This is a genomic window from Paraburkholderia sp. GAS334, assembly GCF_050436625.1.
In the GTDB taxonomy this organism is placed as follows: Bacteria; Pseudomonadota; Gammaproteobacteria; order Burkholderiales; family Burkholderiaceae; genus Paraburkholderia.
On record NZ_JBNDMO010000037.1, the window covers coordinates 1 to 43,418 of the forward strand.

Annotated in this window: 49 protein-coding genes, 4 tRNA genes and 1 pseudogene; 52 read left to right on the forward strand and 2 right to left on the reverse strand. The window is 59.4% G+C overall.

Features of this window, described 5'->3' with window-relative positions; all coding sequences use genetic code 11:
• Nucleotides 1-186: 186 nt before the first annotated feature.
• From P3T21_RS33835 to dsbD, 49 genes are all read left to right on the forward strand, one after another.
• Nucleotides 187-272, forward strand: a tRNA-Tyr gene (locus P3T21_RS33835).
• 38 nt (nt 273-310) lie between these two features.
• A tRNA-Gly gene (locus P3T21_RS33840) sits at nt 311-384 on the forward strand.
• A gap of 12 nt (nt 385-396) precedes the next feature.
• Nucleotides 397-471, forward strand: a tRNA-Thr gene (locus P3T21_RS33845).
• 63 nt (nt 472-534) lie between these two features.
• The gene (gene tuf, locus P3T21_RS33850) at nt 535-1,725 is read left to right on the forward strand and encodes an elongation factor Tu (protein ID WP_063497539.1); all 1,191 of its coding nucleotides are present in this window, start codon (nt 535-537) and stop codon (nt 1,723-1,725) included.
• A gap of 65 nt (nt 1,726-1,790) precedes the next feature.
• Nucleotides 1,791-1,866 (forward strand) — tRNA-Trp (locus tag P3T21_RS33855).
• A gap of 36 nt (nt 1,867-1,902) precedes the next feature.
• Nucleotides 1,903-2,283, forward strand: a complete 381-nt coding sequence (gene secE, locus P3T21_RS33860; protein ID WP_429260281.1) for a preprotein translocase subunit SecE — start codon at nt 1,903-1,905, stop codon at nt 2,281-2,283.
• Nucleotide 2,284: 1 nt separating this feature from the next.
• The gene (gene nusG / locus P3T21_RS33865) at nt 2,285-2,842 is read left to right on the forward strand and encodes a transcription termination/antitermination protein NusG (RefSeq protein WP_027797944.1); all 558 of its coding nucleotides are present in this window, start codon (nt 2,285-2,287) and stop codon (nt 2,840-2,842) included.
• 152 nt (nt 2,843-2,994) lie between these two features.
• Complete coding sequence (gene rplK, locus P3T21_RS33870; RefSeq protein WP_025496715.1) at nt 2,995-3,426, forward strand: 50S ribosomal protein L11; 432 nt, start codon at nt 2,995-2,997, stop codon at nt 3,424-3,426.
• Nucleotides 3,427-4,125, forward strand: coding sequence for a 50S ribosomal protein L1 (gene rplA / locus P3T21_RS33875; protein ID WP_429260282.1), 699 nt, complete (start codon nt 3,427-3,429; stop codon nt 4,123-4,125).
• A 303-nt stretch (nt 4,126-4,428) separates the two neighbouring features.
• Nucleotides 4,429-4,926: a 50S ribosomal protein L10 gene (gene rplJ, locus P3T21_RS33880; RefSeq protein WP_429260283.1), complete on the forward strand. Its 498-nt coding sequence runs from the start codon at nt 4,429-4,431 to the stop codon at nt 4,924-4,926.
• A 63-nt stretch (nt 4,927-4,989) separates the two neighbouring features.
• Nucleotides 4,990-5,367: a 50S ribosomal protein L7/L12 gene (gene rplL, locus P3T21_RS33885; RefSeq protein ID WP_429260284.1), complete on the forward strand. Its 378-nt coding sequence runs from the start codon at nt 4,990-4,992 to the stop codon at nt 5,365-5,367.
• Between the two features lie 372 nt (nt 5,368-5,739).
• Entirely contained in the window at nt 5,740-9,846 is a 4,107-nt protein-coding gene (gene rpoB / locus P3T21_RS33890) for a DNA-directed RNA polymerase subunit beta (RefSeq protein WP_429260285.1), read from the forward strand.
• A 21-nt stretch (nt 9,847-9,867) separates the two neighbouring features.
• A complete protein-coding gene (gene rpoC / locus P3T21_RS33895; RefSeq protein ID WP_429260286.1) occupies nt 9,868-14,106 on the forward strand; it encodes a DNA-directed RNA polymerase subunit beta' in 4,239 nt (1,412 codons plus the stop codon).
• 226 nt (nt 14,107-14,332) lie between these two features.
• Nucleotides 14,333-16,180 carry a DNA helicase RecQ gene (recQ, locus tag P3T21_RS33900; RefSeq protein ID WP_429260287.1) on the forward strand — a complete coding sequence of 616 codons (1,848 nt, stop codon included), beginning with the start codon at nt 14,333-14,335 and terminating at the stop codon, nt 16,178-16,180.
• Between the two features lie 208 nt (nt 16,181-16,388).
• Entirely contained in the window at nt 16,389-16,769 is a 381-nt protein-coding gene (gene rpsL / locus P3T21_RS33905) for a 30S ribosomal protein S12 (protein WP_035935550.1), read from the forward strand.
• Nucleotides 16,770-16,949: 180 nt separating this feature from the next.
• Entirely contained in the window at nt 16,950-17,420 is a 471-nt protein-coding gene (gene rpsG / locus P3T21_RS33910; RefSeq protein ID WP_006053291.1) for a 30S ribosomal protein S7, read from the forward strand.
• Between the two features lie 133 nt (nt 17,421-17,553).
• The gene (fusA, locus tag P3T21_RS33915) at nt 17,554-19,656 is read left to right on the forward strand and encodes an elongation factor G (RefSeq protein WP_429260288.1); all 2,103 of its coding nucleotides are present in this window, start codon (nt 17,554-17,556) and stop codon (nt 19,654-19,656) included.
• A gap of 47 nt (nt 19,657-19,703) precedes the next feature.
• On the forward strand, nt 19,704-20,894 hold the full coding sequence (gene tuf / locus P3T21_RS33920) for an elongation factor Tu (protein ID WP_063497539.1): 1,191 nt from the start codon (nt 19,704-19,706) through the stop codon (nt 20,892-20,894).
• Between the two features lie 129 nt (nt 20,895-21,023).
• Nucleotides 21,024-21,335: a 30S ribosomal protein S10 gene (rpsJ, locus tag P3T21_RS33925; protein ID WP_006998489.1), complete on the forward strand. Its 312-nt coding sequence runs from the start codon at nt 21,024-21,026 to the stop codon at nt 21,333-21,335.
• Nucleotides 21,336-21,523: 188 nt separating this feature from the next.
• Complete coding sequence (gene rplC / locus P3T21_RS33930; protein ID WP_090537437.1) at nt 21,524-22,183, forward strand: 50S ribosomal protein L3; 660 nt, start codon at nt 21,524-21,526, stop codon at nt 22,181-22,183.
• Nucleotides 22,183-22,803 (forward strand): 50S ribosomal protein L4, encoded by a 621-nt coding sequence (rplD, locus tag P3T21_RS33935; protein WP_090537177.1) that lies wholly within the window; start codon nt 22,183-22,185, stop codon nt 22,801-22,803. The genes rplC and rplD overlap by 1 nt, the downstream gene beginning before the upstream one ends.
• Nucleotides 22,800-23,114, forward strand: coding sequence for a 50S ribosomal protein L23 (gene rplW, locus P3T21_RS33940; RefSeq protein WP_090537179.1), 315 nt, complete (start codon nt 22,800-22,802; stop codon nt 23,112-23,114). Before rplD ends, rplW begins: the two co-directional genes overlap by 4 nt.
• A 2-nt stretch (nt 23,115-23,116) precedes the next feature.
• Nucleotides 23,117-23,944, forward strand: a complete 828-nt coding sequence (gene rplB / locus P3T21_RS33945) for a 50S ribosomal protein L2 (RefSeq protein WP_429260289.1) — start codon at nt 23,117-23,119, stop codon at nt 23,942-23,944.
• A gap of 10 nt (nt 23,945-23,954) precedes the next feature.
• Nucleotides 23,955-24,230, forward strand: a complete 276-nt coding sequence (rpsS, locus tag P3T21_RS33950) for a 30S ribosomal protein S19 (RefSeq protein WP_054036552.1) — start codon at nt 23,955-23,957, stop codon at nt 24,228-24,230.
• Nucleotides 24,231-24,242: 12 nt separating this feature from the next.
• Nucleotides 24,243-24,572, forward strand: coding sequence for a 50S ribosomal protein L22 (gene rplV / locus P3T21_RS33955; RefSeq protein WP_011490054.1), 330 nt, complete (start codon nt 24,243-24,245; stop codon nt 24,570-24,572).
• An 11-nt stretch (nt 24,573-24,583) separates the two neighbouring features.
• Nucleotides 24,584-25,390 (forward strand): 30S ribosomal protein S3, encoded by an 807-nt coding sequence (gene rpsC, locus P3T21_RS33960; RefSeq protein WP_228882661.1) that lies wholly within the window; start codon nt 24,584-24,586, stop codon nt 25,388-25,390.
• A gap of 2 nt (nt 25,391-25,392) precedes the next feature.
• Nucleotides 25,393-25,809: a 50S ribosomal protein L16 gene (rplP, locus tag P3T21_RS33965; RefSeq protein WP_090537188.1), complete on the forward strand. Its 417-nt coding sequence runs from the start codon at nt 25,393-25,395 to the stop codon at nt 25,807-25,809.
• A 10-nt stretch (nt 25,810-25,819) separates the two neighbouring features.
• Complete coding sequence (gene rpmC / locus P3T21_RS33970; protein WP_007180130.1) at nt 25,820-26,014, forward strand: 50S ribosomal protein L29; 195 nt, start codon at nt 25,820-25,822, stop codon at nt 26,012-26,014.
• A complete protein-coding gene (gene rpsQ / locus P3T21_RS33975; protein WP_228882652.1) occupies nt 26,011-26,283 on the forward strand; it encodes a 30S ribosomal protein S17 in 273 nt (90 codons plus the stop codon). Before rpmC ends, rpsQ begins: the two co-directional genes overlap by 4 nt.
• Nucleotides 26,284-26,572: 289 nt before the next feature.
• Nucleotides 26,573-26,941 carry a 50S ribosomal protein L14 gene (gene rplN, locus P3T21_RS33980; RefSeq protein WP_006052212.1) on the forward strand — a complete coding sequence of 123 codons (369 nt, stop codon included), beginning with the start codon at nt 26,573-26,575 and terminating at the stop codon, nt 26,939-26,941.
• A 9-nt stretch (nt 26,942-26,950) separates the two neighbouring features.
• Nucleotides 26,951-27,259, forward strand: a complete 309-nt coding sequence (gene rplX, locus P3T21_RS33985) for a 50S ribosomal protein L24 (RefSeq protein ID WP_228882649.1) — start codon at nt 26,951-26,953, stop codon at nt 27,257-27,259.
• Nucleotides 27,260-27,275: 16 nt separating this feature from the next.
• Nucleotides 27,276-27,815 (forward strand): 50S ribosomal protein L5, encoded by a 540-nt coding sequence (gene rplE / locus P3T21_RS33990; RefSeq protein ID WP_090537192.1) that lies wholly within the window; start codon nt 27,276-27,278, stop codon nt 27,813-27,815.
• 7 nt (nt 27,816-27,822) lie between these two features.
• Nucleotides 27,823-28,128 carry a 30S ribosomal protein S14 gene (rpsN, locus tag P3T21_RS33995; RefSeq protein WP_133661207.1) on the forward strand — a complete coding sequence of 102 codons (306 nt, stop codon included), beginning with the start codon at nt 27,823-27,825 and terminating at the stop codon, nt 28,126-28,128.
• A gap of 14 nt (nt 28,129-28,142) precedes the next feature.
• Nucleotides 28,143-28,538, forward strand: coding sequence for a 30S ribosomal protein S8 (gene rpsH / locus P3T21_RS34000; protein WP_090537196.1), 396 nt, complete (start codon nt 28,143-28,145; stop codon nt 28,536-28,538).
• A 19-nt stretch (nt 28,539-28,557) separates the two neighbouring features.
• Nucleotides 28,558-29,088, forward strand: coding sequence for a 50S ribosomal protein L6 (gene rplF, locus P3T21_RS34005; RefSeq protein ID WP_090695789.1), 531 nt, complete (start codon nt 28,558-28,560; stop codon nt 29,086-29,088).
• Nucleotides 29,089-29,100: 12 nt separating this feature from the next.
• Nucleotides 29,101-29,466, forward strand: a complete 366-nt coding sequence (gene rplR, locus P3T21_RS34010) for a 50S ribosomal protein L18 (protein WP_006052218.1) — start codon at nt 29,101-29,103, stop codon at nt 29,464-29,466.
• 14 nt (nt 29,467-29,480) lie between these two features.
• Nucleotides 29,481-29,999 carry a 30S ribosomal protein S5 gene (gene rpsE / locus P3T21_RS34015; protein WP_007180127.1) on the forward strand — a complete coding sequence of 173 codons (519 nt, stop codon included), beginning with the start codon at nt 29,481-29,483 and terminating at the stop codon, nt 29,997-29,999.
• 14 nt (nt 30,000-30,013) lie between these two features.
• Nucleotides 30,014-30,196 carry a 50S ribosomal protein L30 gene (gene rpmD / locus P3T21_RS34020; protein ID WP_010106952.1) on the forward strand — a complete coding sequence of 61 codons (183 nt, stop codon included), beginning with the start codon at nt 30,014-30,016 and terminating at the stop codon, nt 30,194-30,196.
• Nucleotides 30,197-30,225: 29 nt separating this feature from the next.
• Nucleotides 30,226-30,660, forward strand: coding sequence for a 50S ribosomal protein L15 (gene rplO / locus P3T21_RS34025; protein ID WP_429260290.1), 435 nt, complete (start codon nt 30,226-30,228; stop codon nt 30,658-30,660).
• Nucleotides 30,661-30,706: 46 nt separating this feature from the next.
• Complete coding sequence (gene secY, locus P3T21_RS34030; protein WP_429260291.1) at nt 30,707-32,053, forward strand: preprotein translocase subunit SecY; 1,347 nt, start codon at nt 30,707-30,709, stop codon at nt 32,051-32,053.
• Between the two features lie 8 nt (nt 32,054-32,061).
• Nucleotides 32,062-32,280: a translation initiation factor IF-1 gene (gene infA / locus P3T21_RS34035; RefSeq protein WP_004521905.1), complete on the forward strand. Its 219-nt coding sequence runs from the start codon at nt 32,062-32,064 to the stop codon at nt 32,278-32,280.
• Between the two features lie 20 nt (nt 32,281-32,300).
• The gene (gene rpmJ / locus P3T21_RS34040; RefSeq protein ID WP_004199844.1) at nt 32,301-32,417 is read left to right on the forward strand and encodes a 50S ribosomal protein L36; all 117 of its coding nucleotides are present in this window, start codon (nt 32,301-32,303) and stop codon (nt 32,415-32,417) included.
• Nucleotides 32,418-32,458: 41 nt separating this feature from the next.
• Nucleotides 32,459-32,824 carry a 30S ribosomal protein S13 gene (gene rpsM / locus P3T21_RS34045; protein WP_006052223.1) on the forward strand — a complete coding sequence of 122 codons (366 nt, stop codon included), beginning with the start codon at nt 32,459-32,461 and terminating at the stop codon, nt 32,822-32,824.
• Between the two features lie 28 nt (nt 32,825-32,852).
• Nucleotides 32,853-33,257, forward strand: a complete 405-nt coding sequence (gene rpsK, locus P3T21_RS34050; RefSeq protein ID WP_006052224.1) for a 30S ribosomal protein S11 — start codon at nt 32,853-32,855, stop codon at nt 33,255-33,257.
• Nucleotides 33,258-33,401: 144 nt separating this feature from the next.
• Nucleotides 33,402-34,025, forward strand: a complete 624-nt coding sequence (rpsD, locus tag P3T21_RS34055; protein WP_429260292.1) for a 30S ribosomal protein S4 — start codon at nt 33,402-33,404, stop codon at nt 34,023-34,025.
• Nucleotides 34,026-34,149: 124 nt separating this feature from the next.
• Complete coding sequence (locus P3T21_RS34060) at nt 34,150-35,127, forward strand: DNA-directed RNA polymerase subunit alpha (protein ID WP_429260293.1); 978 nt, start codon at nt 34,150-34,152, stop codon at nt 35,125-35,127.
• 164 nt (nt 35,128-35,291) lie between these two features.
• Nucleotides 35,292-35,687, forward strand: coding sequence for a 50S ribosomal protein L17 (rplQ, locus tag P3T21_RS34065; RefSeq protein WP_090537209.1), 396 nt, complete (start codon nt 35,292-35,294; stop codon nt 35,685-35,687).
• A 164-nt stretch (nt 35,688-35,851) separates the two neighbouring features.
• Nucleotides 35,852-36,163 (forward strand): divalent-cation tolerance protein CutA, encoded by a 312-nt coding sequence (gene cutA / locus P3T21_RS34070; RefSeq protein ID WP_429260294.1) that lies wholly within the window; start codon nt 35,852-35,854, stop codon nt 36,161-36,163.
• Nucleotides 36,156-38,027 (forward strand): protein-disulfide reductase DsbD, encoded by a 1,872-nt coding sequence (gene dsbD / locus P3T21_RS34075; protein WP_429260295.1) that lies wholly within the window; start codon nt 36,156-36,158, stop codon nt 38,025-38,027. Before cutA ends, dsbD begins: the two co-directional genes overlap by 8 nt.
• A 91-nt stretch (nt 38,028-38,118) precedes the next feature.
• Here the strand turns inward: dsbD and hemB are convergent, their stop codons facing one another.
• Nucleotides 38,119-39,117 carry a porphobilinogen synthase gene (hemB, locus tag P3T21_RS34080; protein WP_429260296.1) on the reverse strand — a complete coding sequence of 333 codons (999 nt, stop codon included), beginning with the start codon at nt 39,115-39,117 and terminating at the stop codon, nt 38,119-38,121.
• A 232-nt stretch (nt 39,118-39,349) separates the two neighbouring features.
• Nucleotides 39,350-40,003: a ribosome biogenesis GTP-binding protein YihA/YsxC gene (yihA, locus tag P3T21_RS34085; protein ID WP_429260297.1), complete on the reverse strand. Its 654-nt coding sequence runs from the start codon at nt 40,001-40,003 to the stop codon at nt 39,350-39,352.
• A 241-nt stretch (nt 40,004-40,244) separates the two neighbouring features.
• On the opposite strand from yihA, the gene P3T21_RS34090 reads away from it, so the two are divergent.
• From P3T21_RS34090 to P3T21_RS34100, 3 genes and pseudogenes are all read left to right on the forward strand, one after another.
• On the forward strand, nt 40,245-40,898 hold the full coding sequence (locus tag P3T21_RS34090) for a c-type cytochrome (protein WP_429260298.1): 654 nt from the start codon (nt 40,245-40,247) through the stop codon (nt 40,896-40,898).
• Nucleotides 40,899-41,015: 117 nt separating this feature from the next.
• A complete protein-coding gene (locus P3T21_RS34095; RefSeq protein ID WP_429260299.1) occupies nt 41,016-43,226 on the forward strand; it encodes a cytochrome c biogenesis protein ResB in 2,211 nt (736 codons plus the stop codon).
• Nucleotides 43,227-43,230: 4 nt separating this feature from the next.
• Nucleotides 43,231-43,418, forward strand: a pseudogene (locus tag P3T21_RS34100) (c-type cytochrome biogenesis protein CcsB); the annotation flags it as partial.

The following is a 43,418-nucleotide window of genomic DNA, read 5'->3' on the forward strand; positions in this document are numbered from 1 at the left end:
AGTGCGGATTGCCCGTGTGAAAGTAGGTAATCGTCAGGCTCCCCAGCAGCAACAGAAACCCCACCCCACAAAGGTGGGGTTTCTGCGTTTACCGCAATCACTTATAAGTGAGAGCTAGTGGGTTTGGAACAGTCAAGCGGAGCTTGACATTGAGATGTTGTTCCCCCATAATCATCAGTTCTCTGCGGAGGGGTGCCCGAGTGGCTAAAGGGGGCAGACTGTAAATCTGTTGGCTTACGCCTACGTTGGTTCGAATCCAACCTCCTCCACCAGAATGCAAGTTGAAGCAGTAGGGAATCGATGGGCCCGTGCGGGTGTAGCTCAATGGTAGAGCAGAAGCCTTCCAAGCTTACGACGAGGGTTCGATTCCCTTCACCCGCTCCAGCACGAAGTAGCGCCCATGTGGCTCAGTGGTAGAGCACTCCCTTGGTAAGGGAGAGGTCGGCAGTTCGATCCTGCCCATGGGCACCAGCAGTAACCAGTGATTGTTTGCGCGCGGCGCAACGTACGGAAAAATCCTCTTAGGAGTCGAAAATGGCCAAAGGCAAGTTTGAGCGGACCAAGCCGCACGTGAACGTCGGCACGATCGGTCACGTTGACCACGGCAAGACCACGCTGACGGCAGCGATCACGACGGTGCTGACCAAGAAGTTTGGCGGCGAAGCAAAGGCGTATGACCAGATCGACGCGGCGCCGGAAGAAAAGGCACGTGGTATCACGATCAACACGGCGCACGTGGAATACGAAACGGCGAACCGCCACTACGCTCACGTCGACTGCCCGGGCCACGCTGACTATGTGAAGAACATGATCACGGGTGCAGCGCAGATGGACGGTGCGATCCTGGTGTGCTCGGCAGCCGACGGCCCGATGCCGCAAACGCGTGAGCACATCCTGCTGGCGCGCCAGGTCGGTGTGCCGTACATCATCGTGTTCCTGAACAAGTGCGACATGGTGGACGACGCCGAGCTGCTCGAGCTGGTGGAAATGGAAGTGCGCGAGCTTCTGTCGAAGTACGACTTCCCGGGCGACGACACGCCGATCATCAAGGGTTCGGCCAAGCTGGCGCTGGAAGGCGACACGGGCGAGCTCGGTGAAGTGGCGATCATGAACCTGGCCGACGCGCTGGATACGTACATCCCGACGCCGGAGCGTGCGGTGGATGGCGCGTTCCTGATGCCGGTGGAAGACGTGTTCTCGATCTCGGGTCGTGGCACGGTGGTGACGGGTCGCGTTGAGCGCGGCGTGGTCAAGGTCGGTGAGGAAATCGAAATTGTCGGTATCAAGCCGACGGTGAAGACGACCTGCACGGGCGTGGAAATGTTCCGCAAGCTGCTTGACCAGGGTCAGGCGGGCGACAACGTCGGTATCCTGCTGCGCGGCACGAAGCGTGAAGACGTGGAGCGTGGCCAGGTGCTGGCCAAGCCGGGTTCGATCAACCCGCACACGCACTTCACGGCTGAAGTGTACGTGCTGAGCAAGGACGAAGGCGGTCGCCATACGCCGTTCTTCAACAACTATCGCCCGCAGTTCTACTTCCGTACGACGGACGTGACGGGTTCGATCGAGTTGCCGAAGGACAAGGAAATGGTGATGCCGGGCGACAACGTGTCGATCACGGTGAAGCTGATCAACCCGATCGCGATGGAAGAAGGTCTGCGCTTCGCCATCCGTGAAGGTGGTCGTACCGTCGGCGCCGGTGTCGTTGCCAAGATCCTCGAGTAAGCCAGCTAGTTCTCGTTGATCTGTTGCTTTCGGGGTTGGCGATGCCGTCAACCCCAAAATGGTTTAGGGGTATAGCTCAACTGGCAGAGCGTCGGTCTCCAAAACCGAAGGTTGGGGGTTCGATTCCCTCTGCCCCTGCCAAATTCTCGCGCGATGTGTGGCGCACATTAAGGTGTTATGGCGAATCCTTCCGTCGAAACTGTAAATACTTCTGGCGACAGGCTGATGTTGGTCGCCGGCGTATTGCTGGTCTTGGCCGGGTTCGTGGGGTTCTTCTGGCTAAGTGGCCAGGAATGGTACATCCGCGGAGCGGCCTTGGCTGTTGGCGCTATCGCAGGTGTCGCAGTCGGTCTTGTCTCTGCCCCCGGTAAGGGTTTCATCGCCTTCGCCAAGGACTCGTACAAGGAAGTCCGCAAGGTCGTCTGGCCGACTCGTAAAGAGGCGACGCAAACGACGCTGGTGGTTTTCGGTTTTGTGCTCGTCATGGCGCTGTTTCTCTGGATGAGTGATAAATCCATTGAATGGGCGATTTTCTCGGTGATTCTGGGTTGGAAATGATATGAGCGATACGCCGGCATCCCCGAGTGGTAAACGTTGGTACGTCGTGCACGCCTACTCCGGAATGGAAAAGAGCGTGCAACGTGCGCTTCAGGAGCGCATCGATCGTGCTGGCATGCAGGACAAATTCGGTCAGATCCTGGTCCCGACCGAAGAAGTTGTTGAAGTTAAGGGCGGCCACAAGTCTGTGACCGAGCGTCGTTTCTTTCCGGGCTACGTGCTCGTCGAGATGGAAATGACCGATGAAACGTGGCATCTGGTGAAAAATACCGCGAAGGTGACCGGTTTCGTGGGTGGCGCACGTAACCGTCCGAGCCCGATTTCCCCGCGGGAAGTCGAGAAAATCATGTCGCAGATGCAGGAGGGTGTGGAGAAGCCGCGCCCGAAGACCCTGTTTGAAGTCGGCGAGATGGTTCGTGTAAAGGATGGCCCGTTCACAGATTTCAACGGCAGCGTCGAAGAAGTGAATTACGAAAAGTCGCGCGTCCGTGTTTCCGTCACGATCTTCGGGCGGGCAACGCCGGTTGAGCTTGAGTTCGGTCAAGTCGAAAAGCTGTAATCCAGATTCCGCGGACCGAGCCATTTGGCGCGGTCCGTATTTCGCGCTTACGGTCCGCGTAATGGCCGTTGAGGAGCGCAAGTAACCTGATTTTCGGCGAAAGCGCGCTACTACTCACATGAACGCTCACGCGTTCCAACGAGGTTTTCAAAATGGCAAAGAAAATCATCGGCTTTATCAAGCTGCAGATTCCTGCAGGTAAAGCCAACCCGTCGCCGCCGGTCGGTCCGGCACTGGGTCAGCGTGGTCTGAACATTATGGAGTTCTGCAAGGCGTTTAACGCGCAGACTCAAGCAATGGAACCGGGTCTGCCGATTCCGGTCGTGATTACTGCGTTCGCGGACAAGAGCTTCACGTTCGTCCTGAAGACGCCGCCGGCTACGGTTCTGATCAAGAAGGCAGCGAAGATCGACAAGGGTTCGGCCAAGCCGCACACCGACAAGGTCGGCAAGATCACGCGTGCTCAAGCTGAAGACATCGCCAAGACCAAGATGCCGGATCTTACGGCAGCTGATCTTGACGCAGCGGTCCGCACGATCGCTGGTAGCGCCCGCTCGATGGGCATCACCGTGGAGGGCGTGTAAATGGCCAAGCTTTCGAAGCGTCTGCAAGCATTTGCAGCCAAGGTTGATCGTCAGAAGCTGTACGCAATCGACGAAGCCCTGTCGCTCGTTAAGGAATGCGCAAGCGCCAAGTTCGATGAGTCGATCGACGTCGCTGTGCAACTCGGTATCGATGCGAAGAAGTCGGACCAGGTCGTTCGCGGCTCGGTGGTTCTGCCGGCAGGCACCGGTAAGTCGGTTCGCGTCGCTGTATTCGCGCAGGGCGAAAAGGCTGAGCAAGCTCGTGCGGCCGGCGCAGAAATCGTTGGTATGGAAGACCTGGCTGAGCAGGTCAAGGCCGGTAACCTGAACTTCGACATCGTGATCGCTTCGCCGGACACGATGCGCGTTGTCGGTACGCTCGGTCAGATCCTCGGCCCGCGTGGCCTCATGCCGAACCCGAAGGTCGGCACGGTGACGCCGGACGTGGCAACCGCCGTGAAGAACGCGAAGGCTGGTCAAGTCCAGTTCCGCGTCGACAAGGCCGGTATCATCCACGCGACGATCGGCCGTGCTTCGTTCGAGCCGACGGCTCTGCGCAGCAACCTGAACGCGCTTGTCGAGGCACTGCAAAAGGCCAAGCCGGCCACGAGCAAGGGCGTTTACCTGCGTAAGGTCGCGCTGTCGAGCACGATGGGCGTGGGTGTCCGCGTCGATCAGGCATCGCTCGCAGCGCAGTAAAGAATTCTTCCGCTGCGGCGCAAGCTGCAGCGGTTTTATGGGCTTTGGGCGGTCGTGAGATGGCAGTGCGCATCGAACGGCCGGTTATCAAAGACCGTTGGCGGGATCGCAGCAGGCAGGCGTTCCCTTAATGTAAAGCCAACGCAGATGGCGAACCCGAAATAGTTTTGTAGTGGTGACGCCGGTTGTCGTCCGCTGTGGTGCGGACACCCAACTGGCTGAAATACTCCTGACACGTCGGACGCCGTTGTTGAACGCGGTACACAAGGCAACCGCCACGTGTATCGAATCTGGAGGCTAACCGTGCCACTCAACAAAGAAAGTAAGCAGGCCGTCGTCGCTGAGGTTTCCGCGCAAGTCGCGAAAGCCCAGACCGTCGTTCTGGCTGAGTATCGTGGGATTGCGGTTGGCGATCTGACCAAGCTGCGCGCGAAAGCGCGCGAGCAACAGGTGTACCTGCGCGTGTTGAAAAACACGCTGGCGCGTCGCGCTGTCGAAGGTACCCCGTTCGCTCCGCTGGCAGAGCAGATGACTGGCCCGCTGATCTACGGCATCTCGGAAGATGCGATTGCTGCTGCGAAGGTCGTCAATGACTTCGCGAAGAGCAATGACAAGTTGATCATCAAGGCTGGTTCTTTTGACGGCAACGTAATGGACAAGGCTGGCGTGCAAGCGCTCGCCAACATCCCGAGCCGCGAAGAACTGCTCTCCAAGCTGCTGTACGTTATGCAAGCACCTGTTTCTGGCTTCGCGCGCGCTCTGGCCGCGCTGGCAGAAAAGAAACAAGGCGAAGCGGCTTAACGCATTTCAGTTGGGCGTAACTGATCGCTGGCTGTATCCGAATTCAATTTAGGAGTATTTCAAATGGCAATCGCAAAAGATGACATCCTCGAAGCCGTAAGCTCGATGTCGGTTCTGGAACTGAACGAACTGGTCAAGGCGTTCGAAGAAAAGTTTGGCGTGTCGGCAGCTGCTGTTGCAGTGGCAGGCCCGGCAGGCGGCGGCGCTGGCGCTGCTGCAGCTGAAGAGCAAACCGAATTCACGGTCAACCTGACGGAAGTCGGCGCGAACAAGGTTTCGGTCATTAAGGCTGTTCGCGAACTGACGGGTCTCGGCCTGAAGGAAGCGAAGGACCTGGTCGACGGTGCACCGAAGCCTGTGAAGGAAGCGGTACCGAAGGCTGCAGCTGAAGAAGCCAAGAAGAAGCTGGAAGAAGCCGGCGCGAAGGCTGAAATCAAGTAAGTTTCAGCGCGCTGTGCGAAGGCTGGCGGTTTTCCACCGCCGGCCTTTTTGTGCTTTGTGGGGACAAAGTTTGAGCCGGAGGTTTCCGGTAAGAACGCGGCCCCAGAAGCCAAAGAAAATCGCCTTTCGGTAACGTTGACCGGCGTTTTTCTTTGTCTTCTGAAGCGACTGCAGAAGGCAAGTTTGGTCGGGTAGCGGGCAACACAGGCATCCGCTGCCGTCAGCCAGCGGTTGGTAGCGGCCAACCACCAAGCTTTCAGGCTCGTTCAAGCCATCATCGGACGGCCATCGGGTCTCAGTCGGTGAACACTCGGGTTGTCTCATCAAGGTATCCTGCCTCGACAACAATGCCCGCCGTGATTCGGAGATCGTATGCAATATTCCTTCACCGAGAAGAAGCGTATTCGCAAGAGTTTTGCGAAGCGCCCCATCGTTCACCAGGTTCCTTTCCTGCTGGCTACCCAGCTTGAATCATTCAGCACGTTTCTGCAAGCTGACACGTCGTCGACGCAACGCAAACCGGAAGGTCTGCAAGCTGCGTTCACGTCGGTTTTCCCCATTGTTTCCCATAACGGTTTCGCTCGTCTGGAGTTCGTCAGCTACATGCTGTCGCCGCCGGCATTCAACATCAAGGAATGTCAGCAGCGCGGTTTGACGTACTGCTCGGCCCTGCGCGCGAAAGTGCGTCTGGTGCTGCTCGACAAGGAGTCGCCGAGCAAGCCGGTCGTCAAGGAAGTGAAGGAACAGGAAGTGTACATGGGCGAAATTCCGCTCATGACGCCGACGGGTTCGTTCGTCATCAACGGCACGGAGCGCGTGATCGTTTCGCAGCTGCACCGTTCGCCGGGCGTGTTCTTCGAACACGACAAGGGCAAGACGCATAGCTCGGGCAAGCTGCTGTTCTCGGCACGTATCATTCCTTACCGTGGCTCGTGGCTCGATTTCGAGTTCGACCCGAAGGACGTGCTGTACTTCCGCGTCGACCGTCGCCGCAAGATGCCAGTCACGATCCTGCTGAAGGCCATCGGCCTGACGCCGGAACAGATCCTCGCGAACTTCTTCGTGTTCGACAATTTCACGCTGATGCCGGAAGGCGCGCAGATGGAATTCGTGCCGGAGCGTCTGCGCGGTGAAGTCGCACGCTTCGACATTTCGGATCGTGACGGCAACGTGATTGTCCAGAAGGACAAGCGGATTAACGCCAAGCACATTCGCGACCTCGAAAACGCGAAGACGAAGTTCATTTCGGTTCCCGAAGACTATCTGCTCGGCCGCACGCTGGCGAAAAATGTTGTCGATGGCGAAACCGGTGAAGTTATCGCTAACGCGAACGACGAAATCACCGAAACCGTGCTCGAAAAGCTGCGCGAATCGAAGGTGAAGGACATCCAGACGCTCTACACGAACGATCTGGATCAAGGTCCGTACATTTCGTCGACGCTGCGCATCGACGAAACAGCCGACCGCATGGCCGCACGCATCGCGATCTACCGCATGATGCGCCCGGGCGAACCGCCGACCGAAGAAGCGGTCGAGGCACTGTTCAACCGTCTGTTCTATAGCGAAGACGCGTACGACCTGTCGAAGGTCGGCCGTATGAAGTTCAATCGCCGCGTGGGGCGCGATGAAATCATCGGACCGATGACGCTGCAGGACGACGACATCCTCGCGACGATCAAGATTCTCGTCGAGCTGCGTAACGGCAAGGGCGAAGTCGACGACATCGACCACTTGGGTAACCGTCGCGTGCGTTGCGTCGGCGAACTGGCGGAGAACCAGTTCCGCGCCGGTCTCGTGCGTGTCGAACGTGCTGTGAAGGAACGCCTCGGCCAGGCCGAAAGCGAAAACCTGATGCCGCACGACCTGATCAACTCGAAGCCGATTTCGTCGGCGATTCGCGAGTTCTTCGGTTCGTCGCAGCTGTCGCAGTTCATGGACCAGACCAACCCGCTGTCGGAAATCACCCACAAGCGCCGTGTTTCGGCTCTTGGCCCGGGCGGTCTGACGCGTGAGCGCGCTGGCTTTGAAGTCCGCGACGTGCACCCGACCCACTATGGTCGCGTGTGCCCGATCGAAACGCCGGAAGGTCCGAACATCGGCCTGATCAACTCGCTCGCACTGTACGCGCACCTGAACGAATACGGCTTCCTCGAAACGCCGTATCGCAAGGTCGTGGACAGCAAGGTGACGGATCAGATCGACTATCTGTCGGCGATCGAAGAAGGTCGTTACGTGATCGCTCAGGCGAACGCGGCTGTGGCTGAAGACGGCACGCTGACCGACGAACTGGTTTCGTCGCGTGAAGCCGGCGAAACACTGATGGTCACGCCGGACCGCATCCAGTACATGGACGTGGCGCCGTCGCAGATCGTCTCGGTGGCCGCATCGCTGATTCCGTTCCTCGAGCACGATGACGCGAACCGCGCATTGATGGGTTCGAACATGCAACGTCAGGCTGTGCCGTGTCTGCGTCCTGAAAAGGCCGTGGTCGGTACGGGTATCGAACGCACGGTGGCAGTCGACTCGGGTACGACGGTTCAGGCATTCCGCGGTGGCGTGGTGGACTACGTCGACGCAGGCCGTATGGTGATCCGCGTGAACGACGATGAAGCCGTTGCTGGCGACGTCGGCGTGGACATCTACAACCTGATCAAGTACACGCGTTCGAACCAGAACACGAACATCAACCAGCGCCCGATCGTGAAGGTCGGCGATATCGTGTCGCGTGGTGACGTGCTGGCTGACGGCGCATCGACCGACCTCGGCGAACTGGCGCTTGGCCAGAACATGCTGGTCGCGTTCATGCCGTGGAACGGCTACAACTTCGAAGACTCGATTTTGATCTCGGAGAAAGTCGTTGCGGACGATCGCTACACGTCGATCCACATCGAAGAACTGAACGTCGTTGCTCGCGATACGAAGCTCGGACCGGAAGAAATCACGCGCGACATCTCGAACCTGGCCGAAGTGCAACTCGGCCGTCTCGATGAGTCGGGCATCGTGTACATCGGCGCGGAAGTCGAAGCCGGCGACGTGCTGGTCGGCAAGGTCACGCCGAAGGGCGAAACCCAGCTGACGCCGGAAGAAAAGCTGCTGCGCGCGATCTTCGGTGAAAAGGCTTCGGACGTGAAGGACACGTCGCTGCGCGTGCCGTCGGGCATGAGCGGCACGGTGATCGACGTTCAAGTGTTCACGCGTGAAGGCATCCAGCGCGACAAGCGTGCGCAACAGATCATCGACGATGAACTGAAGCGCTATCGCCTCGACCTGAACGACCAGCTGCGTATCGTGGAAGGCGACGCGTTCCAGCGTCTCGCCCGTATGCTGACCGGCAAGGTCGCGAACGGCGGTCCGAAGAAGCTCGCGAAGGGTACGAAGATCGAACAGGCCTACCTGGAAGACCTCGACCACTACCACTGGTTCGACATCCGCCTCGCAGATGAAGAAGCAGCGGCACAGCTCGAAGCGATCAAGGACTCGATCGAACAGAAGCGTCACCAGTTCGATCTCGCGTTCGAAGAAAAGCGCAAGAAGCTCACGCAAGGCGACGAACTGCCGCCGGGCGTGCTGAAGATGGTCAAGGTGTATCTGGCTGTGAAGCGTCGTCTGCAGCCTGGCGACAAGATGGCCGGCCGTCACGGTAACAAGGGTGTGGTGTCGAAGATCGTCCCGATCGAAGACATGCCGTACATGGCCGATGGCCGTCCGGCTGACGTCGTGCTGAATCCGCTCGGCGTGCCGTCGCGGATGAACGTGGGTCAGGTTCTCGAAGTGCATCTGGGTTGGGCCGCGAAGGGTCTTGGTTGGCGTATCGGCGAAATGCTGCAGCGTCAGGCGAAGATCGCTGAACTGCGCGAATTCCTGACCAAGATCTACAACGAGTCGGGCCGCGCCGAAGAGCTGGACAGCTTCACGGACGACGAAATCGTCGAACTGGCGAAGAACCTGCGCGAAGGCGTGCCGTTCGCCACGCCGGTGTTCGACGGTGCGACGGAAGAAGAAATGTCGCGCGCGCTGGATCTGGCGTTCCCGGACGACATCGCGAAGAACCTCGGCATGACGCCGTCGAAGAATCAGGTGCGTCTGTACGACGGCCGCACGGGCGAAATGTTCGAACGTACGGTGACGGTTGGCTACATGCATTACCTGAAACTGCACCATTTGGTCGACGACAAGATGCACGCACGTTCGACGGGCCCGTACTCGCTCGTCACGCAGCAGCCGCTGGGTGGTAAGGCGCAGTTCGGTGGCCAGCGTTTCGGTGAAATGGAAGTGTGGGCGCTCGAAGCGTACGGCGCATCGTACGTGCTGCAGGAAATGCTGACGGTGAAGTCGGATGACGTGACAGGCCGGACCAAGGTTTACGAGAACCTGGTCAAGGGCGATCACGTAATCGATGCTGGCATGCCGGAATCCTTCAACGTGCTGGTGAAGGAAATCCGCTCGCTCGGTATCGACATCGACCTCGACCGCAACTAATCGGACTACGGAGAGAAGGCAATGAAAGCTCTGCTCGATCTATTCAAGCAAGTCCAACAAGAAGAAGTTTTTGACGCGATCAAGATCGGTCTGGCCTCGCCAGACAAGATCCGTTCGTGGTCGTTCGGTGAAGTGAAGAAGCCGGAAACCATCAACTACCGGACGTTCAAGCCGGAACGCGATGGTCTGTTCTGCGCGAAGATTTTCGGGCCGATCAAGGACTACGAATGCCTGTGCGGCAAGTACAAGCGCCTGAAGCACCGCGGCGTGATCTGCGAGAAGTGCGGCGTTGAAGTCACGCTGGCGAAGGTGCGTCGCGAACGGATGGGCCACATCGAACTGGCCTCGCCGGTTGCGCACATCTGGTTCCTGAAGTCGCTGCCGTCGCGTCTGGGCATGGTGCTCGACATGACGCTGCGCGATATCGAACGCGTGCTGTACTTCGAAGCATACGTGGTGATCGATCCGGGCATGACGCCGCTGAAAGCGCGGCAGATCATGACCGAAGAGGATTACTACAACAAGGTCGAAGAATACGGTGACGAATTCCGTGCCGAGATGGGCGCGGAAGGCGTGCGCGAACTGCTGCGTGCGATCAACATCGACGAACAGGTCGAGATGCTCCGTACCGAACTCAAGAACACGGGTTCGGAAGCGAAGATCAAGAAGTACGCGAAGCGCCTGAAGGTGCTCGAGGCTTTCCAGCGTTCGGGCATCAAGCCTGACTGGATGGTGCTCGAAGTGCTGCCGGTGCTGCCGCCGGAACTGCGTCCGCTCGTGCCGCTCGACGGCGGCCGTTTCGCGACGTCGGACCTGAACGATCTGTATCGCCGCGTGATCAACCGTAACAACCGGTTGAAGCGTCTGCTCGAACTGAAGGCGCCCGAAATCATCGTCCGCAACGAAAAGCGGATGCTGCAGGAAGCCGTCGATTCGCTGCTCGACAACGGTCGTCGCGGCAAGGCGATGACGGGCGCTAACAAGCGTCCGCTGAAGTCGCTCGCCGACATGATCAAGGGTAAGGGCGGTCGTTTCCGTCAGAACCTGCTGGGTAAGCGCGTCGACTATTCGGGCCGTTCGGTCATCGTGGTCGGTCCGACGCTCAAGCTGCATCAGTGCGGTCTGCCGAAGCTGATGGCGCTCGAACTGTTCAAGCCGTTCATCTTCAACAAGCTGGAAGTGATGGGTGTCGCGACGACCATCAAGGCTGCGAAGAAGGAAGTCGAGAACCAGACGCCGGTGGTGTGGGACATCCTCGAAGAGGTGATCCGCGAACATCCGGTCATGCTGAACCGTGCGCCGACGCTTCACCGTCTTGGCATTCAGGCTTTCGAGCCGGTGCTGATCGAAGGTAAGGCAATCCAGCTGCACCCGCTCGTCTGCGCGGCGTTCAACGCCGACTTCGACGGTGACCAGATGGCTGTTCACGTTCCGCTGTCGCTCGAAGCGCAGATGGAAGCGCGCACGCTGATGCTGGCGTCGAACAACGTCCTGTTCCCGGCCAACGGCGATCCGTCGATCGTGCCGTCGCAGGATATCGTGCTCGGCCTGTACTACGCGACGCGTGAAGCGGTGAATGCCAAGGGCGAAGGCCTGACGTTCACCGGCGTGTCGGAAGCGCTGCGTGCGTACGAGAACAAGGAAGTCGAGCTGGCCTCGCGCGTCAACGTGCGGATCACGGAAATGGTCCACAACGAAGACACGTCGGAAGGCGCGCCGAAGTTCGTGCCGAAGGTCACGCTGTATGCGACGACCGTCGGCCGTTCGATCCTGTCGGAAATCCTTCCGCCGGGCCTGCCGTTCTCGGTGCTGAACAAGCCGCTGAAGAAGAAGGAAATCTCGCGCCTCATCAACACCGCGTTCCGCAAGTGCGGTCTGCGCGAAACGGTGATTTTCGCCGACCAGTTGATGCAGTCGGGTTTCCGCCTGGCAACGCGCGCTGGTATCTCGATCTGCGTCGACGACATGCTCGTGCCGCCGCAGAAGGAAACCATCGTCGGCGACGCAGCGAAGAAGGTGAAGGAATACGACCGTCAGTACATGTCGGGTCTCGTCACCGCGCAGGAACGCTACAACAACGTGGTCGACATCTGGTCGGCAACGTCGGAAGCGGTCGGCAAGGCGATGATGGAACAGCTGTCGACGGAACCGGTGACGGATCGCGACGGTAACCAGACGCGCCAGGAATCGTTCAACTCGATCTACATGATGGCCGACTCGGGCGCTCGCGGTTCCGCGGTGCAGATTCGTCAGCTGGCCGGTATGCGTGGCCTGATGGCGAAGCCGGACGGCTCGATCATCGAGACGCCGATTACGGCGAACTTCCGCGAAGGCCTGAACGTGTTGCAGTACTTCATCTCGACCCACGGTGCACGTAAGGGTCTGGCTGATACGGCACTGAAGACGGCGAACTCGGGTTACCTGACGCGTCGTCTCGTCGACGTGACGCAGGATCTCGTCGTGGTCGAAGACGATTGCGGTACGTCGAACGGCGTGGCAATGAAGGCGCTGGTTGAAGGCGGTGAAGTCGTCGAAGCGCTGCGTGACCGTATTCTGGGTCGCGTTGCGGTGGCGGACGTCGTCAATCCGGAAACGCAGGAAACGCTGTACGAATCGGGCACGCTGCTCGACGAAGATTCAGTGGAAGAAATCGAACGCCTCGGCATAGATGAAGTGCGCGTGCGCACGCCGCTGACCTGCGAAACGCGTTACGGCCTGTGCGCAGCCTGCTACGGCCGCGACCTGGGTCGCGGCTCGTCGGTCAACGTCGGTGAGGCGGTCGGTGTGATCGCTGCCCAGTCGATCGGTGAACCGGGCACGCAGCTGACGATGCGTACGTTCCACATCGGTGGTGCGGCGTCGCGTGCGGCAGTGGCTTCGTCGGTTGAAGCCAAGTCGAACGGTACGGTGCGTTTCACGGCGACGATGCGTTACGTCACCAACGCGAAGGGCGAGCAGATCGTCATCTCGCGTTCGGGCGAAGCGATGATCACTGACGACCACGGTCGTGAGCGTGAACGTCACAAGGTGCCGTACGGCGCGACGCTGTTGCAGCTCGACGGCGCGCAGATCAAGGCAGGCACGCAGCTGGCCACGTGGGATCCGCTGACGCGTCCGATCATCACCGAGTGGGGCGGTACGGTGAAGTTCGAAAACGTCGAGGAAGGCGTGACGGTCGCGAAGCAGATCGACGATGTGACCGGTCTGTCGACCCTGGTCGTAATCGACGTGAAGCGTCGCGGTTCGCAGGCTTCCAAGAGCGTGCGTCCGCAGGTGAAACTGCTCGACGCAAGCGGCGAGGAAGTGAAGATCCCGAACACCGAGCATTCGGTGCAGATCGGCTTCCAGGTCGGCGCGCTGATTACGGTGAAGGACGGTCAGCAGGTGCAGGTCGGTGAAGTGCTCGCACGGATCCCGGTTGAATCGCAAAAGACTCGCGACATTACCGGTGGTCTGCCGCGTGTGGCCGAACTGTTCGAAGCGCGCTCGCCGAAGGACGCCGGCATTCTGGCGGAAGTCACCGGCACGACATCGTTTGGTAAGGACACGAAGGGCAAGCAACGTCTCGTTATCACGGACCTCGAGGGTAACCAGCACGAGTTCCTGATCGCGAAGGAAAAGCAGGTTCTGGTGCACGATGGTCAGGTCGTCAACAAGGGCGAAATGATTGTCGACGGGCCGGCGGATCCGCACGACATCCTGCGTCTGCAGGGTATCGAGGCGCTGTCGCGTTATATCGTGGACGAAGTGCAGGACGTGTACCGTCTGCAGGGCGTGAAGATCAACGACAAGCACATTGAAGTGATTGTTCGTCAGATGCTGCGTCGCGTGCAGATTTCGGACAACGGCGATACGCGTTTCATCCCGGGCGAACAGGTCGAGCGGTCGGACATGCTCGACGAAAACGACCGGATGATTGCGGAAGACAAGCGTCCGGCAACGTACGAAAACGTGCTGCTCGGTATCACGAAGGCGTCGCTGTCGACCGATTCGTTCATCTCCGCGGCGTCATTCCAGGAAACGACTCGCGTGCTGACCGAGGCGGCGATCATGGGCAAGCGCGACGATCTGCGTGGCCTGAAGGAAAACGTGATCGTCGGCCGTCTGATTCCGGCCGGTACGGGTCTCGCGTTCCACAAGGCACGCAAGAGCAAGGAACTGTCCGACCGCGAGCGTTTCGACCAGATCGCAGCGGAAGAGTCGTTCGAATTCGGTACCCCGGAAACCCCGGCAGCCGAACAGCAGCACTCGGGCGAGTAAGTTCAGGGCGGCGCAAGCCGCCCGGCTTATCAGCCAGCGAAGCCGCTCAGTTTCGACTGAGCGGCTTTTTTTTGTGTTTCTTTTGGGCCGCCCTTTATCATTTTCCTGGCTGAATGGCTAACGTTGGCGGAAGACGCGGGCGAGAGTCGAATGCGTTGGTAAAATTCGTACGCCCGGCATCGCGCTGTCTCCTTCTTGTCTCTGCCCTTTGTCTCTGCCCTATTAAATGTCCCGTTCGCTCGAAATTCTTAACGAAGTTTTTGGTTACCCCGCGTTTCGCGGGCAACAGGGCGAGATCGTCGAACATGTCGCTGCCGGCGGCGATTCACTGGTGTTGATGCCGACGGGCGGCGGCAAGTCGCTGTGTTACCAGATTCCTTCACTGGTTCGCCGCGAGGCGGGTTTCGGCGCGGGCATCGTTGTGTCGCCCTTGATAGCGCTGATGCAGGATCAGGTTGCTGCGTTGAAGGAGGTCGGCGTTCGCGCGGCGTACCTGAATTCCACGCTGTCCGGCGCCGAGGCGTCCGCCACCGAACGTGCCCTGCGCGACGGGGAGATCGACCTTCTGTATGTCGCTCCAGAGCGCCTGATGACGCCCCGCTTTCTGGAGCTGCTCGAGCGTTCGCGCATCGGCCTGTTCGCGATCGACGAGGCGCACTGCGTATCGCAATGGGGCCACGACTTCCGGCCTGAATATATCCAGCTGTCCGTACTGCACGAGCGCTTTCCGACGGTGCCGCGTATCGCGCTCACCGCTACCGCGGATGCAATCACGCGCGACGAAATCGTCCACAACCTTGCGCTCGACGACGCGCGCATTTTCGTATCGAGTTTCGACCGGCCGAACATCCGCTACCGCATCGCCGAAAAGGACAATGCGCGCGCGCAGTTGCTGGATTTCATCCGAGCCGAACATTCAAGAACTGACGGGACCACGGACGCAGGCGTCGTGTATTGCCTGTCGCGTCGAAAAGTGGAAGAAACGGCGGAGTGGCTCAAGGGGCAGGGCGTACGTGCATTGCCGTATCACGCCGGGATGGAGTTCGAGATCCGCCAGAAACATCAGGAGATGTTCCAGCGCGAAGAGGGCGTAGTCATGTGCGCGACCATCGCGTTCGGCATGGGCATCGACAAGCCGGATGTGCGTTTTGTCGCGCACATGGATCTGCCGAAAAGCGTCGAAGGCTACTACCAGGAAACCGGTCGCGCCGGCCGCGACGGTATGCCGGCCAACGCGTGGATGGCATATGGCCTCGGCGACGTCGTGCAGCAACGCAAGATGATCGACGAATCCGACGCTGACGAGGCCCACAAGCGCGTGCAGACAGGGAAGCTCGACGCGCTGCTGGGTCTGTGCGAGACGGCGTCCTGTCGACGCGTGCGCCTGCTCGCGTACTTTGGCGAGTCGAGTCAGCCGTGCGGCAACTGCGACACCTGCATCGACCCGCCGGCGTCCTGGGACGCGACGCGCGAGGCCCAAATGGCGCTGTCTTGCGTATTCCGGGCGCAGAGGGCGAGCGGGTTTCACTTCGGCGCAGGCCATCTGATCGACATCCTTCGCGGCAATCGCAGCGAAAAAATCCTGCAGCGCGGCCACGAGCAGTTGAGCACCTTCGGAATTGGTGCGGCGCTGTCGGAGCCGGAATGGCGGGCGATTTTCCGTCAACTCGTCGCGTTTGGCTTTCTGACCGTGGACCATCAAGGCTATGGCTCTCTCGTACTGACTGAGGCGAGCAAAGCCGTGCTGAAGGGGGAGCAGCAGGTCACGCTGCGTCGTTACGTGAAACCGACGCGCACGCGTCAGTCGTCGGGGCGAACGAGCGAGCGCGCCGATCCGACGCTGCGCATGGGTCCGCGCGAGCGCGCGCGCTGGGAGCGTCTGCGCGCCTGGCGCACCGAGACGGCAAAGAGCGATGGCGTGCCGGCCTACGTCATCTTCCACGACGCCACACTGGCGGAAATTGCCCGGAGTAGCCCGGACACGATCGAGGATCTGCGACATATCCCGGGAATGGGCGTCCGCAAACTCGACAGGTTCGGCGACGAACTGCTCGAGGTGGTCGCAGCGGACTGATGGCTTCGTCCGCAAACCGGTGGCGAACCCCGCAAGCTGTTGACTCCCTTAGCATTTTCGGAATATTATGCTAGGTTCCGGTTCTTGGAATGCCTGTGCGCGAAAGTTAGTTCGCGTCATGCGTGAAGGGATCGGAGTTCGATTCGCAAACGTTTCTGCTTTGCCCGGGAATGAATGCGTCGATTTTGTTCAATTTCAGGAATAAACAATGCCAACCATCAATCAACTGGTTCGCAAAGGCCGCGCTTCGGAAACTGTGAAGAGCAAGAGCCCGGCCTTGCAGGACTGCCCCCAGCGTCGCGGCGTGTGCACCCGTGTGTACACCACGACGCCGAAGAAGCCGAACTCGGCACTTCGTAAGGTCGCCAAGGTGCGCCTGACGAACGGCTTCGAAGTCATTTCGTACATCGGTGGTGAAGGCCACAACCTGCAGGAACACTCGGTCGTGCTGATTCGCGGCGGTCGTGTCAAGGACTTGCCGGGTGTGCGTTACCACATGGTTCGCGGCTCGCTGGATACCCAGGGCGTCAAGGATCGTAAGCAGGCTCGCTCGAAGTACGGCGCGAAGCGTGCAAAAGCTGGCAAGTAATTAGCCGGTCAAGTGGTTTCAGGTCGCCTGAAAGGGCGGTAATAGCGGTGGTGCCGGATTCGCCGGTGCTGTCGAGTAAGTGGTCACCCGACCAGGCTGGTAAGTCGTTAGAGATGAATCGGGTTAGTTGGTGGCCGCGGGGCTCAGCAGAGCTCCAACTGAAAAAGTAAAGGAAGAAACATGCCGCGTCGTCGCGAAGTCCCCAAGCGGGAAGTGTTGCCGGATCCGAAGTTCGGTAATGTAGATGTAGCCAAGTTCATGAACGTGCTGATGCTGTCCGGCAAGAAGTCGGTTGCTGAGCGCATCGTGTACGGCGCTTTTGAACAGATCCAGACCAAGGGTGGCAAGGACCCGCTGGAAGTGTTCACGGTAGCGCTCAACAACGTGAAGCCGGTGGTCGAAGTGAAGAGCCGTCGCGTTGGTGGTGCGAACTATCAGGTTCCGGTCGAAGTGCGTCCGTCGCGTCGTATGGCATTGGCGATGCGTTGGCTGCGTGAGGCTGCGAAAAAGCGTAGCGAGAAGTCGATGGCCCTGCGTCTGGCAGGTGAACTCTCCGAAGCGGCTGAAGGCCGTGGCGGCGCGATGAAGAAGCGCGACGAAGTTCACCGGATGGCAGAAGCCAACAAGGCGTTCTCGCATTTCCGTTTCTAAGCATCCCTACCCCGGGCTAGCAGGAAAAGCGGAAAGAAATTCCGGGCGGGTGCGCTTACAAGGCGCCTCGCCCGTTTGTGTTACAGCGTGATGGGTATTTTCTCGCATCGCGTTATCCCAATAGAGGATCAAAGTGGCTCGCAAGACACCTATCGAGCGCTACCGCAACATCGGTATTAGCGCTCACATCGACGCCGGCAAAACGACGACGACCGAGCGCATCCTGTTCTACACCGGCGTGAACCACAAGATTGGTGAAGTGCACGACGGCGCAGCAACCATGGACTGGATGGAGCAGGAGCAGGAACGCGGCATCACGATTACGTCGGCTGCTACGACCGCTTTCTGGAAGGGTATGGCTGGCGATCGCGCCGAGCACCGTATCAACATCATTGACACCCCGGGCCACGTTGACTTCACGATCGAAGTTGAACGCTCGATGCGCGTGCTCGACGGCGCATGCATGGTTTACTGCGCTGTGGGCGGCGTGCAGCCGCAGTCGGAAACGGTGTGGCGTCAGGCAAACAAGTACAAGGTTCCCCGCCTCGCGTTCATCAACAAGATGGATCGTACCGGCGCGAACTTCTTCAAGGTCTACGACCAGCTCAAGCTGCGTCTGAAGGCGAACCCGGTTCCGGTTGTGGTGCCTATCGGCGCTGAAGAAACGTTCACGGGCGTCGTCGATCTGCTGAAGATGAAAGCGATCATTTGGGACGAAGCGTCGCAAGGCACGAAGTTCTCGTACGAAGAAATCCCGGCTGAGCTCATCGACACGTGCAACGAATGGCGCGAGAAGATGGTCGAAGCTGCGGCCGAGTCGAACGAAGAAATGATGAACAAGTACCTCGAGTCGGGCGAACTGACGGAAGAGGAAATCGTCAAGGGTCTGCGCGACCGTACGATCGCGTGCGAAATCCAGCCGATGCTGTGCGGTACCGCGTTCAAGAACAAGGGCGTGCAACGGATGCTGGACGCCGTGCTCGACTTCCTGCCGTCGCCGATCGACATTCCGCCGGTTACGGGTGAACTCGAAAACGGTGAAAAAGCTGAGCGCCGCGCAGCTGACGACGAGAAGTTCTCGTCGCTCGCATTCAAGATCATGACCGACCCGTTTGTCGGCCAGCTGATCTTCTTCCGTGTGTACTCGGGTACAACGAAGTCGGGCGATACGCTGCTGAACGCGACCAAGGACAAGAAGGAGCGTCTGGGTCGTATTCTGCTGATGCACGCAAATCAGCGCGAAGAAATCAAGGAAGTGCACGCCGGCGACATCGCTGCTGCAGTTGGCCTGAAAGACGCGACTACGGGCGATACGCTGTGCGATCCGCAACATCCGATCGTGCTCGAACGCATGATTTTCCCGGAGCCGGTGATTTCGCAGGCTGTTGAGCCGAAGACGAAGCCTGACCAGGAAAAGATGGGTCTGGCGCTGAACCGTCTGGCTCAGGAAGATCCGTCGTTCCGCGTGCAGACGGACGAAGAATCGGGTCAAACGATTATTTCGGGTATGGGCGAGCTCCACCTCGAAATTCTGGTTGACCGGATGAAGCGTGAATTCGGCGTCGAAGCTACGGTCGGCAAGCCGCAGGTGGCATATCGCGAAACGATTCGCGGCAAGGCAGAAGACGTCGACGGCAAGTTCGTCAAGCAGTCGGGTGGTCGCGGCCAGTACGGTCACGCGGTCATCACGCTCGAACCGAACGAGCAAGGCAAGGGCTACGAGTTCCTCGACGAGATCAAGGGCGGTGTGATTCCGCGTGAATACATCCCGGCAGTCGACAAGGGTATCCAGGAAACGCTGAAGGCTGGCGTGCTGGCAGGCTTCCCGGTCGTTGACGTGAAGGTTCACCTGACGTTCGGTTCGTACCACGACGTTGACTCGAACGAAAACGCGTTCCGCATGGCCGGTTCGATGGCGTTCAAGGAAGCGATGCGTAAGGCAAACCCGGTCATCCTCGAACCGATGATGGCTGTGGAAGTCGAAACGCCGGAAGACTACATGGGCAACGTGATGGGCGACCTGTCGGGCCGTCGCGGTATCGTTCAGGGCATGGAAGACATGATCGGCGGCGGCAAGATCGTTCGCGCGGAAGTGCCGCTGTCGGAAATGTTCGGCTACTCGACGTCGCTGCGTTCGCTGACCCAGGGTCGTGCGACGTATACGATGGAGTTCAAGCACTACTCCGAAGCACCGCGCAACGTGTCGGAAGCGATCATCAACGCGAAGTCGAAGTAATCGCGCGGCAAGTCATTCAACGATTAACTTTTTGAAAGAAGAGAAACATGGCTAAAGGTAAATTCGAACGGACCAAGCCGCACGTGAACGTCGGCACGATCGGTCACGTTGACCACGGCAAGACCACGCTGACGGCAGCGATCACGACGGTGCTGACCAAGAAGTTTGGCGGCGAAGCAAAGGCGTATGACCAGATCGACGCGGCGCCGGAAGAAAAGGCACGTGGTATCACGATCAACACGGCGCACGTGGAATACGAAACGGCGAACCGCCACTACGCTCACGTCGACTGCCCGGGCCACGCTGACTATGTGAAGAACATGATCACGGGTGCAGCGCAGATGGACGGTGCGATCCTGGTGTGCTCGGCAGCCGACGGCCCGATGCCGCAAACGCGTGAGCACATCCTGCTGGCGCGCCAGGTCGGTGTGCCGTACATCATCGTGTTCCTGAACAAGTGCGACATGGTGGACGACGCCGAGCTGCTCGAGCTGGTGGAAATGGAAGTGCGCGAGCTTCTGTCGAAGTACGACTTCCCGGGCGACGACACGCCGATCATCAAGGGTTCGGCCAAGCTGGCGCTGGAAGGCGACACGGGCGAGCTCGGTGAAGTGGCGATCATGAACCTGGCCGACGCGCTGGATACGTACATCCCGACGCCGGAGCGTGCGGTGGATGGCGCGTTCCTGATGCCGGTGGAAGACGTGTTCTCGATCTCGGGTCGTGGCACGGTGGTGACGGGTCGCGTTGAGCGCGGCGTGGTCAAGGTCGGTGAGGAAATCGAAATTGTCGGTATCAAGCCGACGGTGAAGACGACCTGCACGGGCGTGGAAATGTTCCGCAAGCTGCTTGACCAGGGTCAGGCGGGCGACAACGTCGGTATCCTGCTGCGCGGCACGAAGCGTGAAGACGTGGAGCGTGGCCAGGTGCTGGCCAAGCCGGGTTCGATCAACCCGCACACGCACTTCACGGCTGAAGTGTACGTGCTGAGCAAGGACGAAGGCGGTCGCCATACGCCGTTCTTCAACAACTATCGCCCGCAGTTCTACTTCCGTACGACGGACGTGACGGGTTCGATCGAGTTGCCGAAGGACAAGGAAATGGTGATGCCGGGCGACAACGTGTCGATCACGGTGAAGCTGATCAACCCGATCGCGATGGAAGAAGGTCTGCGCTTCGCCATCCGTGAAGGTGGTCGTACCGTCGGCGCCGGTGTCGTTGCCAAGATCCTCGAGTAAAATCGAAGGTTTGCAGTTGTAGTAAATGTGGTGCCCGGAGCCGGGCATCCGCCCGCGGCGGGCGTCCGGCTCTACGTTCTTTTATTGTCTGGCGGCGCAATGCTGCCTCGCTCTTTCCAAGGAATCGTCATGCAGAACCAGAAAATCCGCATTCGCCTGAAGGCTTTCGACTACCGTCTGATCGATCAATCGGCAGCCGAAATCGTTGACACGGCCAAGCGGACTGGCGCTATCGTCCGTGGTCCGGTGCCCCTGCCGACCCGTATCCAGCGTTTCGACATCCTGCGTTCGCCGCACGTCAACAAGACGTCGCGCGACCAGCTCGAAATCCGTACTCACCAACGCCTGATGGACATCGTCGACCCGACGGACAAGACTGTCGACGCGCTGATGAAGCTCGACCTGCCGGCTGGCGTGGACGTGGAGATCAAGCTGCAATAAGGCTTTCAGGCGGCGCCCGCCACAGCGGGCGACGCTAAGTCATTGATTGCTTGCGGAAAACGAAAAGCCTCGCTATAATGCAAGGCTTTTCGCGCATTTGCGCAAAAAAGTCGGTGCAGTTCGGTTCGAAAAACACCGGCATTTTGTAAATTAGCCCCGACCAATCGCAGTCGGGAATGGAGAAAACGATGAGCCTTGGACTCGTAGGTCGCAAGGTTGGCATGACCCGTATCTTCACGGCTGACGGGGATTCGATTCCCGTAACCGTGCTGGACGTGTCCGACAACCGCGTGACGCAGATCAAGACTGTTGAAACCGACGGCTACACCGCCGTTCAGGTTGCATTCGGTACCCGCCGTGCATCGCGTGTAACGAAGCCGCTGGCAGGCCATCTTGCCAAAGCAGGCGTCGAAGCCGGTGAAATCCTCAAAGAATTCAAGATCGATGCCACCAAGGCTGCCGAGCTGTCGAACGGCGCCGTGGTCGGTCCCGACCTTTTCGAAGTAGGCCAGAAAGTCGACGTGCAAGGCGTGTCGATTGGTAAGGGCTACGCCGGTACCATCAAGCGTTACAACTTCGCATCCGGCCGTGCATCGCACGGTAACTCGCGCTCGCACAACGTGCCGGGCTCGATCGGTATGGCGCAGGATCCGGGTCGTGTTTTCCCGGGTAAGCGCATGACCGGTCACATGGGTGACGACACCGTAACCGTGCAAAACCTCGAAATCGCTCGTATCGACGCTGACCGCAAGCTGTTGCTGGTCAAGGGCGCCGTTCCGGGTGCGAAGGGCGGCAAGGTTTTCGTGACGCCGGCCGTGAAGACGCGCGCCGTGAAAGGAGCGAAATAATGGAACTTAAGCTCCTGAATGCCAATGGTCAGGAAGGCGCAGCTGTTAGCGCGTCGGACGTCGTGTTCGGCCGTGACTACAACGAAGCCCTGATTCACCAGGTCGTGGTGGCCTACCAGGCGAATGCCCGTAGCGGCAACCGCGCGCAGAAGGATCGTGAGCAGGTTAAGCACACGACCAAGAAGCCGTGGCGTCAAAAGGGTACGGGCCGTGCCCGTGCCGGTATGTCGTCGAGCCCGTTGTGGCGCGGCGGCGGCCGTATCTTCCCGAATTCGCCGGAAGAAAACTTTTCGCATAAGGTTAACAAGAAGATGCATCGCGCAGGTCTCTGCTCGATCTTCTCGCAGCTGGCCCGCGAAGGCCGCATCTCGGTGGTCGACGAGCTGACGCTCGAAGCACCGAAGACGAAGCTGCTGGCCGAAAAATTCAAGGCGATGGGTCTCGATTCCGTGCTGGTCATTACCGACACGGTTGACGAAAACCTGTACCTCGCGTCGCGCAACCTCGCCCACGTGGCAGTTGTCGAGCCGCGTTACGCCGACCCGCTCTCGCTGATCTACTTCAAGAAGATCCTGATCACGAAGGCTGCGGTCGCCCAGATCGAGGAGTTGCTGTCATGAGCGAGATTCGCAAGAACGATCATCGTTTGATGCAGGTCCTGCTCGCGCCGGTGATCTCCGAAAAGGCGACGCTGGTGGCCGACAAGAACGAGCAGGTTGTGTTCGAAGTCGCGCCGGATGCCACGAAGCAGGAAGTGAAGGCTGCCGTCGAGCTGCTGTTCAAGGTGGAAGTCGATTCCGTCAACGTGCTGGTCGCGAAGGGCAAAGCAAAACGCTTTGGTCGCTTCATGGGCAAGCGCAAGGACGTGAAGAAGGCGTATGTCTGCCTGAAGCCCGGCCAGGAAATCAACTTTGAAGCGGAGGCCAAGTAATCATGGCAATCGTTAAAGTTAAGCCGACTTCGCCGGGCCGCCGCGCGATGGTCAAGGTGGTCAACAAGGATCTGCATAAGGGCAAGCCGTACGCACCGCTGCTCGACGCGCAGAGCGTGACCGCCGGCCGTAACAACAACGGCCACATCACCACGCGCCATAAGGGCGGTGGTCACAAGCAACACTATCGTATCGTCGACTTCCGTCGTACGAAGGACGGCATTCCGGCGAAGGTCGAGCGTCTCGAGTATGACCCGAACCGTAGCGCGAACATCGCGCTGGTTCTGTACGCAGACGGCGAGCGCAAGTACATCATCGCTCCGAAGGGTGTGACGGTTGGTCAGCAACTGATGTCGGGTTCGGAAGCTCCGATCCGCGCAGGCAACACGCTGCCGATCCGCAACATCCCGGTTGGTACGACGATCCACTGCATCGAAATGCTGCCGGGCAAGGGCGCGCAAATGGCGCGTTCGGCTGGTACGTCGGCGATGCTGCTGGCTCGCGAAGGCATCTACGCACAGGTCCGCCTGCGCTCAGGTGAAATCCGCCGCGTTCACGTCGAATGCCGCGCGACGATTGGTGAAGTTGGCAACGAAGAGCACAGCCTCCGTCAAATCGGTAAGGCTGGCGCAAACCGCTGGCGCGGTATCCGCCCGACGGTGCGTGGCGTTGCAATGAACCCGGTCGATCACCCGCACGGTGGTGGTGAAGGCAAGACGGCTGCAGGTCGCGATCCGGTGAGCCCGTGGGGCACGCCGACGAAGGGCTATCGTACCCGCAGCAACAAGCGCACGACGAGCATGATCGTCCAGCGCCGTCACAAGCGTTAAGGAGTAGGCAATGGCACGTTCTGTAAAAAAAGGTCCGTTCTGCGACGCCCATTTGCTGAAGAAAGTTGAGTCGGCAGCCGCTGCGCGTGACAAGAAGCCGATCAAAACCTGGTCGCGTCGTTCGACGATTCTCCCGGATTTCATCGGTCTGACGATTGCCGTGCATAACGGCCGTCAACACGTTCCGGTGTACATCTCGGAAAACATGGTCGGCCACAAGCTTGGCGAGTTCGCATTGACCCGGACGTTCAAGGGTCACGCGGCCGACAAGAAGGCCAAGAAATAAGGGGCTATCAAGATGGAAGTGAAAGCAATTCATCGCGGTGCCCGCATCTCGGCGCAGAAAACGCGCCTTGTGGCTGACCAGATCCGCGGTTTGCCGGTCGACAAGGCGCTGAACGTTCTGACGTTCTCGCCGAAGAAGGCTGCGGGAATCGTGAAAAAGGTCGTGCTGTCGGCGATCGCGAATGCGGAGCATAACGAAGGCGCCGATATCGATGAGCTCAAGATCACGAGCATCTACATCGATAAGGCTGCCTCTCTCAAGCGTTTTACTGCGCGCGCCAAAGGCCGTGGTAACCGCATTGAGAAGCAATCCTGTCACATCACTGTGACGGTCGGAAATTAAGGGGTCATACGATGGGACAGAAAATTCATCCGACTGGCTTCCGCCTGGCCGTCAGCCGTAATTGGGCGTCGCGTTGGTACGCGAACAACACCAATTTCGCGGCGATGCTGCAGGAAGACATCGGTGTTCGTGAATACCTGAAGAAGAAGCTGAAAAACGCTTCGGTTGGTCGCGTCGTTATCGAGCGTCCGGCGAAGAACGCGCGCATCACGATTTATAGCTCGCGTCCAGGTGTGGTCATTGGTAAGAAGGGCGAGGATATCGAGCTGCTGAAGTCGGAACTGCAACGCCGCATGGGCGTTCCGGTCCACGTCAACATCGAGGAAATCCGCAAGCCGGAAACCGATGCGCAACTGATCGCCGATTCGATCACGCAACAGCTCGAGCGCCGGATCATGTTCCGTCGCGCGATGAAGCGTGCGATGCAGAACGCCATGCGTCTGGGTGCTCAAGGCATCAAGATCATGAGCGCGGGCCGTCTGAACGGTATCGAAATCGCCCGTACGGAATGGTATCGCGAAGGTCGCGTTCCGCTTCATACGCTGCGTGCTGATATCGACTACGCAACTTCGGAAGCGAAGACGACGTACGGCATCATCGGCGTCAAGGTGTGGGTCTACAAGGGCGACACGCTTGGCCGTAACGATGCTCCGGTGGTTGAAGAAGTCGCCGAAGAAAAGCGCCCGCGCCGTAACGCACGTCCGGGTGGCGATCGCCGTCCGCGTCGCGATGGTGAAGGTGGTGGCCCGGCAGGTGCACGCCGTGGCGCTCCTCGTCGTGCTGGCGGTGCCGGCGGCGACGGGAAGACTGGAGAATAACGATGCTGCAACCGAAACGCAGAAAGTATCGCAAAGAGCAGAAAGGTCGTAACACCGGTATCGCGACGCGCGGCAACGCGGTGTCGTTCGGTGAGTTCGGTCTGAAGGCTATCGGTCGTGGTCGTTTGACCGCGCGCCAGATTGAAGCGGCGCGTCGTGCAATGACGCGTCACATCAAGCGTGGTGGCCGCATCTGGATCCGCATCTTCCCGGACAAGCCGATCTCGCACAAGCCGGCGGAAGTACGTATGGGTAACGGTAAAGGTAACCCCGAGTACTACGTCGCGGAGATTCAACCGGGCAAGATGCTGTACGAAATGGATGGCGTAACCGAAGAGCTGGCACGCGAAGCGTTCCGTCTGGCTGCAGCAAAGCTGCCGCTGAAGACGAGCTTCATCGTGCGTCAGCTCGGCGCCTAAGGAGTAGATGATGAAGGCTTCCGAACTTCACCAGAAAGATCAGGCCGCGCTCAACAAGGAGCTGTCGGACCTGTTGAAGGCGCAATTCGGCCTGCGCATGCAACTCGCGACCCAGCAGCTCACGAACACGAGCCAGCTGAAGAAGGTTCGTCGCGACATCGCTCGTGTGCGGACCGTCCTGACTGAGAAGGCGAACCAGAAATGAACGATAGCGTAAAAACCTCGCTCAAGCGGACGCTGGTCGGCAAGGTCGTCAGCAACAAGATGGACAAGACGGTCACCGTGCTGGTCGAGCACCGCGTGAAGCACCCGATCTATGGCAAGTACGTCGTGCGTTCGAAGAAGTACCACGCACACGACGATGCAAACACGTACAACGAGGGTGACCTCGTTGAAATCCAGGAAACTCGTCCGATTTCGAAGACGAAGGCCTGGACCGTGGCTCGCCTGATCGAGGCTGCTCGCGTCATCTGACGCCGCAAGTTGTAGAAGTAGTTGAAATCGCAGTAAGTTTCGCTTGCAAGGCCGGGATTATTTGTTATAATCTCGGTCTTCCCTCTTTTATGGGAGCCCCGTCGCGGGCGAAGTTGGTGGGGGAAGCGGTTCAGGCGCCAGTCTGTTCCGAAGGATTCACCGGATTGCGATGGCGGGTTTCGTTTGCCGTCGCTGCTGTTCTAACCCAAGCAGCCGATTGGCTGACGGGACCAAGACTGACCGGGTGCGCCATGGTGGTGTGACCGGATTAAGTTGGGAAAGATAAACCATGATCCAGACCGAAACTCGGCTTGAAGTGGCCGACAACACAGGTGCGCGTGAAGTCATGTGCATCAAGGTGCTCGGCGGCTCGAAGCGTCGTTATGCCAGCATTGGCGACATCATCAAGGTGACCGTCAAAGAAGCAACGCCGCGCGGGCGCGTGAAGAAAGGCGAAATTTATAACGCCGTGGTGGTTCGTACCGCCAAGGGCGTGCGCCGTCAGGACGGCTCGCTGATCAAGTTCGACGGCAACGCAGCTGTGCTGTTGAATGCCAAGCTCGAGCCCATTGGCACCCGTATTTTCGGGCCTGTCACGCGCGAGTTGCGCAGCGAACGATTCATGAAGATCGTTTCGCTGGCACCTGAAGTGCTGTAAGGAGTCGCGATGAACAAGATTCGCAAAGGTGACGAAGTTATCGTCATCACCGGCAAAGATAAAGGCAAGCGCGGCGTCGTGCTGTCCGTCGACGAAGGCAAGGTGATTGTCGAGGGTATCAACCTCGTCAAGAAGCACGTCAAGCCGAACCCGATGAAGGGAACGACGGGCGGCGTGGAAGCCAAGACGATGCCGCTGCAAATTTCGAACGTCGCATTGGTCGACGCGAATGGCAAGGCGTCCCGTGTAGGCATCAAGGTCGATGGAGACAAGAAAGTTCGTTTCCTCAAGACGACCGGTGCTGAGCTGAGCGCCTGACGCTGCGGAGTAAAAAATGGCTCGTTTGCAAGAATTTTACAAAGAGAAGGTTGTACCCGGCCTCGTCGAGAAGTTCGGTTACAAGTCCGTGATGGAAGTGCCGCGCATCACCAAGATCACCTTGAACATGGGTGTGGGTGAGGCGATTGCGGACAAGAAAGTCATCGAGAACGCTATTGGCGACCTCACGAAAATCGCAGGCCAGAAGCCGGTGATCACGAAGGCGCGCAAGGCAATCGCTGGTTTCAAGATCCGTCAAGGCTATCCGATCGGTGCAATGGTCACGTTGCGTGGTCAGGCAATGTACGAATTTCTGGACCGTTTCGTGACGGTTGCGCTCCCCCGTGTGCGCGACTTCCGAGGCGTGTCGGGTCGTGCGTTCGATGGTCGCGGCAACTACAACATCGGTGTGAAAGAGCAGATCATTTTCCCCGAAATCGACTACGACAAGATCGACGCGCTGCGTGGGCTGAATATCAGCATCACGACGACTGCGAAGACCGACGACGAAGCAAAGGCTCTGCTCGCCAGCTTCAAGTTCCCGTTCAGAAACTGAGGTTACCGTGGCTAAACTGGCACTGATCGAACGTGAAAAGAAGCGTGCACGCCTCGCAGCCAAGTTCGCTCCCAAGCGCGCTGAGCTGAAGGCGGTCATCGACGACCAAAGCAAGTCGGATGAAGAGCGTTATGCAGCCCGTCTGGAACTGCAACAACTGCCGCGCAACTCTAACCCGACCCGTAAGCGCAATCGTTGCGCGATCACTGGTCGCCCGCGCGGTACGTTCCGTAAATTCGGGCTGGCGCGTAACAAGATTCGCGAAATCGCGTTCCGCGGCGAGATCCCTGGCCTGACCAAGGCGAGCTGGTAATAGGAGAAACGTAAATGAGCATGAGTGATCCTATCGCCGATATGCTGACTCGCATCCGCAACGCGCAGATGGTCGAGAAGGTTTCGGTGACGATGCCCTCGTCGAAAGTCAAGGTTGCGATCGCGCAAGTCCTTAAGGACGAAGGCTATATCGATGATTTCGCAGTGAAGGCTGAAGGTGCGAAGTCTGAATTGAACATCGCGTTGAAGTATTACGCTGGCCGTCCGGTTATCGAGCGCCTTGAACGCGTCTCGAAGCCTGGCCTGCGTGTATATCGCGGTCGTAACGACATCCCGACGGTCATGAATGGCCTCGGCGTGGCAATCGTGTCGACGCCGAAGGGCGTGATGACGGACCGCAAGGCGCGCGCTACGGGCGTTGGCGGCGAAGTCATCTGCTACGTCGCTTAAGGCCGAAAGGAGAGGAAACATGTCTCGAGTAGGTAAAAGCCCGATCGCGCTGCAAGGCGCAGAGGTGGCCCTTAGCGACGAACGCATTACCGTCAAGGGCCCGCTGGGTACGATTACGCAAGCTGCAAATCGCCTCGTGAAAGTGGTGAACGACAACGGCACGCTGAAGTTCGAGCCGGTTGACGAAAGCCGCGAAGCGAATGCGATGTCGGGCACGATGCGCGCACTGGTTGCGAACATGGTGAACGGCGTGACGAAGGGTTTCGAGCGCAAGCTGACGCTGGTTGGCGTCGGTTACCGCGCACAGGCGCAAGGCGACAAGCTGAATCTGTCGCTGGGTTTCTCGCACCCCGTGGTGCACCAGATGCCGGAAGGCGTGAAGGCTGAAACCCCGACGCAAACCGAAATCGTGATCAAGGGGATCAATAAGCAACAAGTTGGCCAGGTCGCGGCAGAAGTGCGCGGCTATCGTCCGCCGGAGCCCTACAAGGGCAAGGGTGTGCGCTACGCCAACGAGGTTGTGATCCTCAAAGAAACGAAGAAGAAGTAAGGGTGCGCAATCATGGATAAGACTCAATCTCGCCTGCGCCGCGCTCGTCAGACGCGTATCAAGATCGCTGAGCTGCAGGTCGCGCGTCTCGCCGTGCATCGCACGAACACGCACATCTATGCGCAAGTGTTCTCGCCGTGCGGCACCAAGGTGCTCGCCAGCGCGTCGACGCTCGAAGCCGAAGTGCGTGCGCAACTGGCTGATCAGACGGGTAAAGGCGGCAACGTTGCTGCTGCGACCCTGATCGGTAAGCGCATTGCAGAAAAGGCTAAGGCTGCCGGCATCGAATCCGTCGCCTTCGACCGTTCGGGTTTCCGTTACCACGGCCGCGTGAAAGCGCTGGCTGATGCGGCGCGCGAAGCCGGACTCAAGTTCTAAGGGAAGAATTCGTCATGGCAAAGATGCAAGCGAAAGTTCAGGCTGACGAACGCGACGACGGCCTTCGTGAAAAGATGATTTCGGTCAACCGCGTGACCAAGGTCGTGAAGGGTGGCCGTATTCTCGGCTTCGCCGCACTGACCGTGGTTGGCGATGGTGATGGCCGCATCGGCATGGGCAAGGGCAAAGCGAAGGAAGTTCCGGTTGCTGTTCAAAAAGCGATGGAACAGGCTCGCCGCAATATGTTCAAGGTGCCGCTCAAGAACGGTACGTTGCAACACGAAGTGCACGGTAAGCATGGCGCATCCGCTGTCCTCCTCGCTCCGGCGAAGGATGGTACGGGCGTGATCGCTGGCGGTCCGATGCGCGCAGTGTTCGACGTCATGGGCGTGCAAAATGTGGTGGCCAAGAGCCACGGTTCGACGAACCCTTACAACCTCGTCCGTGCGACGCTCGACGGTCTGCGCAAGCAGTCCACTCCGGGCGACATCGCGGCGAAGCGTGGTAAGTCCGTCGAAGATATTTTGGGCTAAGCCAGGTGGTCACCATGTCTGAAAAAACTGTCAAGGTTCAGCTCGTAAAGAGCCTGATCGGGACCCGCGAAACGCACCGTGCAACGGTGCGTGGTCTGGGCCTGCGCCGACTCAACTCGGTTAGCGAGCTGCAGGACACGCCGGCTGTGCGCGGCATGATCAACAAGGTTTCGTACCTCGTTAAGGTCATCGGCTAAGCGGCTGACCAGGACTCAAGGAGTTGATAATGGAATTGAATAACCTGAAGCCGGCAGAAGGCTCGAAGCACGCTAAGCGTCGCGTCGGTCGTGGCATCGGCTCCGGACTCGGCAAGACCGCAGGTCGCGGTCACAAGGGTCAGAAGTCGCGTTCGGGCGGCTTTCACAAGGTTGGCTTCGAAGGCGGTCAAATGCCGCTGCAACGTCGCCTGCCGAAGCGCGGCTTCACGTCGCTGACGAAGGAATTCGTTGGTGAAGTGCGTCTCGCCGATCTGGAAAAGCTGCCGGTCGACGAAATCGATCTGTTGGCTCTGAAGCAAGCCGGCCTGGTCGGTGAGCTGATCAAGAGCGCCAAGATCATCGCGACGGGCGAGCTGAAACGCAAGATCGTTGTGAAGGGTCTGGGTGCGACGAAGGGTGCACGCGCTGCTATCGAAGCAGCCGGCGGCTCTTTTGCCGAGTAACGCGCAAGTCGATTGCCGTCACTAGCATTTGCATCGGAGAAGGTACTTGGCTAACAGCCCGAGTCTCGCAAAACCCGGTCGAAGCGCGGCGAAGTTTGGCGATCTGCGTCGGCGGGCAGTGTTCCTGCTGCTGGCGCTGATCGTCTACCGTATCGGCGCGCATATTCCGGTGCCGGGTATCGACCCGGACCAACTGGCGAAGCTGTTTCAAAGCCAGTCGGGCGGCATCCTTGGCATGTTCAACATGTTCTCGGGTGGCGCACTCTCGCGGTTCACGATTTTCGCGCTGGGGATCATGCCGTATATTTCGGCGTCGATCATCATGCAGTTGCTGGCGATCGTCTCGCCGCAACTCGAGGCGTTGAAGAAGGAAGGCCAGGCGGGACAACGGAAGATTACGCAGTACACGCGGATCTTTACCGTGTTGCTTGCTACGTTTCAGGCGTTCGGCATTGCCGTTGCGCTTGAAAATCAGCCGGCACTCGTCATTGACCCTGGTATGGTGTTCCGGCTCACGACGGTTGTGACGCTTGTCACTGGCACGATGTTCTTGATGTGGCTTGGTGAGCAGATCACGGAACGCGGACTCGGTAACGGTATCTCGATCATCATTTTCGGCGGGATTGCAGCGGGTTTTCCGAATGCAATCGGTGGTCTCTTCTCGCTGGTGCAAACCGGCTCGATGGGCCCGGTTTCGGCGATTATCGTCGTCGCGCTGATTGCTGCAGTGACGTATCTGGTTGTGTTCATCGAACGCGGCCAGCGCAAGATTCTTGTGAATTACGCCAAGCGGCAGGTGGGCAACAAGATTTACGGCGGCCAGTCTTCGCATTTGCCGCTGAAGCTGAATATGTCGGGTGTGATTCCGCCGATTTTTGCATCGTCGATCATTCTCTTCCCGGCAACCATCCTGAACTGGTTCAGTTCGGGTTCGCGTACCAGCTGGTTTGGCGACACGCTACATAACGTGGCTGAGGCGATCAAACCGGGTCAACCGGTGTACGTTTTGCTGTACGCGTTGGCGATCGTGTTCTTTTGCTTTTTCTACACCGCTTTGGTGTTCAACAGCAGAGAGACGGCCGACAACCTGAAGAAGAGCGGCGCTTTCGTTCCAGGCATCCGACCGGGCGATCAAACGGCCCGATATATCGACCGCATCCTCACGCGTTTGACGCTGGCTGGTGCGATCTACATCGTGTTCGTTTGTCTGCTGCCTGAGTTTTTGGTGCTGCGCTGGAACGTGCCGTTTTATTTTGGTGGAACGTCGCTGCTGATCATTGTCGTCGTCACAATGGACTTCATGGCGCAGGTGCAGTCGTACGTTATGTCGCAACAGTATGAATCGCTGCTGAAGAAAGCTAATTTCAAAGGCGGCGGCGTCCCGATGCGTTGAAAGGACTTATGGCCAAAGACGATGTAATCCAGATGCAGGGTGAAGTCATCGAAAACCTGCCTAACGCTACCTTTCGGGTAAAGCTGGAAAACGGCCATGTCGTATTGGGACACATATCCGGCAAGATGCGGATGCACTACATCCGAATCCTGCCGGGCGACAAGGTGACGGTTGAATTGACGCCTTACGATCTGTCGCGTGCGCGGATCGTGTTCCGGGCGAAGTGATTTGAAAAAAGGGTAATATCATGAAAGTGATGGCATCGGTTAAGCGCATTTGCCGCAATTGCAAGATCATCAAGCGCAAGGGCGTTGTGCGCGTGATTTGCAGCTCTGATCCGCGCCACAAACAGCGTCAAGGCTGAACGCCGCGCTTTTGCTTGCGCTTTTTGTTTGAGGAAAAACAATGGCTCGTATCGCAGGGGTTAACATCCCGAATCACCAGCATACCGAAATCGGCCTGACGGCAATTTACGGTATCGGCCGCACGCGCTCGCGCGACATTTGCGTCGCTGCTGGTGTGGCATTTTCGAAGAAGGTCAAGGACCTGAACGACGCAGACCTCGAAAAGCTGCGTGAAGAAGTCGGCAAGTTCATCGTTGAAGGCGATCTTCGCCGTGAAACGACGATGAACATCAAGCGCCTGATGGATCTCGGCTGCTACCGTGGCGTGCGTCACCGCAAGGGCCTGCCCCTGCGTGGCCAGCGCACGCGTACGAATGCCCGTACGCGCAAGGGTCCGCGTCGTGCAGCGCAATCGCTGAAGAAGTAAGCGGAATTGACAGTTACAGGAAAACGTAATGGCTAAGGCTTCGAACAACTCCGCGGCGCAACGCGTTCGCAAGAAGGTCAAGAAGAACGTCGCCGAGGGCGTGGTTCACGTTCACGCGTCGTTCAACAACACCATCATCACGATCACCGATCGTCAGGGCAACGCGCTTGCCTGGGCGACGTCGGGTGGCCAGGGTTTCAAGGGCTCGCGTAAGTCGACGCCGTTTGCAGCTCAGGTTGCAGCCGAATCGGCTGGTCGCGTGGCGATGGAATACGGCGTCAAGAACCTCGAAGTGCGGATCAAGGGCCCCGGTCCTGGCCGTGAGTCCGCGGTGCGCGCGTTGCATGGTCTTGGTATCAAGATCACCGCGATCTCCGACGTGACGCCGGTTCCGCACAACGGCTGCCGTCCGCCGAAGCGTCGTCGTATCTAAGACGCCGTTTTGCTAGCGCCTGTTGACGCTTCGCGCGTCGACGGGCTGCTTGCGTTATTGAATTGACTAAGCCCACCGTTCGACCCAAAGGGTTCGGACTAGCGTGAATGCAGATTCACGTGATTAATCAGAGAAGGAATCAACGTGGCACGTTATATCGGCCCCAAGGCCAAGCTCTCCCGCCGTGAAGGCACCGACCTCTTCCTGAAGAGCGCCCGTCGTTCGCTGGCTGACAAGTGCAAGCTTGACAGCAAGCCGGGCCAACATGGCCGCACGTCGGGTGCACGTACGTCCGATTACGGCACGCAGCTGCGCGAAAAGCAAAAAGTAAAGCGCATCTACGGCGTCCTCGAACGCCAGTTCCGCCGTTACTTTGCCGAAGCGGACCGTCTCAAGGGCAACACGGGTGAAAACCTGCTGCAATTGCTCGAGTCGCGTCTCGACAACGTCGTGTATCGCATGGGCTTCGGCTCGACGCGCGCTGAAGCGCGTCAGCTGGTCGGCCACAAGGCGATCACGGTGAACGGCGTCGTCACCAATATTCCGTCGCTGCAAGTCAAGTCGGGCGATGTGGTTGCGGTGCGTGAACAGGCGAAGAAGCAAGCGCGCATTCTCGAAGCGCTGTCGTTGGCCGAGCAAGGCGGTCTGCCGAGCTGGGTCGCTGTCGATTCGAAGAAATTCGAAGGCACGTTCAAGCAAAAGCCGGAACGCAGCGACATCGCTGGCGATATCAACGAAAGCCTGATCGTCGAATTGTATTCGCGGTAATCGGATTGACGGCCGGGGCACCCTGATTGCGTTGCGCAAGGGGGCGTCTCGGCTGTTTATTTTCAGGTTGTTACCGGTCAGCCTTATCGGTGTAACGAGCCGAGGGTATTGAAAAGGAAAACCTATGCAAACCAGTTTGTTGAAGCCCAAGATCATCGCAGTTGAATCGCTTGGCGATAGCCATGCGAAAGTGGTCATGGAACCGTTTGAACGCGGTTACGGCCACACCTTGGGTAACGCGCTTCGGCGCGTGCTGCTATCGTCGATGATTGGCTATGCGCCGACCGAAGTGACGATTGCAGGCGTCGTGCACGAATATTCGACGCTCGACGGTGTGCAAGAGGACGTAGTCAACCTGTTGTTGAACCTGAAGGGTGTCGTTTTCAAGCTGCATAACCGTGACGAAGTGACGGTTACGCTGCGCAAGGAAGGCGAAGGCGTTGTCACCGCTGGCGACATCGAACTTGCGCACGACTGCGAAGTGATCAACCCGGATCACGTGATTGCGCATCTGTCGAAGGGCGGCAAGCTCGACGTTCAGATCAAGGTCGAAAAGGGCCGTGGCTATGTGCCGGGCAATGTGCGTCGTTATGGCGAAGAGTCGGCCAAGATCATCGGCCGTATCGTGCTGGACGCGTCGTTCTCGCCGGTTCGCCGCGTGAGCTACGCCGTCGAAAGCGCGCGCGTCGAACAGCGTACCGACCTCGACAAGCTCGTGATGAACATCGAAACCAATGGCGTGATTTCGCCGGAAGAAGCGATCCGTCAATCGGCGCGTATTCTGGTTGATCAGCTGTCGGTGTTCGCTGCGCTGGAAGGCACTGAAGCTACGGCAGAAGCACCGTCGCGCGCGCCGCAGATCGATCCGATCCTGCTGCGTCCGGTGGATGATCTCGAACTTACAGTTCGCTCTGCGAACTGCCTCAAGGCCGAGAACATTTACTACATCGGCGACCTGATCCAGCGCACGGAAAACGAGCTGCTGAAGACGCCGAATCTGGGCCGCAAGTCGCTGAACGAGATCAAGGAAGTACTCGCTTCGCGTGGCCTGACGCTCGGTATGAAGCTCGAGAACTGGCCGCCGGCCGGTCTGGACAAGTAATACGCCCGTAATCGCAGCTGTACCGCGACTGGCGAAGACGCGGATTTTCCTTTAAAATCCGCGTCTTGCCATTTTTCACTACCGGCCCGTGTGCTTACCGACCTTACGGTCAGGCAGAGCACGATAGAAGAGCTGGATCAAAACTCTGAATCAAAGGAATCAAAATGCGTCACCGTCATGGTCTGCGGAAACTGAACCGCACGAGCAGCCACCGTCTGGCAATGCTCCGTAACATGTCTAACTCGCTGATCGAGCACGAAGTCATCAAGACGACGCTGCCGAAGGCGAAGGAACTCCGTAAAGTCGTCGAGCCGCTGATCACGCTCGGCAAGAAGCCGTCGCTGGCAAATCGTCGTCTGGCGTTCAACCGCCTGCGTGATCGTGACTCGGTCACGAAGTTGTTCGAAGTGCTCGGCCCGCGCTACGCGAATCGTCCGGGTGGCTACACCAGCATCCTGAAGTTCGGCTTCCGCGTCGGCGATAACGCACCGATGGCGCTGGTCCAGCTGATGGATCGTCCGGAAATCGTCGAAGCAGACGACATTCAGGAAGCGGAATAAGCTCCCAGCATTAGCGAAAAAGCCAGGCAAACGCCTGGCTTTTTTGTTTTCCGGGCCGAATGTCGCGATGGGGACGACCAGCGGCGTTATGGGTCCTGGTGATACGATAGCGTGAGCGGATTACCTGTCGGGTGGAGCGAGTTGTGAGTGTAGCGGTGACCTTGATGCTGACGACTGTGCCGGACCTGGATTCGGCGAGAAAGCTGGCGTCGGGCGCGCTCAACGCGCGGCTCGCCGCATGCGTGACGCAACTCGGCGCGGTTCATTCCAGTTATCACTGGCACAACAAGATCGAATCCGCCGACGAAATCCAGTTGCTGTTCAAGACGAGCGCCGCGCGAACTCTGGAGCTCGAACAGTATATTCAGACTCACCATCCGTACGACACACCTGAAATCCTCTCATGGCAGGCCACTGCTTCGGTGGCTTACGGCCAATGGATCAACGCTGAAACTCAACGCACTCTCCATGTTTAACCGCTCCAATCGACGCGTGCACGCTGTCGCACTGTCGTTGCTCCTTCTGCTGGCGATGCCGTTTGCCGGTCTCGCCGCAGCCGCGGACGATTTCCTCGATCCTGATGTTGCCTTCAGGTTCGGCGCCACGGAGCAACCGGGCGAAGTCGACGTGCACTACAAGATCGCCGACGGCTATTACATGTACCGCGAACGCTTTGCGTTCGCGACGCGCAACGGCTCGGTCAGCCTCGGCGAGCCCGTCCTGCCGGCCGGGCACGTCAAATTCGATGAGACCTTTCAAAAGAACGTCGAGACGTACCGGGGCGACCTGACGATCCGCATTCCGGTCAAATCCGTGTCGGGCGCGTTTGATGTCGCGGTCACGTCGCAGGGCTGCGCCGACGCAGGCATCTGCTATCCGCCGATGGAGCGCGTCTATCACGTGAAGGGCGCGGCGTTGCAGGCGGCAACTTCGGGCACAGTGGCCACCGTTGCTGCGGCTCCGGGGGCGTCCTTGTCCTCGCAACAGGCTCAAGCAACGACCAACGCGTCCTGGTACGAGCGCGCGACCAGCGCCGATTACGCCGAGTCGCTGCTGCAGGGCGGCGGTTTTCTCGCGATTGTCGGTCTGTATTTCGTCGCCGGTGTCGTGCTGAGTCTTTTGCCGTGTTCGTATCCGATGATCCCGATCCTGTCGGCGATCATCATCGGCGAAGGTGCGCGGGTGACACGGGCACGCGGCTTTTCACTGTCGCTGGCTTATGTGATCGGTATGGCCCTTGTCTATACGGCGCTGGGCATCGCCGCCGCGCTTGTCGGGCAGAGCCTCGGTGCATGGTTGCAGAATCCGTGGGTACTGGGCGCTTTCGGTGTGCTGCTGACGGTCTTCGCGCTGACGCTGATCGCCGGTTTCGATATCGCGCTGCCCCAGCGTTGGCAGGACAGCGCTTCCCGCGTGTCGCAAGGCCACTCAGGCGGCAAATTCGCGGCCGTGGCGGGCATGGGCGCGCTGTCGGCACTGGTCGTCGGCGCGTGCATGACGGCGCCGCTCTTCGCCGTTCTCGCGTTTATTGCGCACACAGGGAACGCGTTGCTCGGGGGCGCCGCGCTGTTTTCGATGGGAATCGGCCTCGGCGTGCCGTTACTGATCATCGGTCTCGGCGCCGGGACGCTGCTGCCGCGTGCCGGCCTGTGGATGGACGGCGTCAAGGTGTTTTTCGGGGTCGTATTGCTCGCGGCTGCTCTGTGGATCGTCTGGCCGGTGCTGGGAGCCAGCGCTCAGATGCTGTTGAGCGCGCTCTGGCTGTTAATCGCATCCGCCGGGCTTGGGCTTTTCACGCCGACCACGGGCGGGAGTTCGGTGTGGCGCCGGCTTGGCCGCGGCGTCGGCGCGGCCTTGACGATCTGGGCCGCCGTACTGCTGGTCGGCCTTGCAGCCGGATCGACCGATCCACTGCGTCCGCTAGCGGTGCTGGCTGCTCGCGGCGGCGCGTCGGCGGGCGCTGTGAGTCCCAAGGCGGGCGAGCTCGCGTTCGCGCCGGTACGCTCGTCGGGTCAACTGGATCAGGCCGTCAAGACTGCCGCGCAACCGGCGATGCTCGATTTCTACGCTGACTGGTGCGTCAGTTGCAAGGAGATGGAAAAGTTCACCTTCAGCGACCCGCGCGTACACGCCAGGCTGCAGCAGCTGAATTTGCTGCGCGCCGACGTCACCGCAAACAGTCCCGACGATCAGACGCTGCTCAAGCGCTTCAAACTGTTCGGCCCGCCAGGCATCATCTTCTTCGATCGTGGCGGCAACGAAGTGTTGCGGGTCGTCGGCTACGAGTCGGCGGATGTGTTTCTGCGCAGTCTCGAACGCGCTGCGCCGACGAAGTCATAGCGCGTAGACGCGATGCGGGACTGCATTGGCATCGCATCGGTACACGCGTTTGCGCGAAAGCTGGGCCGACCCCGCCGGCCCAGCCTCCAGCTTACTTCTGCGACCGCAGGATCCGCGCGGCGTCGAGCGCAAAGTACGTCAGCACGCCATCTGCGCCGGCGCGCTTGAACGCCAGCAGCGACTCCATCATCGCCTTGTCGTGGTCCAGCCAGCCGTTCTGCGCCGCTGCTTTCAGCATCGCGTACTCACCGCTCACCTGGTAGACGTACGTCGGGAACCGGAACTCGTCCTTCACACGACGGACAATATCGAGATACGGCATACCCGGCTTGACCATCACCATGTCCGCGCCTTCCTCGATATCCATGCGCACTTCGCGCAGGGCCTCATCGGAGTTGGCCGGGTCCATCTGATACGTCATCTTGTTGCTCTTGCCGAGATTCGTCGCTGAACCGACAGCATCGCGGAACGGGCCATAGAACGCCGATGCGAACTTGGCGGCATACGCCATGATCCGCGTGTGAATGTAGTCCTCGCTTTCGAGCATTTCACGGATCGCGCCGATGCGGCCATCCATCATGTCCGAAGGCGCGACGATGTCGACCCCAGCCTCAGCCTGCGCACGCGCCTGTTCAAGCAGAATCTCGACGGTCTGATCGTTGATCACGTAGCCCGCTTCGTCGAGTACGCCGTCCTGGCCGTGACTCGTGTACGGATCCAGCGCGACGTCGGTCAACACGCCGAGATCGGGGAAATGCTTCTTCAGCTCGCGGACCGCGCGCGGAATCAGGCCAGCAGGATTCGTGGCCTCACCGCCGTCGGGTGTCTTCAATGACGGCTCGATCGCCGGGAACAACGAAATCACCGGCACGCCGAGTTCGACGCACTGTTCAGCGACGCCCATCAGCAGATCCACCGAGACGCGCTCGACGGCTGGCATCGACGACACGGCTTGCCGCACGTTCGTGCCTTCGACGACGAACACCGGGTAGATCAGGTCGTTGGTGGTGAGAATGTTTTCGCGCATCAGGCGGCGCGAGAAGTCGTCACGGCGCATGCGGCGTGGACGGTGATGCGGATAAAAGCTCATGTCAGTATTGTGCGTGGAGAATGTCGAAAAATTTCTGCCCCTCCGCCTTGCCAAACCTTTTTGAGACAATGGTATATCATACCGATCGAGCAAGGCGCCATGCGCTGACCTCCCCGCTTCTCCTCCCTGAGCGGGTGCCTGTCGTTTTTCGATTAGGCTGTTTGACCCGCCGTTTCTAGCGGCGGGTTTTTTTATGGGCGGCCGAAACGCGTGCGGGCAGAATCCGTGCAGCCTATGCCGCCGGGGCTTCGCCTTCGGTCGGAGTGGGCACCAGCCAGCTTCCGAGAAGTGCGTGCGCCTCGTCCAGCCCGACGCGCTTGAGCGCCGAAAACAGTTGCACAGTCAATTCGCCCTGATAGCCCGCCGCGCGATACTCAGCCAGACCCTTCTGCGTCGAACGCAGCGCGTTCACGCTTTCCTGCCGCGTCAATTTGTCGCACTTCGTCAGCAACGTGTGGATCGGTTTGCCGGTCGGCGCGAACCATTCGATCATCCTTCGATCGAGTTCAGTCAACGGACGGCGCGAATCCATCATCAGGATCATGCCGCGCAACTGCGCGCGTGACTGCAGGTACGACGACAGCAGCGCCTCCCAGTGCGCCTTCGCGGCGCCGGGCACTTCTGCGTAGCCATAACCCGGAAGGTCGACGAGATGCGCGACGGGCTCGTCCGCCGGGCCGACCGAGAAATAGTTGATGTGCTGCGTGCGTCCGGGCGTCTTGCTGGCGAAGGCCAGCCGCTTCTGGTTGCAGAGCAGGTTGATGGCGGTCGACTTCCCGGCATTGGAGCGCCCGGCAAAGGCGACTTCGGGCTGAGACGTGGCCGGCAGATCACGCAGATGATTGACCGTCGTGAAAAAGCGGGCTTGGTGGAGCAGGAAGGACATGAGGGAACCAGGATGTGAGACGCCCTGTGACCCGGAGTGGGGACGGGACAAGCCCGACTGGCGTCTTCGCGATTAGCGAGTTATTGTACAATACGGCGGTTTACTGAAGACCGGCGAGGCAAGGAGCGTGCCTTGCGGGGAACCGCGGGCAATGGCCTCGACAGTAAAGAATCGCAGTAAAAGCATCACCGTCGTATTTTGCAAAACCTCTAATTCCCACAAGACGAAACAGGGTGTGCGAATGAATCGACTGTTCAAGTCTCTGATGGTGCTTCAAGTTGCGGCAGGTCTTTCAGGTTGGGTCGTCGAGGCAAGAGCAGCAGATCCGGCAAAGCCGGACGTGAATCGGGGTCAGGCAATCGCGGCGCAGGTTTGCGCTTCGTGCCACGGTGCAGACGGCAACAGTGCCGGCGGCGCGTATCCGAAGCTCTCGGGTCAACACCCCGAGTACCTCGTCAAGCAGCTCATGGATTTCAAGACGCAGTCCGGCGCAAAGCAGCCGGCGCGTAACAATGCGATCATGGCGGGCATGGTTGCCGCACTATCCGATCAGGACATGGTCAACGTAGCCGCGTATTTCGCGACCCAGGTGCCAAAGCCCGGCTACGCGCATAACAAGAACACGGTGCCGCTCGGGCAGAAGATCTATCGCGGCGGGATTGCCGACAAGGGCATTCCGGCGTGCGCGAGCTGTCATGGCCCGACCGGCCAGGGCATTCCGTCGCAGTATCCGCGTCTGTCGGGGCAGTGGGCGGATTACACGGTGACGCAGTTGACCGCGTTCACGCAGGGGCCGGGCGCTCGCAACAACAACGAAGCGATGCACACCATCGCAAACCGTTTGTCGGATAGCGAGATCAAGGCAGTAGCCGATTACATCGCGGGCCTGCATTAAGCGGTTCGCACGCAGGTACAACCGGCCCGTCGAGGCCGGAAAAAACAAGAAAAGGGTGGGGGCGTCGTCAGCAGACGATAGCCCTTCACCCTTTTTTGCTGTTCAGTCGGAGTATGAATGAGCGTTACCACGTCGGGTCTGGAGTTGAAGTCGGGTCAACGCGCGATGCGTCGTGCGGTCGAGTTGCTGAGTTCGATGCGCTTTGCGATCGCACTGCTCGTGATCCTGTCGATCGCGAGCATCATCGGTACCGTGCTCACGCAGGACGATCCGTATCCCAATTACGTCAATCAGTTCGGCCCGTTCTGGGCGGACATCTTCCGCTCGCTGAGCCTGTACAACGTGTACAGCGCGTGGTGGTTCATGCTGATCCTCGGTTTTCTCATCGTGTCGGTTTCGCTGTGCGTGATCCGCAACGCGCCGAAGATGATCGCCGACATGAAGAGCTGGAAGGTCAAGGTCCGTGAAGGCAGCCTGCGCGCCTTCCATCACAAAGGCGAGTTCGCGGTGCACGGCACGCGCGCGCAGACGACCACGCTGCTTGCGAAACTGTCCGGCAAGATGGGCTACAAATTCGTCGTACGCGAAACCGAAGGCGCGACGCTGATTGCCGCCAAACGCGGCGCGATGACGAAGCTCGGCTACATCTTCGCGCACGTCGCGATTGTCGTGATCTGTATCGGCGGCCTGCTCGACAGCAATCTGCCGATCAAGCTGCAAATGTGGCTCTTCGACAAGACGCCGATCCGAAGCAACACGGTCATCAACGACATCCCTGCTGAGCATCGCCTGTCGCAGACGAATCCGACGTTCCGCGGCTACGCGTGGGTGCCGGAAGGTCAGCACGTGTCGACCGCGATCCTGAACCAGCAGGACGGATCCCTCATTCAGGATCTGCCGTTCTCGATCGAGCTGAACAAATTCATCGTCGACTATTACTCGACCGGCATGCCAAAGCTGTTCGCGAGCGATATTGTCGTGATCGATCACAAGACGGGCGCACGCGTGCCCGCGCGCGTCGAGGTGAACAAGCCGTTTGAGTACGACGGCGTGTCAATCTATCAATCGAGCTTCCAGGACGGCGGCTCGCAGATGCAGATGACCGCGTATCCAATGACGGGCGACACCATGAAGACCGTGCCGTTCGGCGGCCCGATCGGCGGCGCGGCGCCGCTGACGGCAACGATCCCCGGCGCCGACGGCCAGACCGTCGAGTTCACCGATTTCCGCGCGATCAACGTCGAAAACACGTCGAACGGCAGCGGCGCGAACGATGCGCGCGGCGTGGCCGCCCATCGCTCGCTGAAGGAAGCGTTCGACGAGCGGCTCGGCTCCGGCGCGAAGACGTCGAAGCCGGTTGATCTGCGCAACGTCGGCCCGTCGGTGCAGTACAAGGTGCGCGGCAAGGACGGCCAGGCGCGCGAGTACAACAACTATATGCTGCCCGTCGATGTGAACGGCGAACGCATGTTCCTCGCCGGCATGCGTCTGAATCCCGATGATCCGTTCCGCTACCTGCGCATTCCCGCCGACGCCGGCGGCACGGTCAAGGAATGGATGAATCTGCGCGCGGCGCTCGAAAACCCGGCGCTGCGTGCCGAAGCCGCGCATCGCTTTGCATTGCGCTCGGTGCCGGGCTCGAACCAGGAACTGCAGCAGCATCTGGAAGAAAGCGCGTCGCGCGTCCTGACCCTCTTTGCTGGCGCGGACGATTCGGGTGGCAAGGCGCCGAACGGCCAGGTCATCGGCGGCTTCCAGGCGATCGCCGGCTTTATCGACCACTCCGTGCCGAAGGGTGAGCAGGAAAAGGCTGCTGGCCTGCTCCTGCGCATGCTGGAAGGCTCGATGTGGGACGTGTGGCAACTGTCCCGCGAGCAGGCTGGCGAGGCCGACGTGAAGGCGGATGCCGATACCAGCCGTTTTGTGCAAAGCGCGATCAATGCGCTTTCGGACAGCTTTCTGTACGGATCGCCGGTCTATCTGCAGCTTGATTCGTTCAAGCAGGTTCAGGCTTCGGTATTCCAGCTCACGCGCGCGCCAGGCAAAAAAGTCGTGTATCTTGGCAGCCTGCTCCTCGTATTGGGCATCTTCTCGATGTTCTACGTTCGCGAACGGCGCCTGTGGTTCTGGCTCAAAGATAGTGATCACGGTGTGAATGTCGTGATGGCGATGTCGAGCGCTCGCAAAACTCTCGATTTCGAGAAAGAATTTGCCCAGACGCGCGATTCTGTCGGCGCCGCACTGAGCGTCAAACCCACCGATGCATCCGACGCCGCGGGCACATCCGGCGCGCAGAAGTCGGCAGGCTCACAAGATTCGACCCGGTAAGATCATGGACTTGTCTCAGGTTTCCTCTTCCCCCTCGCACAAGAATGCGCCCGTCGATCAGGCGTCTCACGTCGCGCTGTTCGACGAACGCCCGTTCCTGAAGCGCCTCGGCATCACCGACTGGCTGTTTGCGCTGGCGATGGTCGCCGGCGCGGGTTTCGCGCTGTCGCGCTATTCCCCCTTCATGAATGA

What these genes read in the sequence shown, in the direction of transcription:
- tuf (WP_063497539.1), top strand. Translation starts at nt 535, where the DNA reads ATGGCCAAAGGCAAGTTTGAGCGGACCAAGCCGCACGTGAACGTCGGC.
- secE (WP_429260281.1), top strand. Translation starts at nt 1,903, where the DNA reads ATGGCGAATCCTTCCGTCGAAACTGTAAATACTTCTGGCGACAGGCTG.
- nusG (WP_027797944.1), top strand. Translation starts at nt 2,285, where the DNA reads ATGAGCGATACGCCGGCATCCCCGAGTGGTAAACGTTGGTACGTCGTG.
- rplK (WP_025496715.1), top strand. Translation starts at nt 2,995, where the DNA reads ATGGCAAAGAAAATCATCGGCTTTATCAAGCTGCAGATTCCTGCAGGT.
- rplA (WP_429260282.1), top strand. Translation starts at nt 3,427, where the DNA reads ATGGCCAAGCTTTCGAAGCGTCTGCAAGCATTTGCAGCCAAGGTTGAT.
- rplL (WP_429260284.1), top strand. Translation starts at nt 4,990, where the DNA reads ATGGCAATCGCAAAAGATGACATCCTCGAAGCCGTAAGCTCGATGTCG.
- rpoB (WP_429260285.1), top strand. Translation starts at nt 5,740, where the DNA reads ATGCAATATTCCTTCACCGAGAAGAAGCGTATTCGCAAGAGTTTTGCG.
- rpoC (WP_429260286.1), top strand. Translation starts at nt 9,868, where the DNA reads ATGAAAGCTCTGCTCGATCTATTCAAGCAAGTCCAACAAGAAGAAGTT.
- recQ (WP_429260287.1), top strand. Translation starts at nt 14,333, where the DNA reads ATGTCCCGTTCGCTCGAAATTCTTAACGAAGTTTTTGGTTACCCCGCG.
- rpsL (WP_035935550.1), top strand. Translation starts at nt 16,389, where the DNA reads ATGCCAACCATCAATCAACTGGTTCGCAAAGGCCGCGCTTCGGAAACT.
- rpsG (WP_006053291.1), top strand. Translation starts at nt 16,950, where the DNA reads ATGCCGCGTCGTCGCGAAGTCCCCAAGCGGGAAGTGTTGCCGGATCCG.
- tuf (WP_063497539.1), top strand. Translation starts at nt 19,704, where the DNA reads ATGGCTAAAGGTAAATTCGAACGGACCAAGCCGCACGTGAACGTCGGC.
- rpsJ (WP_006998489.1), top strand. Translation starts at nt 21,024, where the DNA reads ATGCAGAACCAGAAAATCCGCATTCGCCTGAAGGCTTTCGACTACCGT.
- rplC (WP_090537437.1), top strand. Translation starts at nt 21,524, where the DNA reads ATGAGCCTTGGACTCGTAGGTCGCAAGGTTGGCATGACCCGTATCTTC.
- rplD (WP_090537177.1), top strand. Translation starts at nt 22,183, where the DNA reads ATGGAACTTAAGCTCCTGAATGCCAATGGTCAGGAAGGCGCAGCTGTT.
- rplW (WP_090537179.1), top strand. Translation starts at nt 22,800, where the DNA reads ATGAGCGAGATTCGCAAGAACGATCATCGTTTGATGCAGGTCCTGCTC.
- rplB (WP_429260289.1), top strand. Translation starts at nt 23,117, where the DNA reads ATGGCAATCGTTAAAGTTAAGCCGACTTCGCCGGGCCGCCGCGCGATG.
- rpsS (WP_054036552.1), top strand. Translation starts at nt 23,955, where the DNA reads ATGGCACGTTCTGTAAAAAAAGGTCCGTTCTGCGACGCCCATTTGCTG.
- rplV (WP_011490054.1), top strand. Translation starts at nt 24,243, where the DNA reads ATGGAAGTGAAAGCAATTCATCGCGGTGCCCGCATCTCGGCGCAGAAA.
- rpsC (WP_228882661.1), top strand. Translation starts at nt 24,584, where the DNA reads ATGGGACAGAAAATTCATCCGACTGGCTTCCGCCTGGCCGTCAGCCGT.
- rplP (WP_090537188.1), top strand. Translation starts at nt 25,393, where the DNA reads ATGCTGCAACCGAAACGCAGAAAGTATCGCAAAGAGCAGAAAGGTCGT.
- rpmC (WP_007180130.1), top strand. Translation starts at nt 25,820, where the DNA reads ATGAAGGCTTCCGAACTTCACCAGAAAGATCAGGCCGCGCTCAACAAG.
- rpsQ (WP_228882652.1), top strand. Translation starts at nt 26,011, where the DNA reads ATGAACGATAGCGTAAAAACCTCGCTCAAGCGGACGCTGGTCGGCAAG.
- rplN (WP_006052212.1), top strand. Translation starts at nt 26,573, where the DNA reads ATGATCCAGACCGAAACTCGGCTTGAAGTGGCCGACAACACAGGTGCG.
- rplX (WP_228882649.1), top strand. Translation starts at nt 26,951, where the DNA reads ATGAACAAGATTCGCAAAGGTGACGAAGTTATCGTCATCACCGGCAAA.
- rplE (WP_090537192.1), top strand. Translation starts at nt 27,276, where the DNA reads ATGGCTCGTTTGCAAGAATTTTACAAAGAGAAGGTTGTACCCGGCCTC.
- rpsH (WP_090537196.1), top strand. Translation starts at nt 28,143, where the DNA reads ATGAGCATGAGTGATCCTATCGCCGATATGCTGACTCGCATCCGCAAC.
- rplF (WP_090695789.1), top strand. Translation starts at nt 28,558, where the DNA reads ATGTCTCGAGTAGGTAAAAGCCCGATCGCGCTGCAAGGCGCAGAGGTG.
- rplR (WP_006052218.1), top strand. Translation starts at nt 29,101, where the DNA reads ATGGATAAGACTCAATCTCGCCTGCGCCGCGCTCGTCAGACGCGTATC.
- rpsE (WP_007180127.1), top strand. Translation starts at nt 29,481, where the DNA reads ATGGCAAAGATGCAAGCGAAAGTTCAGGCTGACGAACGCGACGACGGC.
- rpmD (WP_010106952.1), top strand. Translation starts at nt 30,014, where the DNA reads ATGTCTGAAAAAACTGTCAAGGTTCAGCTCGTAAAGAGCCTGATCGGG.
- rplO (WP_429260290.1), top strand. Translation starts at nt 30,226, where the DNA reads ATGGAATTGAATAACCTGAAGCCGGCAGAAGGCTCGAAGCACGCTAAG.
- infA (WP_004521905.1), top strand. Translation starts at nt 32,062, where the DNA reads ATGGCCAAAGACGATGTAATCCAGATGCAGGGTGAAGTCATCGAAAAC.
- rpmJ (WP_004199844.1), top strand. Translation starts at nt 32,301, where the DNA reads ATGAAAGTGATGGCATCGGTTAAGCGCATTTGCCGCAATTGCAAGATC.
- rpsM (WP_006052223.1), top strand. Translation starts at nt 32,459, where the DNA reads ATGGCTCGTATCGCAGGGGTTAACATCCCGAATCACCAGCATACCGAA.
- rpsK (WP_006052224.1), top strand. Translation starts at nt 32,853, where the DNA reads ATGGCTAAGGCTTCGAACAACTCCGCGGCGCAACGCGTTCGCAAGAAG.
- P3T21_RS34060 (WP_429260293.1), top strand. Translation starts at nt 34,150, where the DNA reads ATGCAAACCAGTTTGTTGAAGCCCAAGATCATCGCAGTTGAATCGCTT.
- rplQ (WP_090537209.1), top strand. Translation starts at nt 35,292, where the DNA reads ATGCGTCACCGTCATGGTCTGCGGAAACTGAACCGCACGAGCAGCCAC.
- cutA (WP_429260294.1), top strand. Translation starts at nt 35,852, where the DNA reads ATGCTGACGACTGTGCCGGACCTGGATTCGGCGAGAAAGCTGGCGTCG.
- dsbD (WP_429260295.1), top strand. Translation starts at nt 36,156, where the DNA reads ATGTTTAACCGCTCCAATCGACGCGTGCACGCTGTCGCACTGTCGTTG.
- hemB (WP_429260296.1), bottom strand. Translation starts at nt 39,117, where the DNA reads ATGAGCTTTTATCCGCATCACCGTCCACGCCGCATGCGCCGTGACGAC.
- yihA (WP_429260297.1), bottom strand. Translation starts at nt 40,003, where the DNA reads ATGTCCTTCCTGCTCCACCAAGCCCGCTTTTTCACGACGGTCAATCAT.
- P3T21_RS34090 (WP_429260298.1), top strand. Translation starts at nt 40,245, where the DNA reads ATGAATCGACTGTTCAAGTCTCTGATGGTGCTTCAAGTTGCGGCAGGT.
- P3T21_RS34095 (WP_429260299.1), top strand. Translation starts at nt 41,016, where the DNA reads ATGAGCGTTACCACGTCGGGTCTGGAGTTGAAGTCGGGTCAACGCGCG.